This is a genomic window from Streptomyces sp. MS06 (genome assembly GCF_047200655.1).
GTDB lineage: Bacteria > Actinomycetota > Actinomycetes > Streptomycetales > Streptomycetaceae > Streptomyces.
The window spans coordinates 1-47,435 of record NZ_JBJZOJ010000061.1 but is presented as its reverse complement, the minus strand read 5'-3'; the positions used below and the strand labels follow the sequence as shown (position 1 = coordinate 47,435).

At 74.1% G+C, this 47,435-nt stretch carries 38 protein-coding genes; 21 read left to right on the top strand and 17 right to left on the bottom strand.

The window, feature by feature from the left end; translation table 11 throughout:
* Positions 1-1,595 (bottom strand): cytochrome c oxidase subunit I (ctaD, locus tag ACL02U_RS26730; RefSeq protein WP_412793511.1); only part of this gene is annotated, 1,595 nt, incomplete at its 3' end.
* Positions 1,596-2,024: 429 nt separating this feature from the next.
* Between ctaD and ACL02U_RS26725 the strand changes: the two genes are divergently transcribed.
* Positions 2,025-2,240, top strand: coding sequence for an I78 family peptidase inhibitor (locus ACL02U_RS26725; RefSeq protein ID WP_412793510.1), 216 nt, complete (start codon positions 2,025-2,027; stop codon positions 2,238-2,240).
* 299 nt (positions 2,241-2,539) lie between these two features.
* Here the strand turns inward: ACL02U_RS26725 and ACL02U_RS26720 are convergent, their stop codons facing one another.
* On the bottom strand, positions 2,540-3,574 hold the full coding sequence (locus tag ACL02U_RS26720; protein ID WP_412793509.1) for a phosphatase PAP2 family protein: 1,035 nt from the start codon (positions 3,572-3,574) through the stop codon (positions 2,540-2,542).
* Positions 3,575-4,008: 434 nt separating this feature from the next.
* On the opposite strand from ACL02U_RS26720, the gene ACL02U_RS26715 reads away from it, so the two are divergent.
* The gene (locus ACL02U_RS26715) at positions 4,009-5,607 is read left to right on the top strand and encodes an MFS transporter (RefSeq protein WP_412793508.1); all 1,599 of its coding nucleotides are present in this window, start codon (positions 4,009-4,011) and stop codon (positions 5,605-5,607) included.
* 355 nt (positions 5,608-5,962) lie between these two features.
* Positions 5,963-7,165 carry an acyl-CoA dehydrogenase family protein gene (locus tag ACL02U_RS26710; RefSeq protein WP_412793507.1) on the top strand — a complete coding sequence of 401 codons (1,203 nt, stop codon included), beginning with the start codon at positions 5,963-5,965 and terminating at the stop codon, positions 7,163-7,165.
* Between the two features lie 44 nt (positions 7,166-7,209).
* Here the strand turns inward: ACL02U_RS26710 and ACL02U_RS26705 are convergent, their stop codons facing one another.
* Positions 7,210-7,647 carry a cell division protein SepF gene (locus ACL02U_RS26705; protein WP_412793506.1) on the bottom strand — a complete coding sequence of 146 codons (438 nt, stop codon included), beginning with the start codon at positions 7,645-7,647 and terminating at the stop codon, positions 7,210-7,212.
* A gap of 329 nt (positions 7,648-7,976) precedes the next feature.
* Here ACL02U_RS26705 and ACL02U_RS26700 point away from each other — a divergent pair, with 329 nt between their 5' ends.
* From ACL02U_RS26700 to ACL02U_RS26685, 4 genes are all read left to right on the top strand, one after another.
* On the top strand, positions 7,977-9,215 hold the full coding sequence (locus ACL02U_RS26700) for a DUF5685 family protein (protein ID WP_412793505.1): 1,239 nt from the start codon (positions 7,977-7,979) through the stop codon (positions 9,213-9,215).
* A 279-nt stretch (positions 9,216-9,494) separates the two neighbouring features.
* Positions 9,495-10,052: a DUF1062 domain-containing protein gene (locus ACL02U_RS26695; protein WP_412793504.1), complete on the top strand. Its 558-nt coding sequence runs from the start codon at positions 9,495-9,497 to the stop codon at positions 10,050-10,052.
* A gap of 368 nt (positions 10,053-10,420) precedes the next feature.
* On the top strand, positions 10,421-11,320 hold the full coding sequence (locus ACL02U_RS26690; RefSeq protein WP_412793503.1) for a S1 family peptidase: 900 nt from the start codon (positions 10,421-10,423) through the stop codon (positions 11,318-11,320).
* Positions 11,321-11,505: 185 nt separating this feature from the next.
* The gene (locus ACL02U_RS26685) at positions 11,506-11,838 is read left to right on the top strand and encodes a hypothetical protein (protein WP_412793502.1); all 333 of its coding nucleotides are present in this window, start codon (positions 11,506-11,508) and stop codon (positions 11,836-11,838) included.
* Positions 11,839-11,947: 109 nt separating this feature from the next.
* Here ACL02U_RS26685 and ACL02U_RS26680 read toward each other — a convergent pair whose 3' ends face one another.
* The gene (locus ACL02U_RS26680) at positions 11,948-13,000 is read right to left on the bottom strand and encodes a DUF3533 domain-containing protein (RefSeq protein ID WP_412793501.1); all 1,053 of its coding nucleotides are present in this window, start codon (positions 12,998-13,000) and stop codon (positions 11,948-11,950) included.
* A 134-nt stretch (positions 13,001-13,134) separates the two neighbouring features.
* On the opposite strand from ACL02U_RS26680, the gene ACL02U_RS26675 reads away from it, so the two are divergent.
* From ACL02U_RS26675 to ACL02U_RS26665, 3 genes are all read left to right on the top strand, one after another.
* A complete protein-coding gene (locus ACL02U_RS26675) occupies positions 13,135-16,650 on the top strand; it encodes a DNA polymerase III subunit alpha (RefSeq protein ID WP_412793500.1) in 3,516 nt (1,171 codons plus the stop codon).
* A complete protein-coding gene (locus tag ACL02U_RS26670; protein ID WP_412793499.1) occupies positions 16,647-17,651 on the top strand; it encodes a DNA polymerase Y family protein in 1,005 nt (334 codons plus the stop codon). Before ACL02U_RS26675 ends, ACL02U_RS26670 begins: the two co-directional genes overlap by 4 nt.
* Positions 17,652-18,044: 393 nt before the next feature.
* A complete protein-coding gene (locus ACL02U_RS26665; RefSeq protein ID WP_412793498.1) occupies positions 18,045-18,905 on the top strand; it encodes an esterase/lipase family protein in 861 nt (286 codons plus the stop codon).
* A gap of 435 nt (positions 18,906-19,340) precedes the next feature.
* Here ACL02U_RS26665 and ACL02U_RS26660 read toward each other — a convergent pair whose 3' ends face one another.
* The 3 genes from ACL02U_RS26660 to ACL02U_RS26650 all read right to left on the bottom strand — a co-directional run bounded on the left by ACL02U_RS26660 (position 19,341) and on the right by ACL02U_RS26650 (position 21,185).
* Positions 19,341-19,475 (bottom strand): hypothetical protein, encoded by a 135-nt coding sequence (locus tag ACL02U_RS26660; protein ID WP_412793497.1) that lies wholly within the window; start codon positions 19,473-19,475, stop codon positions 19,341-19,343.
* A gap of 245 nt (positions 19,476-19,720) precedes the next feature.
* Positions 19,721-20,275 (bottom strand): DUF402 domain-containing protein, encoded by a 555-nt coding sequence (locus ACL02U_RS26655; RefSeq protein WP_412793496.1) that lies wholly within the window; start codon positions 20,273-20,275, stop codon positions 19,721-19,723.
* A complete protein-coding gene (locus tag ACL02U_RS26650) occupies positions 20,256-21,185 on the bottom strand; it encodes a GNAT family N-acetyltransferase (protein ID WP_412793495.1) in 930 nt (309 codons plus the stop codon). The genes ACL02U_RS26655 and ACL02U_RS26650 overlap by 20 nt, the downstream gene beginning before the upstream one ends.
* A gap of 71 nt (positions 21,186-21,256) precedes the next feature.
* Between ACL02U_RS26650 and ACL02U_RS26645 the strand changes: the two genes are divergently transcribed.
* A complete protein-coding gene (locus ACL02U_RS26645) occupies positions 21,257-21,634 on the top strand; it encodes a GntR family transcriptional regulator (protein WP_412793494.1) in 378 nt (125 codons plus the stop codon).
* Here the strand turns inward: ACL02U_RS26645 and ACL02U_RS26640 are convergent.
* A complete protein-coding gene (locus tag ACL02U_RS26640) occupies positions 21,544-22,398 on the bottom strand; it encodes a DUF72 domain-containing protein (RefSeq protein WP_412793493.1) in 855 nt (284 codons plus the stop codon). The two genes, ACL02U_RS26645 and ACL02U_RS26640, sit on opposite strands and share 91 nt — an antisense overlap.
* A 67-nt stretch (positions 22,399-22,465) precedes the next feature.
* The gene (locus ACL02U_RS26635) at positions 22,466-23,560 is read right to left on the bottom strand and encodes a DUF5925 domain-containing protein (RefSeq protein ID WP_412793492.1); all 1,095 of its coding nucleotides are present in this window, start codon (positions 23,558-23,560) and stop codon (positions 22,466-22,468) included.
* A gap of 598 nt (positions 23,561-24,158) precedes the next feature.
* Between ACL02U_RS26635 and ACL02U_RS26630 the strand changes: the two genes are divergently transcribed.
* The gene (locus tag ACL02U_RS26630) at positions 24,159-24,962 is read left to right on the top strand and encodes an SGNH/GDSL hydrolase family protein (RefSeq protein ID WP_412793491.1); all 804 of its coding nucleotides are present in this window, start codon (positions 24,159-24,161) and stop codon (positions 24,960-24,962) included.
* Between the two features lie 135 nt (positions 24,963-25,097).
* Here the strand turns inward: ACL02U_RS26630 and ACL02U_RS26625 are convergent, their stop codons facing one another.
* The 4 genes from ACL02U_RS26625 to ACL02U_RS26610 all read right to left on the bottom strand — a co-directional run bounded on the left by ACL02U_RS26625 (position 25,098) and on the right by ACL02U_RS26610 (position 32,045).
* The gene (locus ACL02U_RS26625) at positions 25,098-26,786 is read right to left on the bottom strand and encodes a serine/threonine-protein kinase (protein ID WP_412793490.1); all 1,689 of its coding nucleotides are present in this window, start codon (positions 26,784-26,786) and stop codon (positions 25,098-25,100) included.
* A 71-nt stretch (positions 26,787-26,857) separates the two neighbouring features.
* Entirely contained in the window at positions 26,858-28,534 is a 1,677-nt protein-coding gene (locus ACL02U_RS26620; protein ID WP_412793489.1) for a sulfite exporter TauE/SafE family protein, read from the bottom strand.
* Entirely contained in the window at positions 28,531-29,904 is a 1,374-nt protein-coding gene (locus tag ACL02U_RS26615; RefSeq protein WP_412793488.1) for a tetratricopeptide repeat protein, read from the bottom strand. Before ACL02U_RS26615 ends, ACL02U_RS26620 begins: the two co-directional genes overlap by 4 nt.
* A 605-nt stretch (positions 29,905-30,509) precedes the next feature.
* Entirely contained in the window at positions 30,510-32,045 is a 1,536-nt protein-coding gene (locus ACL02U_RS26610) for a DUF4331 domain-containing protein (protein ID WP_412793487.1), read from the bottom strand.
* Positions 32,046-32,302: 257 nt separating this feature from the next.
* Here ACL02U_RS26610 and ACL02U_RS26605 point away from each other — a divergent pair, with 257 nt between their 5' ends.
* From ACL02U_RS26605 to ACL02U_RS26595, 3 genes are all read left to right on the top strand, one after another.
* On the top strand, positions 32,303-32,896 hold the full coding sequence (locus tag ACL02U_RS26605; RefSeq protein WP_412793486.1) for a sigma-70 family RNA polymerase sigma factor: 594 nt from the start codon (positions 32,303-32,305) through the stop codon (positions 32,894-32,896).
* Entirely contained in the window at positions 32,893-33,699 is an 807-nt protein-coding gene (locus ACL02U_RS26600; RefSeq protein WP_412793485.1) for an anti-sigma factor domain-containing protein, read from the top strand. Before ACL02U_RS26605 ends, ACL02U_RS26600 begins: the two co-directional genes overlap by 4 nt.
* Positions 33,700-33,825: 126 nt before the next feature.
* Positions 33,826-34,104 (top strand): hypothetical protein, encoded by a 279-nt coding sequence (locus ACL02U_RS26595; protein WP_412793484.1) that lies wholly within the window; start codon positions 33,826-33,828, stop codon positions 34,102-34,104.
* A 10-nt stretch (positions 34,105-34,114) separates the two neighbouring features.
* Here the strand turns inward: ACL02U_RS26595 and ACL02U_RS26590 are convergent, their stop codons facing one another.
* The 4 genes from ACL02U_RS26590 to hmgA all read right to left on the bottom strand — a co-directional run bounded on the left by ACL02U_RS26590 (position 34,115) and on the right by hmgA (position 38,753).
* Positions 34,115-35,323: a CaiB/BaiF CoA transferase family protein gene (locus tag ACL02U_RS26590; RefSeq protein WP_412793483.1), complete on the bottom strand. Its 1,209-nt coding sequence runs from the start codon at positions 35,321-35,323 to the stop codon at positions 34,115-34,117.
* A 103-nt stretch (positions 35,324-35,426) separates the two neighbouring features.
* A complete protein-coding gene (locus tag ACL02U_RS26585) occupies positions 35,427-36,578 on the bottom strand; it encodes a type ISP restriction/modification enzyme (protein WP_412793482.1) in 1,152 nt (383 codons plus the stop codon).
* 73 nt (positions 36,579-36,651) lie between these two features.
* Complete coding sequence (locus ACL02U_RS26580) at positions 36,652-37,401, bottom strand: GntR family transcriptional regulator (RefSeq protein WP_412793481.1); 750 nt, start codon at positions 37,399-37,401, stop codon at positions 36,652-36,654.
* A gap of 26 nt (positions 37,402-37,427) precedes the next feature.
* Positions 37,428-38,753, bottom strand: a complete 1,326-nt coding sequence (gene hmgA, locus ACL02U_RS26575) for a homogentisate 1,2-dioxygenase (RefSeq protein WP_412793480.1) — start codon at positions 38,751-38,753, stop codon at positions 37,428-37,430.
* 150 nt (positions 38,754-38,903) lie between these two features.
* On the opposite strand from hmgA, the gene ACL02U_RS26570 reads away from it, so the two are divergent.
* The 6 genes from ACL02U_RS26570 (at position 38,904) to ACL02U_RS26545 (ending at position 47,262) form a co-directional block, all read left to right on the top strand.
* The gene (locus tag ACL02U_RS26570; RefSeq protein ID WP_412793479.1) at positions 38,904-39,608 is read left to right on the top strand and encodes a nuclear transport factor 2 family protein; all 705 of its coding nucleotides are present in this window, start codon (positions 38,904-38,906) and stop codon (positions 39,606-39,608) included.
* The gene (locus tag ACL02U_RS26565) at positions 39,605-40,231 is read left to right on the top strand and encodes a TetR family transcriptional regulator (RefSeq protein ID WP_412793478.1); all 627 of its coding nucleotides are present in this window, start codon (positions 39,605-39,607) and stop codon (positions 40,229-40,231) included. The genes ACL02U_RS26570 and ACL02U_RS26565 overlap by 4 nt, the downstream gene beginning before the upstream one ends.
* Positions 40,232-40,374: 143 nt before the next feature.
* The gene (locus tag ACL02U_RS26560) at positions 40,375-42,612 is read left to right on the top strand and encodes a molybdopterin oxidoreductase family protein (protein ID WP_412793477.1); all 2,238 of its coding nucleotides are present in this window, start codon (positions 40,375-40,377) and stop codon (positions 42,610-42,612) included.
* 363 nt (positions 42,613-42,975) lie between these two features.
* Positions 42,976-44,319 (top strand): ABC transporter ATP-binding protein, encoded by a 1,344-nt coding sequence (locus ACL02U_RS26555; protein WP_412793476.1) that lies wholly within the window; start codon positions 42,976-42,978, stop codon positions 44,317-44,319.
* Positions 44,320-44,774: 455 nt separating this feature from the next.
* A complete protein-coding gene (locus ACL02U_RS26550) occupies positions 44,775-46,163 on the top strand; it encodes an aldehyde dehydrogenase family protein (protein WP_412793475.1) in 1,389 nt (462 codons plus the stop codon).
* Between the two features lie 16 nt (positions 46,164-46,179).
* Positions 46,180-47,262, top strand: a complete 1,083-nt coding sequence (locus tag ACL02U_RS26545) for a Zn-dependent alcohol dehydrogenase (RefSeq protein WP_412793474.1) — start codon at positions 46,180-46,182, stop codon at positions 47,260-47,262.
* The last annotated feature ends 173 nt before the right edge of the window (positions 47,263-47,435 follow it).

The following is a 47,435-nucleotide window of genomic DNA, read 5'->3' as shown; positions in this document are numbered from 1 at the left end:
GAGCGGATCCGGGGGAGCGCGGTGAAGTTGTGCCGCGGCGGCGGGCAGGACGTCGCCCACTCCAGTGAACGGCCGTAGCCCCAGGGGTCGTCGACGCCCACCCGCTCTCCGTACCGGGCGGTCCGCCACACGTTGTAGAGGAACGGCAGCGTCGACAGGCCCAGCAGGAAGGAGCCGATGGTCGAGACCGTGTTCAGCGCGGTGAAACCGTCCGCGGCCAGGTAGTCGGCGTAGCGGCGGGGCATGCCCTCGGCGCCGAGCCAGTGCTGCACCAGGAAGGTGGTGTGGAAGCCGACGAACAGCGTCCAGAAGTGGACCTTCCCCAGCCGCTCGTCGAGCATCCTCCCGGTGAACTTCGGCCACCAGAAGTACAGCCCGCCGAAGATCGCGAAGACGACCGTGCCGAACACGACGTAGTGGAAGTGCGCGACCACGAAGTAGGAGTCGGTCACCTCGAAGTCCAGCGGCGGTGACGCCAGGATCACCCCGGTCAGCCCGCCGAACAGGAACGTCACCAGGAAGCCGGTGGCCCACAGCATCGGCGTCTCGAAGGACAGCGAGCCCCGCAGCATCGTGCCGCTCCAGTTGAAGAACTTCACCCCCGTGGGCACCGCGATCAGGAAGGACATGAAGGAGAAGAACGGCAGCAGCACCGCGCCGGTGGCGAACATGTGGTGCGCCCACACCACCACCGACAGGCCGGTGATCGAGATCGTCGCGCCGACCAGGGTGAGGTAGCCGAAGATCGGCTTGCGGCTGAAGACCGGGATGATCTCGGTGATCACGCCGAAGAAGGGCAGGGCGATGATGTAGACCTCGGGATGTCCGAAGAACCAGAACAGGTGCTGCCACAGCAGTGCTCCGCCGTTCGCCGCGTCGAACACCTGCGAGCCGAACCGCCGGTCCGCCTCCAGCACCAGCAGTGCCGCCGCGAGCACCGGGAAGGCCATCAGGATCAGCACCGAGGTGAGCAGCGTGTTCCAGGTGAAGATCGACATCCGGAACATCGTCATGCCGGGTGCGCGCATCCCGATGATGGTGGTGGTGAAGTTGACCGCGCCGAGGATGGTGCCGAACCCGGACAGCGCCAACCCCATGATCCACATGTCGGGTCCCACGCCGGGCGAGTGGTCCAGGCCGTTCAGCGGTGCGTAGGCGAACCAGCCGAAGGCGGCCGGCCCGTCCGTCACCACCACGGAGCCGAGCACGATCAGGCCGCCGAACAGGTAGAACCAGTACGACAGCATGTTCAGCCGCGGGAAGGCGACGTCGGGGGAGCCGATCTGGAGCGGCATCAGCTCGTTGGCGAAGCCCGCGAAGCCGGGCGTCGCGAACAGCAGCAGCATGATCGTGCCGTGCAGGGTGAAGAGCTGGTTGTACTGCTCGTTGCTCATGATCTGGAGGCCCGGCCGGGCCAGCTCGGCCCGCATCAGCAGCGCCATGGCGCCGGCGACGAGGAAGAAGACGAACGAGGTGATCAGGTAGAGGTGGCCGATCTTCTTGTGGTCGGTGGTGGTCAGCCAGTCCACGACCACTCGGCCGGGCCGCCGGGGACGGGTGTCCCGTGCTGCGGCTGCTGCGGTGTCGGTCACCATGGTCCGCTCGCCCCTTCGCCCCTTCGCCCCTCGCCTCCCGCGACCGCTCCGGCCCTGTGTGCCGCCCGGCGGCCCGGGAACGCGGCCGCGGCGTCCGTGCCCCCGCCCGCTGGGGCGGGAGGCGTACGGCGGGAATGTGAGGGAGCCGTGTCATTCCTGTGCGCCGGCTGCCCCGTGAGCCGTGTGGCCGGAAAGGAAATACCCGCCGGGGGCGGCTCTGCGGCAACTCTCCGCCGGTGCCGGCGGCCGACGTCCACCGACACGCGGGAATTGCTTTCGAATACCTGCGGAAGGCGTACGGATTCACTCGGAGTCGTGACGGAGAATGACCGAAACGCAGGGCGGGATTCTGTGACAGAAGTGTGACCGGAGTGATCCATCACACGGGTTGCGCTTCCCCGTTCGGCCCGCACCGCCTAGCGTGGCGCTATGGCACCCATTCCTCCCGGTCAGGCGGAACCGCAGGACAGCCCGGACGGCTATCTCGGCCTCGAGGCGGAGCAGGCCGAGCGGCTGGCCCGGCAGCGTGGTTGGTCGACGGTGCGCGCGCTGCCGCCGGGCGCGGTCATCACCCTGGAGTACCGCGTGGGGCGGCTGAACTTCGAGGTGAAGGACGGTCGCGTGGTGCGGGCGTGGAAGGGCTGAACGGACCGAACGGCTGAACGGACCGAACGGGCTGAGCGTCCCGCGGCGGGCGCCGCGCCGCCGCTGACGGTCGTGCGGTTCCCCGCGCCCGGTTCCCCGCGCCCCCGGGAACACGGCAGCCACCCTCCCACCCACCCGCAGCGGCCGGGCCCTCGTCGGCGTTCCCGGGCGGCCGGTTGACGGAGCAGGCCCCGGTCCGCCGGCCCCTGGACGACGGGGCCCGGCGGACCGGGGCCTTGCGGTGCGCGGCCGGTGCGCGGCCGGTGTGCGTACGGGACCGGCGCCGCCCGGGCCGGGCGTCAGCCGTTCGCCAGCGGGCGGGCCGCCGGGCTGGAGCCACGCGGGCGGTCCGGGTGGTGCGGGCGGCGGCTGCCCGCCGAGGTGATCGGGGCCCGCTCCGAACGGGCCGCGTGCGAGCCTGGAGCCAGGTGCGCGGAGGCCCGGACCGGGCGGGCCGCGGCGGCCGCCTCCCTGGCGGCCGTGGCCTCGTCCCGCGCGGACGACGACAGGCGCGGCGTGAACGGCACCGCGGCGGCCGGTGCGGGAGCCGGCGCCGGCGAACCGGCCGCGGTACCGAACCGGGTGCGACGGCGTGCACGCAGGTCCAGGATCCAGGCCTCGGCGCGGGCGATCAGCGGTTCGAACCAGGGCAGCGCCAGCAGGATCAGCAGGCCCGCGGCCCAGCCGAGGAGCACGTCGCTCAGCCAGTGCGTACCGAGGTAGACGGTGGCCATCCCGACGCCCAGCGCGGTCACCGCGGACAGGGCCGACAGCCAGCGGCGCGCTCTCGGCGTGGAGGCCAGGTAGGCCAGTATTCCCCAGGTCACCACGGCGTTGGCGGTGTGGCCGCTGGGAAATATATCGCCGCCGAGGCCCATCTCGTTCGAACCGATGAGGGTGGCGTAGTGCGGTCCCAGCCGCCCCATCCCGATCTTCGCCGCGCCGACGGTGACGTTCAGCAGCAGCAGCGAGGTGCCCAGCGTCAGCAGCGGGCGAAGGGTGTGCTGGCGCCAGGAGCGCCAGCCCAGCCACGCCGCCACCATCACCGCGGTGGGGCCGCGCTGGCCGAGCACCACGTAGTAGTCGACGAAGGCATGGATCCTCGGCCACTGCTGGTACGGCCGGAAGAACATGACCTGCCAGTCCAGGCGGACGAGCCAGGAGGTCGTCACCACGAGCCACACGATCGCCAGGTAGAAGCCCAGGGTGGCGCCGAACAGCGCCGCCCTGTGCCGCGTCATGCGCGGTACGTCGATGTGGGACGGCCGCTCGGGTTCGCGGTCCAGGCGGGCGAAGACCCGGTCCCAGCGAGTCGCCTTTGGTTCAGTACGCACCCAATCGACGTTACAGCGAGTGAGCTGTGCCCCGCTGCGTAGGGAGGTCTTCGTGATGACCACGTAATGTGGACCGGCCACGGATTCGGTGGTATTTCCCGGCATGGCCTGCGGGTTCGATGTGCCGGTATTCGAGAAAGTCGACGCTTTCCCGTGTCGGGCCGTTCCGGCTTTCAAAATATGTTCATCCGGGGCTCGCGTGGAATTACCGGCGGGGCAACGCTCCGTGTCGGCCGGGTGTCCGCACCGGGTCCGCCAGGGGACGGCTGGGTGTCGCCCGTGTGGCGGGTGTCACAGGAGTGGGCATGTGGCGCAGAAGACAGCGCCCGCCCCCTCCCGGTCGGACTCGCGTACGCTGGCCGCTCACCCGTATACGTGCCCGCCTCCCGGAGGCCGGGCCGCGGCCACGGGGGGATCAGCTGGGAGGTACGTACATGTCCGGGACGACCACGGCCGCCGCGCTGCGCCGTCGGGCGGCCGGGGCCGGTGCCAACCGCTGGGTCGTCCTCGTGGTGCTGTGCGTGAGCCTGCTGCTGGTCGCCGTCGACGCGACCGTGCTGCACGTGGCGGTGCCCGCCGTCACCGAGGACCTCCGGCCCGGCGCGATGGAGCTGCTCTGGATCGTCGACACCTATCCGCTCGTCTGCGCCTCGCTGCTGATCCTCTTCGGCACGCTCGGCGACAAGGTCGGCCGCAGGCGGATCCTGCTGTTCGGGTACACCCTGTTCGGCCTCGCCTCCGCGCTGGCGGCCTTCGCGCCGAACGCCCAGGTGCTGATCGGCGCCCGGGCCCTGCTGGGCGTGGGCGGCGCGATGATCATGCCCGCGACGCTCTCGATCCTGCGGCAGGTCTTCCCCGACCGGCGCGAACGGGCGCTCGCCATCGGCATGTGGAGTGCGGTGGCCGCGGTGGGCGCCGCGGTGGGGCCGCTGCTCGGCGGGTTCCTCCTGGAGCACTTCTGGTGGGGTTCGGTCTTCCTCGTCAACATCCCGCTGATGCTGGTGAGCCTGCCGGTGGGGCGGCTGCTGCTGCCCGAGTCGACGGGTGAGGGGGACGGGCCCTGGGACGTGGTCGGCGCGCTGATGGCCGCCGCCGGGCTGTTCGGCGTGGTGCTGGCCGTCAAGCGCCTCGGCGGCGGCGAGCCGCCGCTCGGCGCGCTGACCGTGGTGCCGCTGCTCGCGGGCGCCGCACTGCTGGTGCTGTTCGTCCGCCGGCAGCGGGGCCGTCCCCACCCCCTGGTCGATCTGCGGATGTTCCGGCGCCCGGTGTTCAGTACATCCGTCGGCTGCATAGTCCTGGCGATGCTGGCACTGGTCGGCCTGGAGCTGATCGCGGCGCAGTACCTGCAGCTCGTGCTGGGCCTGTCCCCGCTGCAGACCGGGCTGCGGCTGCTTCCGCTGACCTTCGCGGCGATGGCGGCGGGCCTGGCCGGGGCGCAGCTGCTGCGGCGGCTCGGCCCGCGCCGCATGGTGTGCCTCGGCTTCTGCCTGACCGCGGCGGCCGTGGTCGCGCTGACCGGGATGGGCGGCGGCGACAACAGCGGACTGCTGGTGTTCGGGTTCCTGCTGCTCGGCTTCGGACTGGAGACGACCCTGTTCGGGGCGTACGAGTCGATGCTCAGTGAGGCGCCGCCGGAGCAGGCGGGCGGGGCCGCGGCGATCGGCGAGACCTCGTACCAGCTCGGCGCGGGGATCGGTATCGCCCTGCTGGGCAGCGTGATGAACGCGGCGTACGCGCCCGGGCTGGCGTCCGTGCCCGGGGTGCCGGACAGGGCGTCGTCCTCCGCCGCGCACTCGCTGGGGGAGGCCTACGAGGTGGCCGACGGGCTGGGCGGCGGTGCGGGCGGTGCGCTGCGCCGGGCCGCCCGCGAGTCCTTCGTGCACGGGCTGCACGTCACCCTGCTGGTGAGCGCCGGGCTGCTGCTGGTCGGGGCGGCGATGGCGCTGCGGCTGCCGCGGACCATGGTCTGCGAGGAGACCCCCGTCGGGGTGCCGGCCCCCCGCGAGGCCGAGCGGTCCCGCGTCTCGGCGTGACCCCTGCCGGGCCGGTCGGTCCGGGCGTTCCGGGTAATCCGGGTGTTCCGGGTACTCCGGATGTTCTGGGGCGGGTCCTTCCAGCATCCGCCTTCCGGTGGGGTCGCATCCGGCGGATCCGGCCCCGTGCGGCAGCCCGCAGAGCCGGACGGGTGGAATGCCGGGGCGGGCGGAGTGTCGGCCGAGGCGGGCGGAGGGTCGGCCGAGCGGGGGGCCGGGCGGTCCCGGGTGGCCCGGGGCGCGCGGTGCGCAGGTCACCGCCTTCCGCACTGGACGTGGGGGAGGCTACGTCGTAGCGTCTGCCCGGAGTGCCGTGACTAGCGCTGCTAGTTTTCAGTTCCCCGGAGGGTGTTCCATGTCCGCGTCCTCGAACCCGTCGTCGAAGTTGCCGCCTTTCGACCCCGCCGATCCCCTCGGGATCGACGACCTGCTGGAACCCGAGGACCGGGCCGTCCGGGAGACCGTGCGCGACTGGGCGGCGGACCGCGTCCTGCCGTACGTCGCCGACTGGTACGAGCGGGGCGAACTGCCCGGTATCCGCGAGCTGGCCAGGGAACTGGGCGGGATCGGGGCGCTCGGGATGTCGCTGGACGGGTACGGCTGCGCAGGGGCGTCGGCCGTGCAGTACGGGCTGGCCTGCCTCGAGCTGGAGGCCGCCGACTCCGGTATCCGCTCGCTCGTCTCCGTGCAGGGCTCGCTCGCCATGTACGCCATCCACCGGTTCGGCAGCGAGGAGCAGAAGCAGCGGTGGCTGCCGCGGATGGCGGCCGGTGAGGTCATCGGCTGCTTCGGGCTGACCGAGCCGGACCAGGGTTCCGACCCCGCCTCCCTGCGCACCCGCGCCAGGCGCGACGGCTCCGACTGGATCCTCGACGGGCGCAAGATGTGGATCACCAACGGCTCGGTGGCCGGCGTCGCCGTCGTCTGGGCGCAGACCGACGACGGGCTCCGCGGCTTCGTCGTCCCGACCGACGCCCCCGGCTTCTCCGCACCGGAGATCAAGCACAAGTGGTCCCTGCGCGCCTCGGTGACCAGCGAGCTGGTCCTCGACGGGGTGCGGTTGCCCGCCGACGCCGTCCTGCCCGGGGCGACCGGCCTGCGCGGGCCGCTGAGCTGCCTGTCGCACGCGCGGTACGGGATCGTCTGGGGCGCGATGGGGGCGGCGCGGTCGTGCTTCGAGACCGCGGTGGACTACGCCCGCACCCGCGAGCAGTTCGGGCGGCCCATCGGGGGCTTCCAGCTCACCCAGGCCAAGCTCGCCGACATGGCGGTCGAACTGCACAAGGGCATCCTGCTCGCCCACCACCTCGGCCGGCGGATGGACGCCGGCCGCCTGCGTCCCGAGCAGGTCAGCTTCGGCAAGCTCAACAACGTGCGCGAGGCGATCGAGATCTGCCGCACGTCCAGGACCGTCCTCGGCGCCAACGGGATCTCGCTCGAGTACCCCGTGATGCGGCACGCGACGAACCTCGAGTCGGTGCTCACCTACGAGGGCACCGTCGAGATGCACCAGCTCGTGCTGGGCAAGGCGCTCACCGGACTCGACGCCTTCCGCTAGGCCGCGGGCGCCCCGAGGGGGCGGGGCCGGTGAGCGGCCCTGCCTCAGCTCTGGTTGTAGAAGCCGTCCGTACGGTGGGCGGCCGGATCCCCGCTGACGATCTCCGTGTTGGCGGGGGTCAGCAGGAACACGCGGGTGGACACCCGCTCGATGGAGCCGCGCAGGCCGAAGATGAGCCCCGCGGCGAAGTCGACGACGCGCTTGGCGTCGCCCGGCTCCATCGCCGTGAGGTTCATGATGACGGGGACGCCGTCGCGGAACAGCTCGCCGATCGCGCGGGCATCCCGGAAGCTGTCCGGGGTGACCGTGCCGATCCGGCGTCCCTTCTCCTCGGCCGTGTCCGCGGCGACCTTGACCCGGGGGTCGGTGACCCAGGCGTCCCCGGAGTCGGTCCCCTCGGAATAGTCGTCGTCGTAGTAGCGCTCGTCATCGTTGTCGTCGACGAGGCCAAGCCAGGCACTCGCCTTGCGCACCGATCCCATGGACGCCTCCTCTCACAGCGGTCTTTCTTGCTCTCCGCATCACTATGGTCATCCATGATGCGGATGGCGCGCCAAGTGGATAGACGCCGCGCGGGGGGTTTGTGACGGTACTGGTGCACAGCCGATCCGTCGAGAGCCCAGGTTTCCCAAGGGTCGTCAAGGTTCTTTGTGCGCCCGGCTGCTGACTGTGAGTGAAATATGATTCTTCACGGCGTACGGGTGACGGGCGTGGCGTGCGGGTGAACGGAGAGTCAGCCCGGCAGCGCGACAACCGGCCGATACGATCGGCGTCTCGCGGTGGCGAACCGCGGGGAACCACGGGGGCAGTCGTGTTCGGAATAGTCAGGCCCTGCCGCCATCGGCTCGACGAGCCGCTCGCGGCGCAGTGGACGGCGCACCTGTGCGGTCTGTGCCTGACGCTGCGCGGTGACCACGGGCAGTTCGCACGGGTCGTCACCAACTACGACGCCCTGCTCGTCTCGGTGCTGACGGACGCTCAGTCCGCCCCCGACGGCGTCCGGCGGCGCACCGCCGGGCCCTGCCCGCTGCGCGGCATGCGGACCGCCGCCGTCGCGCGGGGGGACGGCGCCCGGCTCGCGGCGGCCGTGTCGCTGGTGCTCGCCTCGGCCAAGGTGCGCGACCACATCGGTGACGGGGACGGGCTGCTGGCGCGCCGGCCGGTCGCGCTCGCCGCCCGGCGGGTGGCCGCGAACTGGGGGCGGGCCGGGGAACGCGGCGCAGCGGCAGTCGGCTTCGACGCCGCCGTCCTCGTCGACGCGGTGGACCGGCAGGCCGGCCTGGAATCGCAGGCGGGCCCGGGCTCCTCGATCCTGGCCGTCACCGAGCCCACCGAGACCGCCACGGCCGCCGCCTTCGCGCACACCGCGGTCCTCGCCGGCCGTCCGGCCAACGCCGCGCCGCTGGCGCAGGCCGGCCGCCTCTTCGGCCGGCTCGCGCATCTGCTGGACGCGGTGGAGGACCGCGAGGCCGACGCCGCGTCAGGCGCCTGGAACCCGCTGACCGCCACCGGAACCCCGCTCGCCGAGGCCCGCCGGCTCGCCGACGACGCGGTGCACGGCATCCGGCCGGCGCTGCGGGAGGTCGACTGGGCGACCGGGGCGTCGCCCGAGCGCCGCGGCGCCGACGGCCGGCTGGTGCACCGGCTGCTCGCACACGAGGTGCGTCGCTCGGTGGACCGCGCCTTCGGTACCGACGCCTGCGGACATCCGCGCCCGGCCGCCGCCTTCGGGCCGCCCGAGGGTCCACGCGCCCCCGGCCGGCCGTACGACCCGCCTGAGCGGCAGCACCCCCGGAACGCCTTCGGCGCCCGGCAGCCGCATCCCGCCGGGCGGGGCTTCTGGGCCGGATGCGCGGCCGCGGCCGGGCTCTGCTGCACCTGCAGGCTCTGCTGCGCCGACGAGTACGAGGGCCCGTGGTCGCGCCGCAGACGCGAGGGCTGGTGCAGCGGCTGCGGGGACTGCGACTGCTCGTGCTGCGAGGCATGCGAGTGCTGCGAGTGCTGCGAGTGCTGCGACTGCGGGTGCTGCGACTGCGGGTGCGACTGCTGACCGTCGCGTGCCGCGCCCCCGGAGCACCCGCGGCGGTCCTGTCGCCGTCCGCCGGCGGTGTCGGCCGGCCGCCCCACGGCGCCTGACGGCCGGCCGGTCGAAAACCGGTGGAACGATGCCGCGGTGCGCCGCTAACGTGCCGTCGATCCCGGTCGTCCAGCCGAAGGACCCGCCGTTGTACACCCTGTGAGACCTCCCGAGCGCTGAACCGTCGCGCGTCGCCTCCGTGCGCCGCGCTGCTTCCTGCTGCGGACTTCTCACTGAAACCGGTGTACTCCCGTGCTCAACACCTGGGCCGTCGTGCCCACCTGCCTGCCCGTCGTCCTCCGCCGCTGCCGCGCCTGCGCGTCCCGACGCCTGCGGACGGACGGCAAGTTCCGCGTCAACGCACACCACAAGCTGATCGACGCCTGGCTGCTCGCGCTCTGCACCGCCTGCGGGGAGACCGGGAGGCTCACGGTCCTGGAGCGGGCCCACGTCCGATCCGTGCGACCGGAACTGCTGGATCGGATGCACGGCAACGATCCCGGTCTGGCGGCCGAGCTGCTCCAGGACCCGGCCCTGCGGCGCCGCAACCGCCTCGCCCTCGACTGGGACGGCGCCTGGCGGCTCGACACCGGCGGTTCGGACCGCCTCGACCGCGAAGTGAGCGACGCCCTCGACGTCTCGGTCCGCTTCGCGGCGCGGATACCCGTCCGCCCGGTGCGGCTGATCGCCGAAGGCTGCGGTCTTCCGCGGGCCGAGGTCGAGCGGCTGCTCGCGGAGGGCAGGCTCGTCTCTGCGGCCCGGCTGAGCGGCAGGCTCTCCGGGGACTTCACCTTCACGCTCAAGCGCTGACCCCGGCTCCCCTCGGCGCCGGCGTCCGCGCTGGCGCCGAGGCCCGGCCGTCCGGCCGACGCGGCGACGGATCCGACCGCCGTCGGCGCGGCGGTCCCGGGCCGCATGGTGCCCCTTCGTCAGGTGCGAGGTGCGAGGTGCCTGATGCGGAGACCGAGTCCCCGTCAGGTCGTCTGTGACCAAGTGAAGTTGAACGCTGCACGGCCGAAAGCTCCCTTGCGGCGGCCGCTCGTTCGGCCGAATACTCCCCCTCAGCGCTTGCCAGGGGTACTTCCGGTCCGGAATCCGGACAGGAAGTGCGTTCGGCTGCGCCTCACGGGCCCCGACCCCACGCGGGCCCCCGACTTCCCATGTGGAGGGAACGAAAAGTGAGGATCAAGCGCACCACCCCCCGCAACGGCGTGTCGAGACGGAGCCGGCTGATCGCCGTCGCCACCGGACTCGTCGCCGCCGCCGCGTTCGCGGTCCCCAGCGCGAACGCCGCCGACACATCCGCCGCGTTCAGTGCCGCACAGCTCAGCCGGGCCGGCGACGCGGTGCTCAAGGCGGACGTCCCGGGCACCGCCTGGGCCGTCGACAGCAGTACCCACCGGGTCGTCGTCACCGTCGACAGCACGGTGTCCAAGGCCGAGATAGCCAAGATCAAGCGGCAGGCGGGTGCCGGTGCCGGCGCCCTGACCATCAAGCACACACCGGGCACGTTCCGGAAGCTGATCTCCGGCGGGGACGCCATCTACACGAGCAGCTGGCGCTGCTCGCTGGGCTTCAACGTGCAGGACAGCAGCGGGAACTACTACTTCCTCACCGCCGGTCACTGCACCGACGGCGCGGGCTACTGGTACACCTCGTCCGGCACCACGATCGGCTACACGGCCGGCTCCCAGTTCCCCGGCAACGACTACGGCATCGTCCGCTACACCAACGGCTCGGTCAGCCACCCGGGCAAGGTCGGCAACCAGGACATCACCAGGGCGGCGACGCCGAGCGTCGGGCAGTACGTCCTGCGGCGCGGCTCGACCACGGGCACCCACGGCGGCTATGTGACCGGCCTGAACGCCACCGTCAACTACGGCAACGGCGACATCGTCCGGGGTCTGATCCAGACCAACGTGTGCGCCGAGCCCGGCGACTCCGGCGGCTCGCTCTACTACGGCAGCACCGCCTACGGGCTGACCTCCGGCGGCAGCGGCAACTGCAGCTCCGGCGGCACGACCTTCTTCCAGCCGGTCACCGAGGCACTGAACGCCTACGGGGTGCACGTGTACTGACGGCTGCCCCCGACCGGCTCCCGCACGGCCCGGCCCCCGGCCGGCAGCACGGAGTCCCCGCACGGCGCGGTCCGCCGTGCGGGGATGGGGGCCGCGGTGGCGGTCGCGGGGCACCCGACGGCCCTGCGCCGTGCCTGACGAGTGATCTCTGCGAAGCTTCGGTGTCCAAAGCCGAAGGAGGGGTCGTGGGTATTGAGCTGGAACTGCACGCGGGGCGACCCTCGCGAAAGGGGCCGTCCCGGGACACCCTGCTGCGGGGCTCTTACGAGCACGGTGAAGCGCTGGCCAGGATGCTGGGCACCCTCGACCGGCACGGCTCGGGCAAGCTCGGCTGGGTGGATCCGTACGGTGACACGTTGTTCAACGAACAGGAAGCTCAAGTCGCCCGTCAGGAGGTCGTCGCCTTGGTGCAAGGGTGTACTGACGACCAGCAGAAGGCGGCTGTGCTTGACCTTGCCGAGCTCCTTGAAACGTGTGCGGCGACGCCGGGCAGCTACTTGTGGTTCATGGGGGATTAGCCGTACCTGATCATCGCCCTTTTGGGTTGGCCGGGGTTGGGTGACGGATGTGGCGTGAGAGCCTGTAGGACCCTCCGGTCCCGCGAACCGTGACCATGTGCCAGACACGCTAGGGTGCCTGGGCCGGCAGGGGGTTCGTCCGGGTCGGTCGGGGTCCGTCCTCGCGCCGTCTGCGCAGTTGTGCCGCGAGCAGTGCGACCGCGGTCCCGCCCGCCGCCCACGCGGACAGCACCAGCAGGGGGCCGGTCAGGGCGTTGCCCTCGAAGTACGCGATCGAACGGGCCGACCAGGTTCCCGCACCCGGGGGCAGCGCCGGGCCGATCGCCCGCCAGAACGGCGGCAGCATCGGCAGCGGGAAGGCGCCGCCCGCGCTCGGGTTGCCCGCGATCACCACGAGCAGGATCGCCAGGCCGATGCCGACGATGCCGAAGACGCCCTGGAGGGCGAGGGTGGCGGCGCCGACGGCGAAGGTGACCAGCGCGCCCAGTCCCCACAGCGCGGCCACGCTGCCGGGCAGCGCGCCCAGGATCGGGCCGACGATGACCGCTCCGCCGAGACCGCCGGCGACCGCCACCAGGGCCATGGCGCCCAGCCTGATCAGTGCGCGGCGCGGGTTGGAGGGTCGGGCGCCGGTGCTGATCGCGAGGATGGAGGCGCACAGGTAGCCGCCCACGCACCAGCCCACGACCAGGTAGAACGACGACAGCCCGTCGAAGTCCTGGGCGGAGGCAGGGGCCACGTCGAGCGTGCGCACCGTACGCTGCTGGGTCTTCTCCAGGCCGGTGACCAGTCGCTCCAGTGTGGTGGCGAGGACGGTGCCGCCTCCGGAGGCGACCAGCAGGGTGTCGCCGGCGGCGGGGCGGATGATCAGCGCCCCGTCGATCTCCCGGTCCGTGATCTGCTCGCGGGCCGTCGCCTCGTCGGCCACCGGGCGCGGGTCCAGTGGCGAGCCGGGCAGCCGCTCCAGGCGGGCCACTGCCTGGTCCGCCGCGGCTCCCGGGGCGACGACCCCGAACGGCACGTCTTTCGGCGCGGGGTCGTGCAGCGCCCCGACGTAGGAGGCGATGAACAGCAGCTGGAGGGCGACCACGCCGATGACCAGGAGAGTGGCCCGCGGGGTGACGGCGTCCTTCACCTCATCGAGGAAGGTCGTCTGTGTCATGTCCCCCACGCTCCGGGGAGGCGGGAGTTTTCGCAGGTGGGGGGCGCCCGAACGGTTGTCGTACAGATGTTCGGAATTTGGTCTATGGTGGGGGTGAGAAGGTTGGAACGGATGTTCGATAGTGGGAGGTGTGGATGCCCGGCTTCACGCATCTGCACACCGCCTCCGGGTTCTCCCTGCGCTACGGTGCCTCGCATCCCGAGCGGCTGGCCGAGCGTGCCTCCGAGCGCGGCATGGACGCCCTCGCCCTCACCGACCGCGACACCCTGGCCGGTGCGGTCCGCTTCGCCAAGGCCTGTGCGGGGGCGGGGGTGCGTCCTTTGTTCGGGGCGGAGGTGGCGGTCGCACCGCCCGTGCGGGAGGGTGCTGCGGGCCCGGGGGAGCGGCGCCGCCCGGCTCCGGTGCGCGGCGGCGCCTTCGTCGACGAGTCGGCGCCCCGGGCCGCCTTTCTCGCGCGGAACGGGGCCCGCGGCTGGGCGGATCTCTGCAGAATCGTTTCGGCGGCGCATGCGGCCGACGGTGGCACCCCTCTGCTGCCCTGGTCCGGCAACCACGCGGACGGCCTGACCGTGCTGCTCGGCCCCGACTCCGACGTCGGCCGCGCCCTCGCCGCGGGCCGCCCCGACCGGGCCGCGAGGCTTCTCGCCCCCTGGCGCGAGGTGTACGGCGACGCCCTCCGGCTGGAGGCCGTCTGGCACGGCCGCACCGGCACCGGGCCCGGCTCCCTGCGGCTGGCCGCCCGGACCGTCGGCTTCGCCGCCGAGCAACGCGTCCGCCCGGTGCTCAGCAACGCCGTCCGCTACGCCGACCCGGGCCAGGGTCCGGTCGCCGACGTCCTGGACGCCGCCCGCCGCCTGGTCCCCGTCGACCCGGCGCGGGGACTGGACTCCGGTGAGGCCTGGCTGAAGGGCGCGGACGCCATGCTGCACGCCGCCGAGCGGATCGTGGAGGCGGCCGGCTTCCGCCGCGGCACCGCGCACCGCCTGCTGGAGCAGACCCGGGCCACGGCCGCCGAGTGCCTGGTCGACCCCGAGGACGACCTCGGCATCGGCACCGTCCACTTCCCCGAGCCGCACCTCGTCGGCGCGGGCCGGCGCACCGCGCAGCGGACGCTGGCCTCGCGGGCGGCGGCAGGGATGGTGCGGCTCGGGTACGCCGGGCGGCGCGCGTACTGGGAGCGGATGCACCACGAGCTGGACGTCATCGCGCACCACGGCTTCGCCACCTACTTCCTGACGGTCGCCCAGGTGGTGGACGACGTGCGGGAGAGGGGTATCCGGGTCGCCGCGCGCGGCTCCGGCGCCGGCTCCCTGGTCAACCACCTGCTCGGCATCGCGCACGCCGACCCCGTCGAGCACGGGCTGCTGATGGAGCGCTTCCTGTCCAAGGAGCGGGTGGTGCTGCCCGACATCGACATCGACGTGGAGTCCGCCCGCCGGCTGGAGGTCTACCGCGCGATCATCGGCAGGTTCGGCACCGAGCGGGTCGCGACGGTCGCGATGCCGGAGACGTACCGCGTCCGGCACGCGGTCCGGGACGTGGGCGCGGCCCTGTCCCTGGACCCGGCCGACATCGACCGCATCGCCAAGTCCTTCCCGCACATCCGCGCCCGCGACGCCCGCGCGGCCCTCGACGAACTGCCCGAGCTGAAGGGCCTGGCGGCGGAGCGGGAGAAGTACGGCAGGCTGTGGGAACTGGTCGAGGCGCTCGACGCCCTCCCGCGCGGTGTCGCCATGCACCCGTGCGGGGTGCTCCTGTCCGACGCCTCCCTCCTGGCCCGTACGCCGGTGATGCCGACCAGCGGCGAGGGCTTCCCCGTGGCCCAGTTCGACAAGGACGACGTCGAGGACCTCGGGCTGCTCAAGCTGGACGTGCTCGGGGTGCGGATGCAGTCGGCGATGGCGCACGCGGTCGCGGAGGTGGAGCGCGCGACGGGGGAGCGGGTCGACCTGGACGCGGTGCCACCGGGCGACCCGGCGACGTACCGGCTCATCCGGTCCGCCGAGACGCTGGGCTGCTTCCAGATCGAGTCGCCGGGCCAGCGCGACCTGGTGGGGCGGCTCCAGCCCGAGACCTTCCACGACCTGGTCGTCGACATCTCCCTGTTCCGGCCGGGCCCGGTCGCCGCCGACATGGTGCGGCCGTTCATCGAGGCGCGGCACGGGCGGGCGCCGGTCCGCCACCCGCACCCGGACCTCCGGCGGCCGCTGGAGGAGACCTACGGGGTCGTCGTCTTCCACGAGCAGGTCATCGACATCGTGGACATCATGACCGGCTGCGGGCGCGGCGAGGCCGACCGGGTCCGGCGCGGCCTGTCCGACCCGGAGTCCCAGGGGCGCATCCGGGTCTGGTTCGCGCAGCGGGCGGCGGCGAACGGCTACGACGCCGAGACCGTCGGCCGGACCTGGGAGATCGTCGAGGCCTTCGGCTCGTACGGCTTCTGCAAGGCGCACGCGGTCGCCTTCGCGGTACCCACGTACCAGTCGGCGTGGCTGAAGGCGCACCACCCGGCCGCCTTCTACGCGGGACTGCTCACCCACGACCCCGGGATGTACCCGAAGCGGCTGCTGCTCGCGGACGCGCGCCGACGCGGGGTGCCGATCCTCCCGCTGGACGTGAACAGGTCGGGCCCCGCCCACCAGATCGAACTGGTGTCTGAATCGCCGGAGGTGTGGGGACTGCGGCTGGCCCTCTCCGACGTGCACCGCATCAGCGAGGCCGAGGCCGCACGGATCGCGGCCGGCCGGCCGTACGCCTCGCTGCTGGACTTCTGGGAGCGGGCCCGGCCGAGCAGACCGCTGGCCCAGCGGCTGGCCCAGGTGGGCGCGCTGGACGCGTTCGGTGCCAACCGGCGCGATCTGCAACTGCACCTGACCGAACTGCACCGGGGTGCCCGGAGCGGCGGCGGAGGCCAGCTCCCGCTGGCGGGCGGGCGCGGGACCGCCCCGGCCGGCCTGCCCGACCTGTCCGAGACCGAGCGGCTCAGCGCCGAGCTGGGCGTGCTGTCCATGGACGCCTCACGCAACCTGATGGACGACCACCGGGACTTCCTCGCCGAGCTGGGCGTGGTGCCGGCGCGCCGGCTGCGCGAGGCCCGGCACGGCGAGACCGTGCTGGTCGCGGGCGCGAAGGCGGCCACCCAGACCCCGCCGATCCGCTCCGGCAAGCGGGTCGTCTTCACCACGCTGGACGACGGCACCGGCCTGGTCGACCTCGCCTTCTTCGACGACTCCCACGACGCCTGCGCGCACACCGTCTTCCACTCCTGGCTGCTGCTGGTGCGCGGAGTGGTGCAGCGCCGCGGACCGCGCAGCCTCAGCGTGGTGGGCTCCGCCGTCTGGGACCTCGCCGAGCTCGTCGAACTGCGCGCCGAGGGCGGGCTGGAGGAGGTGGCGGCGCGCCTGGCGGAGCCGCCCCCCGGGGACGGCTCCGCCCCGGCGGACGACGGTGCCCCCTCGCCCGACCGCCCCGCCGGTGCGGACGGGCGCCCGGTGCCCGCCGGCTCCGCGGCCCGCGATCCGGCGGAGGACCGGAGGATCCGGATGCCGACGGGGTACGAGATGCACCCCTGGGCGGATCTGCGCCCCGCGGGGGAGGGCCCGGCGGTGGGGCGGAAGCTGTGGCACCAGAGCCCGGGGAGTGCGGGATGACCGTCCTTTGCATACGTTTCCGCATGCCGCCCGCGGGCGAGTCGGCCCTGCCGGAACTGCTCGGCCTGCTGCAGGAGTTCACCCCTGTCGTCGAGGCGCTGCCGCCGGACGGCGCACTGGCCGACCTGCGCGGCGCCGAACGCTACTTCGGGCGCGGCGCGGTGGAACTGGCGTCGGTGATCCGGGTCCGCTCCCTCGCCCTGCACGGTGCCGACTGCGTGATCGGCGCCGGGCCGGGCCCGATGCTGGCCCGGGTCGCGCTGCACGCCGCCCGGCCCGGGGTGACCTGTGAGGTGCCCGGGGACGCCGCGGCCGGGTTCCTCGCCGGGAAGCCGGTCGCCGCGCTCCCCGGCATCGGCCCGGCGACCGCCCGCACCCTGTGCGAGTACGGCCTCGACACCCTCGGCCGGGTCGCCGCCGCACCGCTGCCCACGCTCCAGCGCCTGGTCGGCGCGAAGTCCGGCCGCGAGCTGCACGAGAAGGCCAACGGCGTCGACCGCGGCCGGGTGGTCCCGAACGCCGTGTCCCGGTCCCTGGCCGCGGAACGCCTCTTCGACCGGGACGAGCTGGACCCCGAACGGCACCGCCGCGCCCTGCTCTCGGCCGCCGAGGAGATCGGCGCCCGGCTGCGCGCCGCGGAGAAGGTCTGCCGCACCCTGACCCTCACCGTCCGCTACGCCGGCCTAGGCCGCTCTCGCGCGGGATCGGGCGGAGGCGCCCCCGACTCGACCGTCCGCAGCCGCACCCTGAAGGAACCGACCGCGCACTCGGCCGCGCTGACCCGGACGGCGTACGGCATGTACGAGGCGCTCGGCCTGCAGCGCGCGCGGGTCCGGGTGCTCGCCCTGCGCGCCGAGGGGCTCGGCCCCGCGGAACAGGCCTCCTACCAGCTCACCTTCGACCCGGCGGACGAGAAGGCCCGGCGTATCGAGGAGGTCGCCGACCGCGCGCGGGCCAAGTTCGGGCCGCGGGCGGTGATGCCCGGGCGGCTGGCCGCCTGAGGCCCCGACCCCGCCCTGCGGGCGCCCGGCTCCTGCAGGGGTGGGCCGGGCCGACCGTCCCCGTGTCCGCGGGGCCGGGCGCCCGGCCCGAACGGCCTTGACCGGCTCGAACGGCTCGAACAGCTCGAACGGCTCGCCTGGCCCGATGGGGATGAAGTGCACGCGGAGGCCGGGCGGTTAGTGTGCATTGTCCTCATCTGTCCCTGAGGCCCGGAGAGGTGAGGGGCCCTCAGTGGTCGGGGTCGCCGGCGGTTAGCACTGGAAGTTTTTACTGACGCGTAACTTCACAGCGCGGCTACTCGCCCGTAACTTGACGGATGAACAGCACCCCAGTGATCCGGATCACAGGGCATCTCCCCCTCGCACCTCCCCGAGCCGCAAGGAGACCCCACGATGCTGCCCTGGAAGCGCATGTTCAGACCCCTGGCCGCACTGCTGCTGGCCACGGCCGCCCTCACCGTCCCCGCCTCCGCCGCCCACGCCTCCACGGCCCCCAGCCACGGCTGGAACGACTACTCCTGCCACCCCTCCGCAGCCCACCCCCGCCCCGTGGTCCTGGTCCACGGCACGCTCGGCAACTCCATCGACAACTGGCTCGTCCTGGCGCCCTACCTGGAGCACCGCGGGTACTGCGTCTTCTCCCTGAACTACGGCCAACTGCCGGGCGTCCCCGTCTTCTACGGCCTCGGCAGCATCGACAAGTCGGCCGAGCAGCTCTCCGCGTACGTCGACCGGGTCCTCGCCTCGACCGGTGCCGCCAAGGTCGACCTCGTCGGCCACTCGCAGGGCGGGATGATGCCCCGCTACTACCTGAAGTTCCTCGGCGGCGCCGCGAAGGTGAACTCGCTCGTCGGCATCGCGCCCAGCAACCACGGCACCACCCTCAGCGGGCTCACCCACCTGCTGCCGTACTTCCCGGGCGCCGAGTACCTGCTCAACGCCGCCACCCCCGCCCTGGCCCAGCAGATCGTCGGGTCGGACCTCATGAAGCGCCTCAACGCGGGCGGCGACACCGTGCCCGGCGTCCACTACACGGTCATCTCCAGCAAGTACGACGAGGTCGTCACGCCGTACCGCAGCCAGTTCCTCAGCGGCCCCGACGTGAAGAACATCCTGCTCCAGAACCTGTGCTCGCTCGACTTCTCGGAGCACGTGCTGATCGGGACGACGGACCGGATCGCCTTCCACGAGGTGGCCAACGCGCTCGACCCGGCACACGCCACCCGCACCACCTGCCTGTCCGCGCTCAGCTGACGCCACCGGGGCCTGACCGGCCTGAGCCGCCGGTCGGGCCCCGGACGCCGGCCCACCGGCGGGCCGCGGGTGCCCGGCTCCGCCGGCGGTGGACGATCCCCGGCGGGCGTGACGACGGCGGGCATGACCGCGCAGGGCGTGCGGAGGGCATGCCGGGGCTCCGCGCCTCGGCTGCCCGGCTGCGACCGGAACCCGTGGGGGCGATACGAAGCTAGCCCCGAAAGGCCGCGGAATCGCCTGCCGACGGCGGAAGGAAGAGATCCTTAAGGCGGTGTTAAGGCCCTGCTGAGGCAGGGATCGGACAAGCGGCGTGCCGCAGCCCCGGGAGGGCGGGCCGCACGTACGACGGAACGGGCGCGGGCGGAAGGGGGCGCGGCGCGGCAGACCTGCGACCGCATCCGCTGTCGCGGGCGACCGTGTCGGCGGACCGTTCCGTCAGCCGTCCGGCCACCAGGTCCTGGCGATGTCCTTGCGGACCTCCGGACGTCCGGCGGGGCGCTCGTCGGCCTCCTCGCGGACCCGGCGGGGGGCGTTCTTCTTCAGGGGCTTCTGCACGGTCTCGCGGCGCATGGCTGCCTCCTTCGGGACCCACCGGGTTCCGTGTTCTCCCGGAGGCGGATCCTTTCGGCGAGGTTCCCTCATCGGCGCCGCCCTGTCAGTGGCGGGCGTCACTCCCGGCACCCCGCACACGCTGCGGAGACGGCCCGCTACGCGGGGGCGGCGTCCGCCGGCCCGGTGGCATCCCCCGTCTGCCGTCTGCCGTCTGCCGTCTGCCGCGTGCCGCCCGCCGCGTGCCGCCCGCCGCCCGCCGGGCGTCAGCGCAGCAGCTCGGTGAAGTCGTCCTCCCGGGCAAGGGCCTCCAGGTCCCGGAAGGCGGCCAGGGCGGCGGACGCGGCCTCCGGATCGGTCCGCGCCAGTCCGCTCGCCGCGAACTCGTCCTCGTCCAGACGGCGCACGTCGCCGCCGTCGGCGGAGCGCCACAGGTCCAGGTCGAGGTCCTCCACGAGCAGCTCCGCACCGGACCGGGACGCGGGGCGGGTGATGTCGCAGTACCAGCCCTTCAGCCCGCCCTGCGCGTCGCGCACCTCCTTCACCGAGTACCACCGGTCGCGCCAGTAGTACTCGGTGAAGACGTCACCCGGTTCGAAGCGCACGAAGCCGAAGTCCCGCACGACGCCGCCCGCCCACGGCGCCCGCACCGCGATCCGCACCCCGTCGTCGGCCAGCAGCACGCCGCGGTAGCGGATCTTCGTCCGCCCCGCCTTGACGAGCACCACCTCCACGGTCTCCGCGCCGTGCCCGGCCCGCCCGGTGGTCCCGCTGCTCCCGCCGGCCCCGCCGCGTGCCGGGTCAGCCGAGTTCGCGGGCATGGCGCACCTCCGTCGCGCAGACCTCGTAACCGAGCCGCCTGTTGATCGCCAGCATCGGCGCGTTGCCCGTGTCGTTGCCGGTGAACGCCTCCGTGCACCCGGCGTCGCGGGCGCGGTGCAGGGCGGCCGTCTTGGCGAGCCCGGCCAGGCCGCGACCGCGGTACGCGCGTGCCGTACCGGTCATCGCGGTGCTGTGGCGGCCGGCGCCGTCGGTGAACGCCATGGTGAAGGCGGCCGGACGACCGTCGGCCACGGCGACCACGGTCAGATCGCGGGACAGCAGCGGATGCCGCCAGGTGCCCTCCAGCCAGGCCGCATAGTCGCTGGACTCGATGTCGACGTCGCCCGGTTCGTCCGCCAGGGTCTCCGCGTCCAGGGCGAACAGCGGGCGCGGATCGTCCTCGAAGTCGGCCGCGGTGCGCAGCTCCACACCCGCCGGCGGTGCGGGGACGGGCGGCAGCGTGCCGCGCGCCAGGTCCAGGCGGAGGAAGTGGGCGGAGCGACGGCTTTGGTACCCGTGCCGTTCCGCGAACTTCCGGTGGGAGGGCTCGTCCAGCACCCAGGAGAACAGGGTCCGCGCCCCGTGCCCGGACAGGTGTTCCTCGGCCGCACGGACCAGGGCCCCGCCCGCCCCGAGCCCCGTCCGCTCCGGGTGGACGTAGACGTTGAGCATGCCCTGACCCGGCTCGGGGCTGTCATGGGCGAGGGCGACCATCGCGGTGCCGATCACCTCGCCGTCCCGCTCCGCGACGAGTGCCCGCAGCCGTGCCTCGTCGGGGGTGCGGGACAGATGGTGGAGGACGGAGGCGGAGGTCCACAGGATGTACGGCAGGGCGAGGCGGCGGACATGGGCGAAGGCCGCGACGTCGGCCGGGTCGCCGGGGCGCAGGTCACGCACGATCGGTGTCATGGGGGCGCACGCTACGGGCCGGGTCCCGGCCGGTGCCTCCCATTTTCCGGCGGGTGCGGGACAATCGCCCGGTGAGCGTGAAGATCGACATCGATGACGGAACCTCCGCGGCCCCGCCGTACGAGCAGGTGCGGGCGCAGATCGCCGAACAGGCCCGCTCGGGCGCCCTGCCGGCCGGATACCGGCTGCCGACCGTGCGCGGCCTGGCCGAGTCCCTGGGGCTGGCGGCGAACACCGTCGCCAAGGCCTACCGGGCACTGGAGGCCGACGGCCTGATCGAGACCCGGGGCCGGCACGGCACCTACGTGGCCGCCGCCGGTTCGGCGGCGGAGCGGGAGCTGGCCTCGGCCGCACAGGCCTACGTGGAGCGGACCCGGCGGCTCGGGCTCGGCGAGGAGGCGGCGCTGGCCGCCGTGCGGGAGGCACTGCGCGCCGCGTACGGCGGATAGCGGCCCGCGTCCGCCGGCGTCCGCGTCACCGGCACTCCCGCCCGCCGCACGGAGCGCGCGAAGGCCGCGGCGTCCCGCACGGCCGCCGCGTTCGCGTCGTTGTTGAAGTAGGCGTACACGTCGCGGCCGTCGGGGAAGACGGTCGCGACCCGGTCGGTCCAGGTCTCCAGACAGCGGCGGCCGTAGCGCGGCCAGTCGGCGGCACGGCCCTGGTGGAAGCGCAGGTACCCCCAGTCCGCGGTGCGCCACAGCGGCGTCACCGGCCTGGACAGGACGTCGGCCCAGCACAGGGCCGCGCCGCGGTCCTCCAGGACCGCCCGCACCGCGGGCGTCCACCACGAGTCCTCGCGCGGCTCGACCGCGACGCGGGTGCCCGGCGGGAAGCAGTCCAGGCAGGCGCCCAGCAGACCCGGGTCGGCACGCAGCGTCGGGGGGAGCTGCAGCAGGACCGGGCCCAGCCGGCCGCCCAGGCCGGCCGCCCGGCCCATCAGGCGCCGCACCGGCTCCTCGGGCTCCCTCAGCCGCTTGACGTGCGTCAGGAAGCGGCTGGCCTTGACCGCGAGGACGAAGTCCGCCGGCACCCGCTCCCGCCACGCCTCGAAGGTCTCCCGCGCGGGAAGCCGGTAGAAGGCGCTGTTGACCTCTACGGTGGCGAACCGGGCCGCGTACTCCTCCAGCCACAGCCGCACCGGCAGCCCCTCCGGATACAGCACGCCGCGCCAGTCCCGGTACTGCCACCCCGACGTGCCGACGAACACGGTCATACCTCCATCAGAACACCGTCGGAGGGCGGGCGCAGGGACGCGGGAGGACCGGGAGTCGGAGGCGGGTTCAGAGGTAGAGTCCGTCGTCGGCCCCGCCCCGCGGCTCCGGCACGGAAGCCGGGGAGGTCCCGCGGCGCAGTGCGTACAGCTCGGCGAGCGTCGCCCCGTCGCGGCCCACGCCCTCCTCCGAGCCCAGCCAGCCCACCGCCTCGTCCCGAGTCAGGCGGCCCACCTCGATCCGGGCCAGGCAGCGGCCCGGACGCACGACGGCCGGGTGCAGGCGTTCCAGGTCCTCGTTGGTGGTGACGCCGACCAGGACGTTGCGGCCCTGCCCGAGCAGGCCGTCGGTGAGGTTCAGCAGCCGGGACAGCGCCTGGCCGGCCGTGTGCTTGGCCTCTCCGCGGATCAGCTCGTCGCAGTCCTCCAGCAGCAGCAGGCGCCAGCGGGACCTGCCGGCCTGGTCGTCCTCGCCGATCGCGATGTCCATCAGGTAGCCGACGTCGGAGAACAGCCGCTCCGGGTCCAGCACGCAGTCCACCTGGCACCAGTCCCGCCAGGAACGGGCCAGGGTGCGCAGCGCGGAGGTCTTCCCGGTGCCCGGCGGTCCGTGCAGCAGCAGCAGCCGTCCCGCGATGTCCTGCGGCGTGGTCTTCATCAGGGAGTCCATCGCCTCCGCCACCGGGGCGGTGTAGTTGGGGCGCACCTCCTCCCAGGTCCCCGCGGAGATCTGCCGGGTGGTGCGGTGCGGGCCGCGCCGCGGGGAGACGTACCAGAACCCCATGGTCACGTTCTCCGGCTGCGGCTCGGGCTCGTCCTCCGCCCCGTCCGTGGCCTCTGCGAGCACCCGTGCGGCCAGTTCGGCGCTGGTCGCGGTCACCGTCACGTCCGCTCCCCGGTTCCAGCGGGAGACCAGCAGTGTCCAGCCGTCGCCCTCCGCCAGGGTCGCGCTGCGGTCGTCGTCCCGAGTCGCGCGCAGCACGCGGGCGCCCGGCGGCAGCAGCGTCGCAGCGGTGCGCACCCGCTCGAGGTTCGCGGCGTGCGAGTACGGCTGCTCGCCCGTCGCGAAGCGGCCGAGGAGCAGCGCGTCGACGACATCGGACGGCGAGTCGGAGTCGTCGACGGTGAGCCGGATCGGCAGGGCGTCCTGTGGGTGTGCAGACATGCGGCCATGATCGGGCACGGTGTCCTCGCGTGCATCCGGTTTGCGGCCCCGTGCCGCGAAGGGGGCCGATCCCGGCGGAAGTCGGCGACCGGCCCGCCCCGTCCGAGCTGAGAGGGCGGCAGGTCGTCGGCTTCCGCTCCGGGCGGCGGCCGGCGCAACAGCCCCTCAGGCGTCACCGCCCCGCCGGTCGGTCTGCCGCCGGTCGGTCTGCCGCTGCCGGTCTGCCGGGTGGGATCGGGTGGCGGGTGGCGCCGACGGGCATCGCCACGGGTGACTCCGCCGTAACGGCGAGACTGCAGGCCGGCGTCGGGGTCCGCCGCTCCCGACGGTGCGGTGCCGGACGTCCGGGGGCGGGGTGACGGCTTCGTTCTCGTGTGGTGCGGTGTGGTGCGGTGTCGTGTGCGTCAGGTCCCTGTCGGGCGTACCAGTTGGACGCGGTGCGGGCCCGAAGGGCCGTCAGGGCGTCGCCGGGGCACATCGGTTGCAAAGTCCTGGATTCAAATGTGAAGGATCGTGGAAGATTTGACATGAACACTTCTCGTCAACACGCGTAGCCGGTACCACAGTTACCGAAGAGTTCGTGTTAAAGGGAGGTTTCATGAGACGTTCCCGATTTATGGTGTTCGTGAGTTCGCTGCTCCTCGCCCTCGGTGCGACCCTCGCGGGTGCCGCCACGGCGCAGGCGTCCGGAACCGCGGCCACCGGCTACGTGGCGCTCGGCGATTCCTACTCCGCGGGAGTGGGCTCCGGCAGTTACATCAGTTCCAGCGGCGACTGCAAGCGCAGCACGAAGGCGTACCCCTACCTGTGGAACGCCGCCCACGCACCGTCCTCGTTCACCTTCGCCGCCTGCTCCGGCGCCACCACGGACGACGTCCTCGCCGGACAGCTCGGTGGGCTCAGCTCCTCCACCGGCCTGGTGTCGATCAGCATCGGCGGCAACGACGCCGGTTTCGCCGACGTCATGACGACCTGTGTCCTCGGGTCCGACAGCACCTGCCTGTCCCGTATCGACACCGCGAGGGCCTACGTCACCTCGACACTGCCCGGCAAGCTCGACAACGTCTTCTCGGCGATCCACTCCAGGGCGCCCAACGCGCGGGTCGTCGCCATCGGTTACCCCCGCTTCTACGAGCTGGGCAACTTCTGCATCGGGCTCTCCGGGACGAAGCGCTCGGCCATCAACGACGCGGCGGACCTGCTGGACAGCACCATCGCCCAGCGTGCGGCGGCCCACGGTGTCGTCTTCGGCGACGTCCGCACGACGTTCAGCGGCCACGAGATCTGCTCCGGCAGCTCCTGGCTGCACAGCCTCAACTGGCTGAACATCGGCGAGTCCTACCACCCCACCGCGAGCGGGCAGTCGGGCGGCTACCTGCCGGTGCTGACCGCCGCGGCCTGAGGCCCGCCGGTCCCACCGCACCTCGTCGAGCCTCGTCGAGCCCCATGAGGACCGACACGATCCCACTCGTCCCCACCGAGCCCCACCGGGTCGCGTACTGAGCCCCCGTCAGGCTCTGACCGGCCCCACCGCGTCCTACGGAGCCACCGAGGACGAAGCCGGCGAAGCCGACGGTGAAGCCGGGGGCGAGGAGTAAGCGGAAGCACTCGCGGAAGAGGAGACCCCGCCGGTCGGGGTCTCCTCGACGCACGTCACGGAGAAGGGCACCGCCTCGGACGCGGTGTGCACCGGATCGCGGATCTCGACGCCGAGCGCGTTGCGGTACGTGCCGCCGTCCGCATGGGTCGTCACGACCACCCGGTCCCGCCGGGTCCGCGGACCGCCCGCCGGGAACGACAGCGTCCTCCACCCCTGGTCGGTGACCTGCCCGTCCCGCGCCACCCACCGGTAGGAGACCTGCGCGGGAAGTCGTCCCACCGTGAACACCGCAGTGAAGGAAGGGGCCTCGGCGGGCGGCGGCGGGCAGGCGCCCGTGTAGTCCGTGCGCACCCCCACCACGGTGACCCGCACCGACGGCGGCGGCGCCTGGGTCGTGGACCCCGTGCCGCCACCGGGGGAGGTGCCGGCGGCCGGGGTCCCGCTGCCGGCGCCTCCCGCACCGGCCGCCGCCGACGAGGTTCCGGCGGCGCTGCTCGCGCCGGCGCTCGCCGTGCTGCCGTCCCGCCCGTTCCCGCCCGTGCCCCCCAGCAGGGCATACGCCAGACCCGCGAGCGCCAGCACCGGTACGACCAGGCCCGCGACCACGGCGAAGACCGTCCTCCGGCCGCCCGTCCGCCCGCCGGCGGGCCCCGCCGGACCGGCCTCTCCGGCCGGCGGCGGTACCGGGGGAACCGGTATCGGAGGAACCGGCATCGGAGGGGTCCGGTCGGACCGGGTGGGCACGGGCACCGTCCGGGCGTCCGGGGGTGCCGCGCCCGCGGTGCCTCCGCGAGGGGCGCCGCCCGCACCGATCCCCCTCAGCTCCCGCTGCGCCGCCTCGGCCGTCAGCCGCTCGGCGGGGTCCTTGCGCAGCAACCCCTCGATGACCGGGGTGAGCGCCCCGGCCCGGTGGGGCGGCGGCAGTTCCCCGTCCACCACGGCGCGCAGTGTGCTCAGCGGGGTGTCCTGGCGGAACGGCGAGTGGCCCTCGACCGCCGCGTACAGCAGCACTCCCAGCGACCAGAGGTCCGCCCCCGTTCCCGGGCTGCGGCCCAACGCCCGCTCGGGGGCGAGGAACTCGGGCGAGCCGATGACCTCGCCGGTCATGGTCAGCGCGGAACTGCCCTCCACCTGGGCGATGCCGAAGTCGGTCAGCACCACCCGGCCGTCGTTCGACAGCAGCACGTTCGCCGGTTTCACGTCCCGGTGCAGCACCCCCGCCGCATGCGCGGCCCGCAGCGCGGACAGCACCTCCGCGCCGATGTGCGCGGCGCGCCGCGGGTCGATCGGCCCCTCGGCGTCAAGGAGTTCGGCGAGCGAGAGGCCGCGCACCAGCTCCATCACGATCCACGGCCGACCGTCCTGGGTGGCGACGTCGTACACCGTCACCACGTTGCGGTCGGCGACCCGCGCCGCAGCCCAGGCCTCGCGCTCCAGGCGGGCGTAGAGCCGCCGCACCTCGGACTCCGCGAGACCCGCCGGGGCGCGCACCTCCTTGACGGCCACCTCGCGGTGCAGCACCTCGTCGCGGGCCCGCCACACGGTCCCCATGCCGCCCTCGCCGAGAGGCGCCAGCAGGCGGTAGCGACCCGCGATCACCCTTTCCCCGCTCGGTTCTTCGGACACGGCGCCCCCCAGGTTGCTTCCGGTTCGTCTCCGGGCGATACGTGCATGGTCCGCTCCTCTTCGAAGTTAGCTCACCCCAGGGCCGATGCCGCCCCCCTGAGCACCAGTCCGGCACCCAGTGCGACGACCGCGCAGGCGGCCCCGAGCGGCGCGGCCCGGCGCACCAGCGCGGCCACCGGGTGGGCCGACCACCGGGGCCGCCGCTCCAGCAGCCGGGACAGGCCGCCGCCCAGCCGCACCACGGCGATCCCGGCGGCGGTCAGCGTCAGCGCCAGCCCGGCGCCGTAGGCCGCGACCAGCAGCAGGCCGAACCAGGCCTGGCCCAGCGCCGCCGCACCGACGAGCACCACCACGGCCGAGGGACTCGGCACCATTCCGCCGGCGAATCCGAGCAGCAACGTGCCGCGGATTCCCGGGACACGCGCCCGCTGTTCACCGTCCGCCCGCTCTCCCCGGGCTTGCGCCCGGTCCTCCCGGCCGTGCGCACGGTCCTCGTGGAGGTGAGGTCGGTCCCCGTGGCCGTGCGCGTGCTCCTGGTGCCCATGGGGGCGGTTCCCGGGATCGTGCCCGCGAGTACGGCCTTCGGGCCCCTGCGGATGGTGGTCGTGGCCGTGGAGGTGGCCATGCGGATGGCCGTGGTCGTGGCCGTGGCCGTGGCCGTGGCCGTGGGGGTGTTCGTGGGGGTGGTGGTGCGGATGGTCGTGGGCGTGCCCGCGCCGGCGCAGCGCCCGGCGGACCAGCGCGGCTCCCGCTCCCATGACCAGCACGCCGCTCGCCACCCCCAGCCAGGCGATGACCGACGGCACGGCGGCCGAGCCGGCCGTCACCAGGAGGCCCAGAGCCACCACGCCCAGGGTGTGGGTGACCGTCACCGAGGCGGCCAGCGGCAGGACGTCCCGCGGCCGGGCACGGCCGCCGCGCGCGGCGGCCGTCGCGGCCATGAGGGTCTTGCCGTGCCCCGGGGCGAGTGCGTGCCCCGCGCCCAGGACCACCGCGAGCAGCAGGGCGAGGGCGGCGAAACCGGGGGTGAGCCGGTGACGGGCGACCAGCGATCCCAGCGCGCGGGTGAAGCGGTCCGCGCCCCGCGGCAGCACCGATACGGCGTGCGTGTCGCCGCCGCTCGAGTCGGCCAGGGGCGGCCCTCCCGGGCGCACCCGCAGCGACGCCGTCGTCGTGTCGGCCGGAGAGGAGAGCAGATCCTGCGGATAGCGGGTGAGTTCACGGGAGACCGAGGTGCCGGGCACGTCCGACTTGGCCAGCGTCATCCGGTCGCCGCGCGCGGTGATCTCCCGCCAGCCGGGCCCGCCCGCGGATCCCGCACCGCGGAAGCCGACGTCCAGTTCGCGGCCCTCGGGCAGCGCCGCCGTCAGCCGGCACTCCACCCGCAGCGTGTGCAGTCCCGCCTGCCCCGGCCCGAGCCGCGCGCCGCTGCGGTCGACGGCGAGCGGCACGGCCCGCCCGCCGACGGTGACCCGGCTGCCCGCGGCCGCCTGCTCGCACCGCCCGCGGGCCCAGTCGGCCAGCCCCCGGCGGCGGATGTCCGCCGCCGCCTGGGTCGCCGGGATCTCCGCGAGGTCCTCCACGTGGTCGACGCGGAGCAGGCCCGGCGCGGCGACGAGGCCGTCGTAGCGGTTGACGGTGAAGTTGCCGAGGGGGTGCGCGCTCGCGGCGCCGGCCTGGAGCAGCACGGCCGCGCACCCGGCGGCCAGTACGGCCACGGCGCGAACGGCCGTCCGGCGGGCCGTCACCGGGTCGCCTTCAGATCCTCGAGGGCGGCACGGGCCTTCCGCGCGCCCAGCGGGGAGAAGCCGGGGTTCAGCTCCAGGGCCGCCGAGAGATGTGATCGGGCCCGGTCCGGGTGGCCGGTGGCGCGTTCGATGATGCCGAGGTGGTAGAGGAACAGCGCGTTGCGGTAGCCGGTGGCCGTCGCCCGGCGGGCGAGGCTCAGGGCCTCGCCGTCCGCTCCGTTGACGTGCAGCGCCCAGGCGAGCGCGTCCGCGGTGTGCACGCTGTGCCGGCGCGCCCACTCGGCGCGGGCCGCGCGCAGCGCGGTCGCCCGGTCCCCGTGGTCGGCGGCCGCCAACGCGGTGTCGAGATCGACGTCGACGCCGCCGGCGCGGGCCAGCCCCGTCCAGGCGCCGACGAGCGCGTACTGGTCGCGGGCCCTGGCCCGGTCCCCGTCCGCGCCCCGGTCCTCGTACAGTTCGCCGAGCACGACGAGCGGCACGGGCAGCGGGAAGCGGGCGACGACGGCCTCCATGCCCTCGATCGCCTGCGCCCGGTCGCCGCGCGCCGCCTGCGCACGGGCCCGGCCCAGCAGGGCCGGGAGGTAGGCGTCGTCGGCGGCCAGGGCACGGGCGTAGTGGCGCAGGGCGCCGTCGTAGTCGCCCTGGTTCCAGGCGAGCAGGCCGAGCTGTGCGGCGACGTACGCCACGTCACCGGGTGTGGTCGCGGTGGTTAGCGCACGCTCCAGGATCGTGCGGGCGCCCTCGGTGTCCCCGCTCAGCTCGCGGACGTACGCGTACCGGGTGAACACCGGCACTCCGGGCCGCCGGGCGTCGGCGGTGTCGGCGGCCCGCCGCGCCTCGTCGTACCGGCCCAGCTCGACCAGTGCGTCGATGCGGACGCACAGGGCCCGTTCTCCGTAGGGGTTCTGACGCAGCGCCCGGTCGGCGTCGGCCAGCGCGCCGGAGAAGTCGTGCCGGGCGGCGGCCAGGGCGGCGCGGGCCGCCAGGGCCGCGTCGTTCCCGGGCCGCAGCCGCAGCGAACGCCGCAGTGCCTGCTCCGCCTTCGGGTAGCGGCCGGGGTCGCCCAGGGCTCGGGCCTGCTCCACGTAGGCCAGCCCGAGCGTCGCCCAGCCGCCCCAGTCGCCCGGCTGGGCGCGCAGGTGGTTCTGGAGGGCGGTGACACCGGCGCCGAGGCCGCCGGAGGCGAGCATCGCGGGCGCCGCGGCAGCGGGCGCGGCGGCACCGTCCGCCCGTTCGCCCACCCCGGCGGCGCCCGTGCGCACCCCGCCCACCGCGAGGGCGCCGCCGGTCAGTGCGACGGCCAGCAGCAGGGCGCAGCCCGCGGACCGGGCCGCACGCCACCGCCGCCCGGCCGCGCGCACCCGGCGCACGGCCTCGACCCGGGGGTCGAGGCCGGCCGCACTCTCCGAGCGGTCCGGACCCCCCCGACCGTCCGGACTCCCCCGACCGTCCGAACCGCTCGGACCGGCCGAACCCTGCCGGCCGTCGGGACTCAGCGGGCCGGCCGGACTCTCCGGACTCTCCGCGCGGTCCGTGTCAGCCGCGCGGTCCGAGCCGTCCTCGCCGTCCGGCCGGTCCGGCCCGTCCGGCCCGTCCGGCCCGTCCGTGGTCTGCGGGCGTTCCGGACCGTCGGCGGCTTCGGCGGCTTCGGCGGCCTCGGCCTCGGCCGCTTCGGCGTCGGCGGGGCTCTCGGTAGGCGGGTGCCGCGGGTCCTGCGCGACCGGTGGGTGGGGGGACGCGGCCGGACTCCGGTCCGTCGCGCTGTCCCGCGCATGCTCCGGCGGTTCCTGCGGCGGTTCCTGCGGCGATCGGTGCGGCGGTACCGGCTCGTTGTCCGGGCCCGTGGCGCGGTGCGTGTGCGGGGCCATGCCCCTCCTCGGTGGGGTGGTGCGGTGGACGTGTGCGAGGCGGCGCGGCCCGCGCCGTGGGGGAGTGAGGGAACGCGCGGGCCGCGCCGGTCCGTGGGGCCGGGCGGTCAGTACGGCCGGCGCAGGCGCCGCCGCCACCAGGCCAGGCCCGTTCCGATCAGCAGGACACCCGCCGCGCCCGCGGCCGCCGCGCCGGCGATCAGGCCGGTGTCGGTGGAGCCGGACGCGGAGCCCGCCGGCCGGAGCGCGTCGCCGAGCTGGTTGCGCACGTCGTTGCCGCCGCCGGTGCCCTTGGCGAGCGGGCCCCGCGAGCCCTCCGTCGGCTCGGCCAGGTAGGGGAAGGCGTGTCCGAACTTCTTGTCGTTGGCGTCGACCGCGTCGCCGAGGTCGTTCTTGGCGCCGAGCAGCTCGCCCTCGACGACCTGGAGTGCGACGTCGACGACGTCGTCGGTCAGCCGGCGGCCGTTGGGGAAGCCCGCCTGGTCTCCGTCGAGCACGCCCAGCCGCTTGGGGTGCATCGTCGGTTTCACCGAGGTGTTGAGCCTCAGCTCCTCCGCCGGCCGCACGTGCGGCGGCTGGTTGAGACCCTGCACGCCCTTGAGGAAGACGTCGACCAGGTCGTTGCGCGGCTCACTCGGGGCGTCGATCTTGTAGATGGCCTGGATGAGCTTCGGCAGCTCGGGATGGGTGACGTTCTTCAGGAACTGCGCGTCGTCCCGGGGCTCGGACGCGTTGAACCGGTCCTTGTCCTTCCGCGGGTTGACGACCTCGTTCACGAGCGGGTTGCCCAGCCGTGAGACCTGGGTCCAGTCGCCGTGCGCGTTGCGGCGCTCGGTGGTGGACCAGATGCCGACCACCGGCTGGTGCGCCGACTCGGTGATCATGTCGGTCGGGACCTGGAGTGCCAGGGAGTTGACGTTGTAGCCCTTCAGGGTGTCGTTTCCGACCTCGGAGAGGTTCCCGCCGTAGAGCAGGTCGAAGACGCGCAGATCCAGGAAGAACGGGTCGTCCGCCTGCCCGGCGAACGTGGTCGCCCCGCCCGCCGTGTGGTAGATCGCCTGCTTGCGGAGCTTGCCGTAGTCCGGCATGGACGCCTTGCCGACGTCGGACGGGGCGACCGGCACGTCGTCCGCGAGCTTCGTCCGCGCCGTCACGTGCCGGTGTTTCAGCTTCAGCAGCTCCAGGTCGTAGGTCTGGGTGACGTTCAGGTCAGGGTCGTTCAGGCTCTCCACCGGACCGGTGTTGTAGAGGAACGTGTCCTTGTTCTTGACGTGCGTGGCGAAGGTGTAGCGGAACAGCAGTTCGTCCTGCCCGTCGCCGTTGTTGTCGATGTGGATGTCGTAGCGGGCGTCCTCCGCGAAGGTGTAGAAGTTCGGGCCGCCGGCCGGGTCCTCGAAGGGGATCCAGTTGGCGATGACCGTCGTGGTGTCCGGCTTGTCCGGACTGATGAACGCGTACAGGTCCGTGTTGTCGTACTGCGGGGTCCCCGAGATCAGCGGTGCCTCCCGGTGGCTGGAGGCGGAGGCCGCCCCCGGTTCCAGCAGGCTCACACCGGCGGCCGCGAGCCCCCCGGCGGCCAGTGCGCCGCATACGAGGGCCGCGAGGCTCCTGCGCCCCGCCCCGCTCCTGGAGTCAGCTGTCATGCCGTCCCACCGTCCGTCCTGTGTACCGAACTTGCCTTGCTGACGGGGCATTCGCAGCGGACGGCGAGGCGGATTGGTCGACCGGGGAGGAAAATTCCCGCACCGTGCCCGAGCAGGGCCCGCACCGTGCCCGAGCAGGGCCCGGGCCGCCGTCCGCCGCCGGAGCGCCGGCCGGGCCCGCCGCGGATTGACCGCCCGCGGACCCGCGCTTTCGGCCCGCCGATCCGTAACACCGTCCGGAGGTGCGTTCGGTGCGAATGCCTGGTGTGACGGGACGGGGCCGGTGCGGCCGGCCGGAGGGGTACCGCGAGGACGCGGACGAGCTCATGAGGCTGGTGGCGGGAGGTGACCACAGGGCCTTCGAGGAGCTGTACGCACTGGTGTCGGCACCGCTGTTCGGGCTGGTGCGGCGGGTGGTGCGGGATCCGGCGCAGGCGGAGGAGGTGGCCCAGGAGGTGCTCCTCGAACTGTGGCGCTCCGCCGCACGGTTCGACCCCGGCCGGGGCAGCGCCCTGACCTGGGTGCTCACCCTCGCGCACCGCCGGGCCGTGGACCGGGTGCGCAGCGCCCGCGCCGCCGGGGAGCGCGAGCAGCGCGAGGCCCAGCGCGCCGCCGCACCCGCCTTCGACCAGGTCGCCGAGGAGGTCGAGGCGGGACTGGAACGCGAGGGGGTGCGCCGGTGCCTGGCCCGGCTGACGGTGCTCCAGCGGCAGTCCGTCACCCTCGCCTACTACGACGGCTACACCTACCGCGAGGTCGCCGAGCGGCTCCGTCTGCCGCTGGGCACCGTCAAGACGCGGATGCGCGACGGACTGACCCGGCTGCGCCACTGCCTGGGAGGTGCCGCATGAGCCCCCTCGGCCGCCTGCTCGGCCGCGGCGACCCGCACTCGCTCGCCGCCCCCTACGCGCTCGACGCGCTGGAGCCCGCCGAACGCGTCCGCTTCGAGAGGCACCTCGACGGCTGCTCCCGCTGCACCGGCGAGGCCCGCCGGCTGGCCGAGGACGCCGTCCGGCTCGCCTGGACGGCGGCGGCACCGCCGCCGCCGGAGCTGCGCGACCGGGTGCTGTCCGCGGTACGCGCCACTCCGCAGGAGGCACCCGGGGCCCGGCAGCACGCGCTGCCCCCGCATTCCCGGGGCACCCGGCAGCGGTCTGCCCGCTCCCGTGCGCCCCGGCCGCGCCCCCTGGCGGTGCCGTTCGCGACGGCGACCGCGGCCGCGGCGCTCGTCGTGGCCGCACTGTTCGCCGTGCAGGCGGATCGGACACAGGGCCGGCTGGACGCCGAGCGGGCCCGGTCGGACGGGATCGCGGAGGTCCTGGCGGCTCCCGACGCACGGGCGGCCACCGGCAGCGACGACCGCGGGCACGCGCTCAGCGTGGTCGCGTCCGCCGAGACCGGCAGCGCGGTGGTCACGCTCAGCGGCTACGGCGACCCGCCGCCCGGCCGGGTGCGCCAGCTCTGGCTGGTGCGCCCCGGCGCACGACCGCGGTCGCTGGGGCTCCTGGACGGTGACACGCCCCTGGTCGCCACCGGTCTTCAGCAGACGGCGACGTCACTCGCCGTAACCGTCGAACCCGACGGCGGCTCCCTGCAACCCACCGGCCAGCCGGTATTCCAACTCGCCCTGGAATCGGTCGGATTCGGAGAGTAATCGGTGAGGGATCGTCAACACCCTTGCGGTGCAGGTGAATCCTGTGACCGAGATACACGCATGCCCGAACGGGGCGATAGGGTTACTCTGCCCGGGCCGGGCGGACTCGTACGGGTGGGGAGTGACATGGAGCAGATAACGGTACGCAGCAGGGCGAGGGTCCCTGCGATCACCTGCGGGAGCAGTGCGAACAGTTCGCGGCTCGACCGCCATCTGTCGGTACTGGCGGGTCCCGCCATACCGCAGCGCGAGACGGTCGAGGCCACCTCGCTGATGCGGGAACTGACCACGCGTGACACCGCCCACGCCGGTACCGGTCGGCGTGCCCGGGTGAGTCATGTCTCACTCTTCGCGCCGCTGCGCAGGCTGCGGCGTTCGCTGTTCGGCGGCAACCGGGCACACTGACCCGCCGCGCTCAGGCGGCGACGCCGGCCCGGCGCAGCTCTGCGATCTCGTCGTCCGTCATCCCCGCGGCACGCAGTACCGCTCCCGTGTGCTCCCCGAGCGCGGGCACATCACCCATCCGTGCCTCCGCCCCGCCCGGCAGCGTGATCGGAGGCAGCAGCGCCCGCAACGGCCCGGCCGGCGACCCCACCTCCCGCCAGCGCCCGCGCGCCGCGAGCTGCGGATGCCCCGCCACCTCCCGTACGTCCCGCAGGCGGGCGCAGGCCAGGTCCGCGCCCTCCAGCCGGGCCATCGCCTCGTCGGTGGGCAGCGCGGCCAGCGCCTCTGCCACCAGCGCGTCGGTGCGCTCCCGGTGCGCCACCCGTGCCGCGTTCGTCGCGAACGCCGGATCGTCCCCCAGATCCGGCCTTCCCAGCACCGCTCCGGCCAGCCGCCGCCACTCCCGGTCGTTCTGCACCGACAGCAGCACCCGTCCGCCGTCCGCCGTGGGGTAGGCGTCGTAGGGGGCGATGACGGCGTGCGCGAGTCCGGTGCGCGCGGGGGGCGTGCCGTCGTGCATCGCATGGTGCAGCGGGTGCCCCATCCACTCCGCCAGCGCCTCCAGCATCGACACCTCCACCACCCCGCCGCGGCCGGTGGTGCCGCGCCGCAGCAGCGCCGCCAGCACGCCCGAGAAGGCGTACATGCCCGCCGCGATGTCGGCCGCCGGGATGCCCGCCTTCACCGGCTGCTCCGGCGTCCCGGTCACCGACACCAGCCCCGCCTCGCACTGCACCAGCATGTCGTACGCCCGCTTGCCGGCGTACGGGCCGCCGGCCCCGTAGCCGGAGACGTCAACCGCCACCAGCCGCGGGTGCGCGGCGCACAGGGTGGCCGCGTCCAGGCCGAGCCTGGCCGCGGCACCCTGCGCGAGGTTCTGCACGAACACGTCGGCGCCCGCGACGAGGCGCCGGACCGCGGCGAGCCCGCGCGGGTCCTTCAGGTCCAGCGCGACCGACTCCTTGCCCCGGTTGCACCACACGAAATGCGAGGCCAGGCCGCGCGCCGCAGTGTCGTAGCCGCGCGCGAAGTCACCGCCGTCCGGCCGCTCGACCTTGATGACGCGTGCGCCGAGGTCGGCGAGCTGCCGGGTGGCGAACGGCGCCGAGACGGCCTGCTCCACGGCGACGACGGTGATGCCCTCCAGGGGCGGCGGAAGCTGATCCACGGCGTGTTCCATGGTGCGGATCATGTCCCGCGCCCCCCGGTTTTGTCATGGCCGGGCGCAGCGGCGCCGCGCAGAGCCGCGGTGAAGGAGGCAGGGGCGCCCGCCGGCATCCCCGTCACAGCAGCGCGAACTGCCCCTCCGGGCCCTCCTCCCGGTAGTCCAGGACCGAGGCGGGCCCGCGGGCCGGCCCGGGCACCGGCAGGACGCCTGCCGCGCGCAGGTCGCCGGCGGTGATCTGCGCGTCCTCGCCGGACAGCTCCTCCCGGCGCCGGTTCAGCGGAGCCAGCAGCGCCAGCACCGTGAGCAGTTCGAGCAGCTCCGAGGTCCAGGCCTGCGGCCAGACCGCCGGCCGGATCGCGGCCAGCGTGCCGGGCCCGGCGGCCGCGGTGCGCGCCGCGAACCACTGCTCCACCACACGCACGCCGCCCACCTCGGCGTCCCAGGCCTCCGGCGGCACCGGGGAGATCCGGCCCCCGTCGAGGTGCAGGGCCTCCTCGTCCCGGTCGTAGCGCAGGCTCAGCGGGCGGGCCGGCAGCGGGGCGCGGACGTAGGGGCGGCGGCCGCCGGGAAGCTTGGGGCGTTCGCCGTCGCGCCGCATCAGCCAGAGCATCCGGCTGCCCAGTTCCACCCCGCGGGCCCAGCGTCCGGGGTCGGAGGTGAGCGGCACCGTGCGGTCGGCCCGGACGGCCGCCACCGTCCAGGACAGCATCTCCGCGGGCGTGACCGGGGCGTCGAGGCGGACCGACAGGTACTCCAGCAGGCCGGGCGCCAGATTGGGTTCCGCGCCCCCGGGCCGGCGGTACAGCGGGCGGATCCGGCCGGTGCGCAGCAGCGGGAAGAGGGAGGTGGCCAGGAGCCCGTCGGAGGTCTCCACGGCGAACACCTGCCCCCGGTCCGCCACCCGCCACAGCTCCGGCCGGGCCGCGTCGATCAGCCGCTGGTCGGGGATCAGCCACTGCTCGTCGAAGGGCGCGGCCAGCACCCGCACCGGGTCCGGGCAGGGGCCCGCGGCGCGCGACAGCCTCCCCGTGCCGCCGGCCCGTCCGGGGAGCTGCCCGACCGCCGAGCGCGGGGTGCGTGCGCGGGACGGCTCGAACAGGGCCTCCAGATCCGGCCCTTCGGCCTTCAGCAGGGCCTCCCAGCGGGCCTTCAGGGACGCCGCGTCGGGGCCCGCCGGCCAGCCCCGGCCGAGCCGCGGCGGTGCGACGGACCACGGCATGAGGTCCGCCAGCGGCGGAGCGTCGGCGTCGGGCGTCACGCCGGGCATCGTACGACGGCCGCGCCTCCTCGGGGCCGCCGTCCGTGGTTCGCCACCGGCGCGGGAGACACGGCGGCGGGCGTCAGGTGGCGTCCAGGGTCACGGTGAAGGAGAACCGGTCCCCCCGGTAGTGGATCACCACCACGTCCAGCACCCGCCCCTCCTCGTCGTAGGTGACGCCGGTGTAGTGCAGGATCGGGCTGAGCAGCGGCACCTCGAGCAGCCGGGCCGTCTCCGGGTCGGCCAGACGCGCCTCGACGGTGTCCGTGATGCGGCTGATGGCCGCGCCCACGACGTCCCGGAGCACCTTGGTCATCGGCCAGCGCGCCAGGTCGTCCGGGTCCATGCGGGCGGCGAGTTCGGGGCGGACCCAGTTGCGGGCGTGGTTGGTGGGCTCCCCGGTCCTCTCGTCGCTGCGCAGCCGGTGGTAGGTCGCCGTCTCCGCCAGGTCCGGGAAGTACTCGGCGAGTTCGGCCGGCACCGGCGCCCGGCCGTGGCCGAGCAGCTCGGTCGCCATGCCGGACTGCTGGGCCACGATCGCGTCCACCGAGCCGAGCAGCCGCACCGGGGCGCCCCGCCGCACGTCCGGCTCGATGAACGTGCCGCGCCGCCGGTGGCGGCTGATCAGCCCCTCGTCCTCCAGCTCCTTCAGCGCCTGCCGCATGGTCAGCACGCTGACCCCGTAGTGCCCCGCCAGCTTCTCCTCGGTGGGCAGGCGCAGCGGGTCCTGCGGCGAGCGGCCGAGTATCGACGCGCGCAGCGACTGCGAGACCTGGTACCAGAGCGGCAGCTTGCGGTTCAGGACGATCGAGTCCGGAGCGAAGGAGGTCACGGGCTATCCGTACCTGTCGTCCTCGTTCAGCGCAATGTGCCGAAGTGGCGTTCCAGCCCCCGCCACACCTCGTCGTACCCCTGCTGCAGGTGGTCCGCCCGGGCCGCCTGCGGTGTCAGGCTCAGCGGCCAGCGCGTCTCGAACATGAAGGCCAGGCCGTCGTCGACCTTCTGCGGCCGCAGTTCGGCGGCGCTGGCCCGGTCGAACGTCTCCCGGTCCGGTCCGTGCGCGGACATCATGTTGTGCAGCGAGCCGCCGCCCGGGACGAAGCCGCCCGGCCCGGACGTCTTGGCGTCGTAGGCGCCCTCGATCAGCCCCATGTACTCGCTCATCACGTTCCGGTGGAAGTACGGCGGCCGGAAGGTGTCCTCGCCCACCAGCCAGCGCGGTGCGAACACCACGAAGTCGACGCCCGCCAGCCCGGGGGTGTCGGACGGCGAGGTCAGCACCGTGAAGATGGACGGGTCCGGGTGGTCGTAGGAGATCGAGCCCAGCACGTTGAAGCTGCGCAGGTCGTACACGTAGGGCGTGAGGTTGCCGTGCCAGGCGACCACGTCCAGGGGGGAGTGGTCGTAGTCCGCCCGCCAGAGGTTGCCGCAGAACTTGTTCACCACCTCCACCGGGCCCTCCACGTCCTCGTAAGCGGCGACCGGCGCCCGGAAGTCGCGCGCGGCCGCGAGCCCGTTGGCGCCGATCGGCCCGAGGTCGGGCAGCCGGAAGGGGGCGCCGTAGTTCTCGCAGACGTAGCCGCGGGCGGTGTCGTCGAGGAGGTCGACCCGGAAGCGCACCCCGCGCGGGATCAGCGCCACCTCGCCCGGCTCGGCGTGCAGCAGGCCGAACTCGGTGCGCAGCAGCAGACCGCCCCGCTCCGGCACGATCAGCAGTTCGCCGTCCGCGTCGCTGAAGACCCGGTCCATCGAGGCGTCCGCGTGGTAGAGGTGCACCGCCACGCCGGTGCGCTGGGCGGCGTCGCCGTTGCCGCCCAGGGTCCACAGGCCGGCCAGGAAGTCCGTGCCCGCGGCGGGCTCCGGGAGGGGGTCCCAGCGCAGCCGGTTCGGGTCCGGGACGGACTGGGTGAAGGGCGCGGTGCGCAGCCCGCCGTTCCCGGTGCGGTGGAACGCCGGGTGGGCGGCCGACGGGCGGATCCGGTACAGCCAGGACCGGCGGTTGTACGCCCGCGGTTCGGTGAACGCCGTGCCGCTCAACTGCTCCGCGTACAGCCCCAGGGGTGCCCGCTGCGGTGAGTTGCGGCCCTCGGGCAGGGCGCCCGGCACCGCCTCGGAGCAGTGCTCGTTGCCGAAGCCGGAGAGGTAGGCCAGTCCTTCGGCGGTCTTCCGGGTGTCCCCGCTCATGCGCGCTCGCTCCTTCGCGTCCTGATTCCTATGCCACACCGTAGGATTGCGGTTTCCCCGGCGCAAGAGGGCGGCCGCCCTCCTCGCCGGGGACGCGCGGACGGCCCTGGGGGGATTCGCGCCGTCGGACCGGTGTTCTACTCTCCGTTCATGTCGTGGACGCGTGGAGTTCGAACCGCGCTCGCGGTCTGTGTCCTGCTGGTGGCCGGGCCGGCGGGCTGTACCACCGGCCATGCTCATCCGGGTGAGGCGGAGAGCTCGCCCAGCCCGGTGGGCAAGCTGCTGGACGACACCGACCGGCAGGGCCGGAGGCTGCGGGAGGTGCCGGCGTCCGAGGCGCCCGAGGTGGCCGTCGAGGTGCAGCCGGCGGCAGGCGGTGCCTGGCGCGTACTGCTGACCGTGCACCGCTTCCGCTTCTCCCCGCCCGGAGCCCCGTCCGAGGCGGTGGCCGGGCGCGGCACCGCCCTGCTGCTCGTGGACGACCGCGCGGTCGCGGAGCTGCACGCGCCCACCCACCGCCTGCCCGGCGGCTCCCTGCCGCACGGCACCCACCACGTCACCGCCCGCCTGTACGCCGACGACGGCACCGCCTGGGCCGTGGACGGCGAGCCGGTGCAGAGCACGGCCGACATCACCGCGTCGGAGGCCTCACCGGCCCCGGAAGCGGGTACGGAGGCCTCACCGGCCCCGGAAGCGGGTACGGAGGCCTCACCGGCGCCGGAAGCGGGTACGGGGGACTCACCGGCGCCGGAAGCGGGTACGGAGTCCACGTCGGCGCCGGAAGTGAGTACGGAGGGCGTGTCCGCGCGTACCGATGGCCGAGGTTCAAAGGACCCCGGCGGAAAGGCATCATGAACTCCGTGCCCCACGCGACGACGACACTGCGGCGCGCGCCCGTCCAGCGGCGCAGCGCCGAACGGCTGACCAGGATCCTCGACGCCTGCGCCGACCTGCTCGACGAGGTCGGCTACGACGCGCTGAGCACCCGCGCCGTCGCCCAGCGCGCGGGCGTCCCGATCGGCTCGGTCTACCGCTTCTTCGGCAACAAGCGGCAGATGGCCGACGCGCTCGCGCAGCGCAACCTCGAACGGTGGTCCGAGCGGGTCGCCGAGCGCCTGGAGGGGATCGGGTCCCGGCCCGGCGACTGGCGCGCCGCCATGGACGCCGTACTCGACGAGTACCTCGCCATGAAACGCACCGCGCCCGGCTTCTCGCTGGTCGACTTCGGGAACCAGATCCCGGTCGGAGTCCGCCGCTCCGAGCCCAACCACCGCGTCGCGGAACGGCTGACCGGCCTGCTCTCGCGCCATCTGGGCCGGGAGCCCGACGAGGAGCTGCGGTGCATCCTGCTGGTCGCCGTGGAGGCCGCGGACGCCCTGGTGCAGCTCGCGTTCCGGGCGGACCCCCAGGGGGACCGCCGGATCATCGCCGAGACCCGTGAGCTGCTGCGGGGATACCTGGGGCGGGTGCTCGACTGACCCGGTGCGGACCCCGGCGCCCGCACGGCGGCCGGTGAGGGGCCTGGGCAGGATGCATACCGGTCGGTATGCTCGCGGTCGCGGACCCGCACGCCACCGCCGGGCCCACCGCGCGCCATCGCCGCCACCCTCCGGGAGGACCCGTGACCCGCACCGCCCTGCGAATCTGCCCCCTGTGCGAGGCAACCTGCGGACTGGCCCTCACCCTCGACGGCCCCCGTGTCACCGGCGCCCGCGGCGACCGGGAGGACGTCTTCAGCAAGGGGTTCATCTGCCCCAAGGGTGCCGCCTTCGGAGCCGTGGACAACGATCCCGACCGGCTGCGCACCCCCCTCGTGCGCCGGGCCGGCGAGCTGCGCGAGGCCACCTGGGAGGAGGCCTTCGACGCGGTCGCCGCCGGGCTCCGCCCGATCGCCGAGCGCCACGGCCCGCACGCCCTCGGCATCGTCCTCGGCAACCCCAACGTGCACACCATGGCCGGCGCCCTCTACCCGCCGGTGCTGATCGCCGGCCTCGGCACCCGCAGCCTGTTCACCGCCTCCACGGTCGACCAGATGCCCAAGCACGTCTCCAGCGGGCTGCTGTACGGCGACGCCAACGCCATCCCGGTGCCGGACCTGGACCGCACCGACCACCTGCTCCTGCTGGGCGCCAACCCGCTGGAGTCCAACGGCAGCCTGTGCACCGCCCCCGACTTCCCCGGCCGGCTGAAGGCACTGAAGGCGCGCGGCGGCACCCTCACCGTCGTCGACCCGCGCCGCACCCGCACCGCCAAGCTCGCCGACCGGCACCTCGCCATCCGGCCCGGCACCGACGCGCTGCTCCTCGCGGCCATGGCCCACGTGCTGTTCGAGGAAGGGCTGACCGACCTGGGCGACCTCGCCCCGCACGTGCAGGGCATGGACGAACTCCGCGGCGCCCTGTCGGACTTCACCCCGCAGGCGGTGGCCGGCGCCTGCGACGTCGACGCACCGCTGATCCGCACCCTGGCCCGCGAGCTGGCGGCCGCCCCGACGGCCGCCGTATACGGCCGGATCGGCAGCTGCACGGTGCCGCACGGCACCCTCGCCAGCTGGCTCGTCGACGTCCTCAACATCCTCACCGGCAACCTCGACCGCCCCGGCGGCGCCCTCTTCCCGCAGGCCGCCACGGACCGCACGCCGCGCCCGGCCGGCCCCGGCCGGGGCTTCCGGCTCGGCCGCTGGCACTCCCGGGTGAGCGGCCACCCGGAGGCCAAGGGCGAGCTGCCGCTCTCCGCGCTCGCCGAGGAGATCGACACCCCCACCGAGGAGGGCACGCCGGTCCGCGCCCTCATCGCGATCGCCGCCAACCCGGTGCTGTCCGCGCCGGACGGCGACCGACTCGACCGGGCCCTGGAGTCGCTGGAGTTCATGGTCAGCGTCGACCCCTACCTCAACGAGACCTCGCGCCACGCCGACGTGGTGCTGCCCCCGCCGCCGCCCTCGCAGAGCGCCCACCACGACTTCGCCTTCAACACCCTCGCGGTGCGCAACCAGGTCCGCTACACCCGGCCCGCCGTCCCGCCGGAGCCCGGCCGGATGGCGGAGACCGAGATCCACGCCCGGCTGGTCCTGGCCGCCACCGGCATGCACGGCGCCGACCCGTCCGCCGTCGACGCCCTCGTCGTCGACCAGACCCTCGGCAAGGCGGTCCGGGATCCGCACTCGCCGGTGCACGGCCGCGACCCCGAGGACCTCGCCGCCCGGCTCACCGGCGACAACGGCCCCGAGCGCCGGCTGGACCTGATGCTCCGGCTCGGCCCCTACGGCGACGGCTTCGGCGCACGGGAGGACGGGCTGAGCCTGGACCGGCTCCTGGCCCACCCGCACGGCATCGACCTCGGCCCGCTGCAGCCCCGGCTTCCGCAGCCCCTGAAGACCCCCAGCGGCAGGATCGAGCTGCTCCCCGAACCGATCGCCGACGACCTGCCCCGACTCCGGCAGGCGCTCGCCGAGCGGCCGTCCGGACTGGTCCTCGTCGGCCGCCGCCACCTGCGCTCCAACAACAGCTGGATGCACAACGTCCCAGCGCTCACCGGCGGCACCAACCGCTGCACCCTGCACGTGCATCCCGACGACGCGAGCCGCCTCGGCCTGCGGGACGGAGCACCGGTACGGGTGAAGGGAGCCGGGGGAGAGGTGGTCGCCCCCGCCGAGGTCACCGACACCGTCCGCCCAGGAGTGGTCAGCCTCCCGCACGGCTGGGGCCACGACCGTCCCGGAACCCGGCTGGGCCACGCCGCCGACGACCCGGGTGTCAACGTCAACCAGATCCTCGACGGCAGCATGCTCGACCCGCTGTCGGGCAACGCGGTCCTCAACGGCGTACCGGTCGGGTTGGCGCCGGCCACCGCGCCGTGAGGCCGCGCCCGCCGCGGTGGCGGGTGCCAGGGCGGCGGGCGCCGGGGCGGCGGGCGCCGGGGCGGTAGTGCCGGGCGGCACCCGGCGGGCCCGGGCGGCACCCGGCGGGCCGGGTGGCGTCCGGCTCCGGTGGCCGCGAGCCGCCCCGGCACGCTCCGGCCCGCCGCCGACCCGCCCCGGCAGGCCCTGAATCAGGCAGTCCGCTTTCTCACCTGCCGGACCGCGGCGTCCGATGTCGCCCGATGTCTTCCCTCCGGTGCGTGCGTTCCGTTAACTTCCGGGACCCACAGGCACCGTGCGGCCCGTACGGTGCGCCGATCACGGAACACCCGCACCTCCCGGCGAGCCCCAGGGACGACACACATGACACGCGCCATCTCCCTGCACGACGTGAGCAAGGTCTACACGAAAGGCCCCCGAGTGGTGGACCGGCTGTCGCTGGACATCGCACCGGGCGAGTTCCTGGTTCTGCTCGGCCCCTCCGGCTGCGGCAAGTCCACCGTCCTGCGCATGATCGCCGGCTTGGAGGACATCACCGAAGGCACGCTGCACCTCGACGGGGAGCGGGCCAACGACCTCCCCCCGTCCGCCCGGGACATCGCGATGGTCTTCCAGAACTTCGCCCTCTACCCGAGCATGACCAACCGCGACAACATCGGCTTCCCCCTGCGCATCGAGGCGCCCGGCGAGGATCCGGGTCCACGGGTGGACACCACCGCCCGCATGCTCGGTATCGAGGACCTGCTCGACCGCTACCCGAGCCAGCTCTCCGGCGGCGAACGCCAGCGCGTCGCGATGGGCCGGGCCATCGCCCGCCACCCCTCGGCCTTCCTGATGGACGAACCGCTGTCCAACCTGGACGCCAAGCTCCGCAACCACCTGCGCGCCGAGATATCCAAGCTCACCCGGGAACTCGGCGTCACCACGGTGTACGTCACCCACGACCAGTCCGAGGCCATGTCGCTCGGCGACCGGGTCGCCGTGCTGCGGGGCGGCGTCCTGCAGCAGGTCGCGGGCCCGCGCGAGGTCTACGCCCTGCCCCGCAACGTCTTCGTCGCCGCCTTCGTCGGCACCCCGCGCATCAACCTGCTGCGCGGGCTGGTCCGCGCCCCGCTGGACGGCGCGATGAGCATCAGTCTCGGCAAGCAGTACCTGAGGCTGCCCGAACCCCTCTCCCTGGACCACCAGTTGCTCCGTGTCCAGCAGGGCAGGGAGGTCATCGTCGGGCTCCGCTCGGAGGCGGTGCGGATCGCCAAACCCTCCGCAGCCCGCCCCGGCGAGATGCCGCTCACCGGCCTCGTCGAACACCTCGAGTTCCAGGGCCACGAGGTCCTCGTCCACTTCAACACCGGCTCGCAGCCCGCCATCGTGCCCGACCTGGAGGCGGCACGCCCCGCAGGTCGCCCCGCCCGGCGCAGACGCCGCGACGGGACGGTGCTGGACCGGCTGCGCGAACGCGCCGGTGCCCTGCGGGCCGGCCCCGTGGCGCTGCTGGACCGCCCGGCCGAACCGGACCCCGCCGCCGCACCGGCCCCCGAGTCCGCCCGCATCCCCGGCGACCTCGTGGTGCGCACCACCCCCGACATCGACCTGCGGCACGGCATGCAGGTACCCCTCCTCGTCGACCTCGCCCACCTGTTCGTCTTCGACCAGAGCGGCGAGCGCATCTGCCCGGCCCCCGCGCACCTGCCGCACCTGGAGGAGTGAGGCCCCCGGCGGGCGCCGCGGCACCGGAGGCCCGGCCCCCTGGCCTCCGGTCCGCCCGGATGCCGAGGGGCCGGGCCTCCGGTCCGTCCGCATGCGTATCCGCGGGCCCCTCGCGTCGCTCCGGGGCCGCCCGCAGCGTTCTCCTCGCCTCCGGAGCCGTGCCGCCGGGGTGCCGCGTCGGGCGTCGGTGGGAGCGCGTCCGGAATCACACCAGTGAGTGATCACCTCGAGCGCCGTCACCCCGTACGGTGACCCGGTGGGAGGGCCATCCTGCTCCGGCTCACCCGGGCCGTTGCCGGGTGCCCTCGTCCGGAGCGGCCGGCGCGCGCTCGCCCCGGGAGGACCGACGGCGGTCCGACCCACCGGTCTTCCGATGCACGGATACGTCTGGCGCGCAAAAACTAACGCCGCTAGTTTATGGGGCGTAGGACGACACCTGTCCCGGGAGGAGCACGATGAAGGCACACGACGGCATCTACCTCGACGGCGCCTGGCGGCCCGCCGACGGGCAGGACGTGATCGAGGTGGTGAACCCGGCCGACGAGCAGGTGATCGCCCGGGTGCCCGCCGGCAGCGCCCTGGACGTCGACACCGCCGTGCGCGCCGCCCGCGCCGCCCTGCCGGGTTGGGCCGCGACCCCGCCCGCCGAGAGGTCCGCACGCCTGGCGGCCCTGCGGGACGCACTGGTGGCCCGCAAGGACGAGATCGCCGAGACGGTCACCGCCGAACTGGGGTCGCCGCTGAAGCTCTCCCAGACCGTCCACGCGGCGGTGCCGATCGCGGTCGCGGCCTCGTACGCGGAGCTGGCCGCCACCCACCCCTTCGAGGAGAAGGTCGGCAACTCCACCGTCCTGCACGAGCCGGTCGGCGTGGTCGGCGCCATCACCCCGTGGAACTACCCCCTCCACCAGATCGTCGCCAAGGTCGCCCCGGCTCTCGCCGCCGGCTGCACGATCGTGCTCAAGCCCGCCGAGGACACCCCGCTCACCGCGCAGCTGTTCGCCGAGGCGGTCCACCAGGCCGACCTCCCGGCCGGTGTCTTCAACCTGGTCACCGGGCTCGGGCCGGTGGCCGGGCAGGCGCTCGCCGAGCACCCGGGCGTCGACCTGGTCTCCTTCACCGGATCCACCGCGGTGGGCCGGCGGATCGGCGCCACGGCCGGCGCAGCCGTCAAGAAGGTCGCCCTGGAACTGGGCGGCAAGTCCGCGAACGTGATCCTGCCCGGCGCCGACCTGGAACGGGCGGTCAACGTGGGCGTCGCCAACGTGATGTCCAACTCCGGTCAGACCTGCAGCGCCTGGACGCGCATGCTGGTCCACCGCGACCGGTACGAGGAGGCGGTCGCCCTGGCCGCGGCAGCCGCCGCCAAGTACGGCGACCGCATCGGCCCGCTGGTCAACGCGGGGCAGCGGGAGCGGGTCCGCGGGTACATCGCGAAGGGCGTGGCCGAGGGCGCCCGCCTGGTCGCCGGCGGCGCCGAACCCCCGCGCGAACGGGGCTACTACGTCAGCCCCACCGTCTTCGCCGACGTCACGCCCGAGATGGCCATCGCCCAGGAGGAGATCTTCGGTCCGGTCCTGTCCGTGCTGCCCTACGACGACGAGGAGGACGCCCTGCGCATCGCCAACGGCACGGACTACGGCCTCGCCGGCGCCGTCTGGGCGGGCGACGAGGCCGAGGCCGTCGCCTTCGCGCGCCGCATGGAGACCGGCCAGGTCGACATCAACGGCGGCCGCTTCAACCCGCTGGCCCCCTTCGGCGGCTACAAGCAGTCGGGCGTCGGACGGGAACTGGGCGTCCACGGCCTGTCCGAGTACCTCCAGACCAAGTCCCTCCAGCTCTAGGAGCGTTGCCGCAACCATGGCTGTCCGCGCCGCCGTACTTCCCGCCATCGGTGCTCCCTTGGAGATCACCGAGATCGATCTCCCGGAGCCCGGCCCCGGCCAGGTCCGCGTCCGGCTCGCCGCCGCCGGGGTCTGCCACTCCGACCTGTCCCTGTCCAACGGCACCATGCGGGTGCCCGTTCCCGCCGTCCTCGGCCACGAGGGCGCCGGCACCGTCGTCGCCGTCGGCGAGGGCGTCACCGGCCTCGCGCCCGGCGACGGCGCCGTGCTCAACTGGGCCCCCTCCTGCGGGACCTGCCACCCGTGCTCGCTCGGCGAGGTCTGGCTGTGCGCCAACGCGCTGGCCGGCAGCGCCGCCGTCCACGCCCGTACCGCGGACGGCACCGACCTCCACCCCGGCCTCAACGTCGCCGCCTTCGCCGAGGAGACGGTGGTGCCCGCCTCCTGCGTGCTTCCGCTGCCCGAGGGCGTGCCGCTCACCGACGCGGCCCTGCTCGGCTGCGCCGTGCTCACCGGCTACGGCGCGATCCACCACGCGGCCCGGGTCCGGCCCGGCGAGACCGTCGCCGTCTTCGGCGTCGGCGGCGTGGGCCTGGCGACCCTCCAGGCCGCCCGGATCGCAGGGGCGTCCACCGTCGTCGCGGTCGACGTCTCGCCGGAGAAGGAGGCACTGGCACGGGCGGCGGGCGCCACCGACTACGTCCTCGCCTCCGAGCACACGCCCCGGGAGATCCGCGCGCTGACCGGCAAGCAGGGCGTCGACGTGGCGGTGGAGTGCGTGGGCCGCGCGGTCTCCATCCGGGCCGCCTGGGACTCCACCCGGCGCGGCGGGCGCACCACGGTGGTCGGGATCGGCGGGAAGGACCAGCAGGTCACCTTCAACGCCCTGGAGATCTTCCACTGGGGCCGCACCCTGACCGGCTGCGTCTACGGCAACTCCGACCCGGCCGCGGACCTGCCCGTGCTCGCCGAGCACGTACGGCGGGGACGGCTGGACCTCGGTGCCCTGGTGACGGAGCGGATCGGTCTGGAAGGCATCCCGGGCGCCTTCGAGAACATGCTCGCCGGCAAGGGCGGACGGGCCCTGGTCGTGTTCTGACGGCCCCGGCCGGCTCCTCGCGTTCGGCGGGCGGCCGACTCCTCCGCGCCGAAGCCGCTCCTCGGTCCGGGGCCGTGGCACCGGTGCCCGCCCCCGGGGGGGGGGGGGGGGGGGGGGGGGGGGGGGGGGGGGGGGGGGGGGGGGGGGGGGGGGGGGGGGGGGGGGGGGGGGGT

Bases quoted from the DNA above. Each gene is read 5' to 3' on its own strand.
- ACL02U_RS26725 (WP_412793510.1), top strand. From the start codon at position 2,025: ATGGCACCCATTCCTCCCGGTCAGGCGGAACCGCAGGACAGCCCGGAC.
- ACL02U_RS26715 (WP_412793508.1), top strand. From the start codon at position 4,009: ATGTCCGGGACGACCACGGCCGCCGCGCTGCGCCGTCGGGCGGCCGGG.
- ACL02U_RS26710 (WP_412793507.1), top strand. From the start codon at position 5,963: ATGTCCGCGTCCTCGAACCCGTCGTCGAAGTTGCCGCCTTTCGACCCC.
- ACL02U_RS26705 (WP_412793506.1), bottom strand. From the start codon at position 7,647: ATGGGATCGGTGCGCAAGGCGAGTGCCTGGCTTGGCCTCGTCGACGAC.
- ACL02U_RS26680 (WP_412793501.1), bottom strand. From the start codon at position 13,000: ATGACACAGACGACCTTCCTCGATGAGGTGAAGGACGCCGTCACCCCG.
- ACL02U_RS26675 (WP_412793500.1), top strand. From the start codon at position 13,135: ATGCCCGGCTTCACGCATCTGCACACCGCCTCCGGGTTCTCCCTGCGC.
- ACL02U_RS26670 (WP_412793499.1), top strand. From the start codon at position 16,647: ATGACCGTCCTTTGCATACGTTTCCGCATGCCGCCCGCGGGCGAGTCG.
- ACL02U_RS26665 (WP_412793498.1), top strand. From the start codon at position 18,045: ATGCTGCCCTGGAAGCGCATGTTCAGACCCCTGGCCGCACTGCTGCTG.
- ACL02U_RS26660 (WP_412793497.1), bottom strand. From the start codon at position 19,475: ATGCGCCGCGAGACCGTGCAGAAGCCCCTGAAGAAGAACGCCCCCCGC.
- ACL02U_RS26655 (WP_412793496.1), bottom strand. From the start codon at position 20,275: ATGCCCGCGAACTCGGCTGACCCGGCACGCGGCGGGGCCGGCGGGAGC.
- ACL02U_RS26650 (WP_412793495.1), bottom strand. From the start codon at position 21,185: ATGACACCGATCGTGCGTGACCTGCGCCCCGGCGACCCGGCCGACGTC.
- ACL02U_RS26640 (WP_412793493.1), bottom strand. From the start codon at position 22,398: ATGACCGTGTTCGTCGGCACGTCGGGGTGGCAGTACCGGGACTGGCGC.
- ACL02U_RS26635 (WP_412793492.1), bottom strand. From the start codon at position 23,560: ATGTCTGCACACCCACAGGACGCCCTGCCGATCCGGCTCACCGTCGAC.
- ACL02U_RS26630 (WP_412793491.1), top strand. From the start codon at position 24,159: ATGAGACGTTCCCGATTTATGGTGTTCGTGAGTTCGCTGCTCCTCGCC.
- ACL02U_RS26610 (WP_412793487.1), bottom strand. From the start codon at position 32,045: ATGACAGCTGACTCCAGGAGCGGGGCGGGGCGCAGGAGCCTCGCGGCC.
- ACL02U_RS26605 (WP_412793486.1), top strand. From the start codon at position 32,303: ATGCCTGGTGTGACGGGACGGGGCCGGTGCGGCCGGCCGGAGGGGTAC.
- ACL02U_RS26600 (WP_412793485.1), top strand. From the start codon at position 32,893: ATGAGCCCCCTCGGCCGCCTGCTCGGCCGCGGCGACCCGCACTCGCTC.
- ACL02U_RS26595 (WP_412793484.1), top strand. From the start codon at position 33,826: ATGGAGCAGATAACGGTACGCAGCAGGGCGAGGGTCCCTGCGATCACC.
- ACL02U_RS26590 (WP_412793483.1), bottom strand. From the start codon at position 35,323: ATGGAACACGCCGTGGATCAGCTTCCGCCGCCCCTGGAGGGCATCACC.
- ACL02U_RS26585 (WP_412793482.1), bottom strand. From the start codon at position 36,578: ATGCCCGGCGTGACGCCCGACGCCGACGCTCCGCCGCTGGCGGACCTC.
- hmgA (WP_412793480.1), bottom strand. From the start codon at position 38,753: ATGAGCGGGGACACCCGGAAGACCGCCGAAGGACTGGCCTACCTCTCC.
- ACL02U_RS26570 (WP_412793479.1), top strand. From the start codon at position 38,904: ATGTCGTGGACGCGTGGAGTTCGAACCGCGCTCGCGGTCTGTGTCCTG.
- ACL02U_RS26565 (WP_412793478.1), top strand. From the start codon at position 39,605: ATGAACTCCGTGCCCCACGCGACGACGACACTGCGGCGCGCGCCCGTC.
- ACL02U_RS26555 (WP_412793476.1), top strand. From the start codon at position 42,976: ATGACACGCGCCATCTCCCTGCACGACGTGAGCAAGGTCTACACGAAA.
- ACL02U_RS26550 (WP_412793475.1), top strand. From the start codon at position 44,775: ATGAAGGCACACGACGGCATCTACCTCGACGGCGCCTGGCGGCCCGCC.
- ACL02U_RS26545 (WP_412793474.1), top strand. From the start codon at position 46,180: ATGGCTGTCCGCGCCGCCGTACTTCCCGCCATCGGTGCTCCCTTGGAG.